Genomic DNA, 57,671 nt, shown 5'->3' with positions numbered 1-57,671 from the left:
GTCTCCGCCGCGTCCTTCCGTAATCTTGCGGGCATCGTAAAGGTGTCCTAGGCCGACATTGTAGGCTGCCATCGCCATATAAAGGCGGTCATCACCGGTAATGCTTTCTGGCAGGCGATCTTTGATGCTGCGCAGGTAACGAGCACCGCCATCAATGCTCTGGGCTGGGTTAGTGCGGTCAGCGACACCCATCTCGCTGGCGGTTGGGTTGGTCAGCATCATTAGGCCTCGAACCCCAGTAGGAGACACGGCGTTGGGATCCCAGTGAGACTCTTGATACCCCACGGCAGCCAGTAGTTTCCAGTCAAACCCTGTGCTTCGAGCGGCTTCTTTGAAGAGCTCGGTATAGGCTGGCAAGCGCTCATCAAGGTGGGCCAGGAAAGTTCGCGTTCCTACGTACTCTAAGTAGTCATCATGGCCGAAGTAGCGACTCATCAGCTGGTCGAGAGTGCCGCTCTCTTGTAGTGATTGTAGAAATGTATTAGCTGCTTCTAGCAAGCCTAGGCCGCGACCACTCGGCACCGCCCAAACCATTGAGAGTGCATCGTCAAGATAGAAGCCGCGCTCTACGTTGGGAAAAAATAGCCGGTTAAGGCGAAACTGGTGGTCAAAAATAATCGCGGCATCCAGTGTGCCGTCCTCTACCCTGGCTAATAGGTCGGCCACCTCAATCTCGCGGATCTCTTTCCAGCTCAAGTTTGGATAATCTTTCTGTAGCGTGATGAGTGCTTGTTCAGTGCCTGTGCCGCTGAGCGTGGCCAGCTGCAAGCCGACTAAATCGCTCGGTTCATTGATGCTATTGAGCCCGCGGCGGTACACCACCAACGGCTGCATTTGGATAATTGGTCGCGTGTAGTGAATACCCGGCGTGCCAGTGATTAGTGGTAGTGCCGCCGCACCTAGGTCGCCTTGTTCACGCACTGCTGGGACTACGCTCTCGGGGGAGTGGCTGGCATTCAGGTTTAAGCTGATATCTAAATAGTCAGCAAAACGTTGCATCAACTCATATTCGAAGCCGGTTGGGCCTTGGCGGCCTTCGTAATAGGTGATGGGGGTGTTGCGGGTATGGACGGTAATAAAGTCTTTTGCGGTGATCTGGGCTAAGTGTTCACTTGGAGGTACCCATGACGTATGCGGCACCATGACGAGAATAATCGTGGCGATCACGGAAAAATAGGCGTTGGCACACGCCATAAAATGTCGGCAAATCAACGTCAGCATGGTGTCTTTCTAGTGTGAAGCAGTCTGTAACGATACCCAGCCTGGCCGGTGCTGTCACCTTGTTGATTTCGTGTGGCCGCCGCTTTCCAGTATCATAGGCTCAATCAGTGCCATAAAAGAAGGCCGCGCTGCGGTCCATTGGTTTCTTGCTTGAACTCTTCCTGCTTTAGAGGCTCCCAGATATGCTCGAACTGCGAGGCGCACCCGCCCTTTCTGCCTTCCGCCATGAACGGCTGCTAACGGTGTTGCGTGAACGTGTTCCGGAGGTGGAGGCGCTGTGCGCCCATTACGTCCACTTCATTGATCACCACGAGAAGCTGGATGATGCCGCCCAGGAGTGTTTGGCCAAGCTACTTGATTATGGTAGCCACGCAAGCCAAGACACCCCTGAAAACGCCCAGCGCTTCCTGGTTGTGCCCCGTTTAGGCACCCAGTCGCCATGGTCTTCTAAAGCAACTGATATTGCTCATAACTGTGGGCTGCACCAGATTGATCGCATCGAACGTGGTGTCGATTATCGGGTAGCGCTGCGCAGTGAGCCTAGCACTGAACAATTAGGTGTGATCAGCGCGTTACTGCACGATCGTATGACGGAAAATGTGTTGGCTGATGTTGCTGACGCGGTCAAGTTGTTCGCTCATCAGGCACCTGCGCCACTGGGAAGTGTTGATATTTTGGAAGGCGGCCGCGAAGCGTTGGCGACGGCCAACCGAGAGTTAGGGCTAGCGCTTGCCGATGATGAAATCGATTATCTGGTCGCGGCGTTTATTGAGCTTGGCCGTAACCCTAGTGATGTCGAGCTGATGATGTTCGCTCAGGCGAACTCAGAGCACTGCCGCCACAAAATCTTTAATGCGGACTGGGTTATCGACGGTGAAGCCCAGAGTCATTCGCTGTTTAAGATGATTAAGAACACCTTTGCGACCTCACCGGATAACGTGCTCTCGGCCTATAGCGACAACGCGGCGGTGATCAAGGGCAGCCAGGGGGGGCGCTTCTTCCCCACGCCGCTGACTGGCGCTAAGGGTGAGCGGGCTAGCTACGACGCCCACCAAGAGCCCATTCACATTCTGATGAAGGTGGAAACCCACAACCACCCTACAGCGATTGCACCATTCCCAGGCGCGGCGACCGGCTCTGGCGGTGAAATACGTGATGAGGGGGCGACCGGTATCGGCGGTAAGCCGAAGGCGGGTCTGTCAGGCTTTACCGTCTCTAACCTACGTATCCCCGAGTTTGTGCAGCCCTGGGAAGCGTTTGACTATGGCAAGCCCGAGCGTATGCAGTCAGCGCTGCAAATTATGCTGGATGGCCCCATCGGTGGTGCGGCGTTTAATAATGAATTTGGCCGGCCGAATCTGACGGGCTACTTCCGCACCTACGAGCAGGATACGCTGAGCGACGATGGCATCGAGCGTCGCGGCTTCCACAAGCCAATTATGCTGGCCGGTGGTTATGGCAATATTCGTGCTCACCATGTGCAAAAAGGTGAAATTCCCGTTGGTGGCAAGCTAATCGTGATGGGTGGCCCAGCCATGCTGATCGGTTTGGGCGGTGGTGCTGCATCTAGCATGGCGTCAGGCGAGTCTAGTGCGGACTTGGATTTTGCCTCGGTACAGCGGGAAAATCCGGAAATTGAACGTCGCGCCCAAGAAGTCATCGACCGCTGCTGGGCGCTGGGCGATAAAAACCCGATTCGCTTTATTCACGACGTTGGCGCAGGCGGGCTTTCCAATGCACTGCCGGAGTTGGTTAAAGACGGTAATCGCGGTGGTCTATTCAACCTGCGTGCAGTGCCCAACGCCGAGCCGGGCATGAGCCCGCTGGAAATTTGGTGCAACGAAGCCCAAGAGCGTTATGTGCTGGCTGTTGCCCCCGATGACCTGGATACCTTCGATGCACTGTGCAAGCGCGAACGCTGTCCCTATGCGGTGGTCGGCGAGGCCATGGAGCATCATCACCTGGAAGTTCGCGACGGCCATTTTGATACCAAGCCGGTCGACCTTCCGATGAGTGTGTTGTTTGGTAAGCCGCCGAAGATGACGCGTTCATTTGAGCGTCAAACCCCTGAGTTGTCTGGCGTCATGCTCGACAATCTGGATCTACGCGAAGCGATGGATCGGGTGCTGCGCCTGCCAGCCGTCGCATCGAAGAGCTTTTTGATTACCATTGGCGACCGCTCAATTACCGGTCAAGTCGCCCGAGACCAGATGGTGGGTCCATGGCAAGTACCGGTGGCCGACGTTGCTGTGACCACCGCAAGCTTCGATACCCACGCCGGTGAAGCCATGGCAATGGGCGAACGTCCGCCGGTAGCACTGATTAACCCTGCTGCCAGCGCCCGCCTAGCCGTTGCCGAGGCGATTACTAACTTAGCCGCTGCGCCAATTGCCAAGCTGTCGGATATTAAGCTGTCTGCTAACTGGATGAGCGCCGCTGACCACCCCGGTGAAAACCAGGCACTCTATGATGCTGTATACGCGGTAGGTATGGAGCTATGTCCGGCGCTAGGTATTGCCATTCCAGTGGGTAAGGACTCCATGTCCATGCGCACCGCTTGGCAGGAAGGTGACGAGGCTGACGAAAAGAGCATCACATCGCCGCTTTCACTGGTGGTGACGGGGTTTGCACCGGTGACCGATGCCATGGCGACGTTGACCCCGCAAATCAACCTGGATCAGGATGAATCAGACCTGATTCTGATCGACCTGGGTAATGGACAAAACCGCTTAGGTGGTTCTGCGCTGGCGCAAGTCTATGGTCAAGTCGGTAACGACTGTCCTGACGTCGACGACCCAGAAGACCTGAAAGCGTTTTTCGAGGTGATTCAGGGGCTCAATCGTGATGGCAAGTTGCTGGCCTATCATGACCGTAGCGATGGCGGCCTGTTAGTGACACTGCTGGAAATGGCCTTTGCTGCCCATGCAGGTCTGGAAATCAAGCTGGACTGGCTGATTGATGAGCCGGTGGAGGCGTTCAATGCGTTGTTCTCCGAAGAGCTGGGTGCCGTCATTCAAGTAAATCGAGAGCACACTGAAGAAGTGCTCACGCAGTTTGCTGTTGCAGGTATCGAAACATGCGGTGTTATTGCGCGTCCTCGTTACGATGATCAAGTACGGGTAACGCTGTTTGAAGAGCCGCTGCTGGAAACCACTCGTCAACTGACTCAGCGCACCTGGGCTGAGACCAGCTACCGCATGCAGGCGCTGCGTGATAACCCTGAGTGTGCCAAGAACGAATTTGATAGCCTGCTGGACGTTCGTGATCCTGGCCTAAGTGCCGAGCCTAGCTTTGATATTAATGATGATATCAGCGCGCCGTTTATCAACACCGCCAAGCCCGCTGTTGCCGTACTGCGCGAGCAAGGCGTCAATGGTCAGGTCGAGATGGCCTGGGCGTTCCACAAAGCGGGCTTCGATGCAGTGGATGTGCATATGAGCGACATCCTGGAAGGGCGTGTTTCCCTCGATGAGTTCAAAGGACTAGTCGCCTGCGGGGGCTTCTCGTATGGCGATGTACTGGGCGCAGGCGGCGGTTGGGCGAAATCGGTGCTTTTCAATGAGCGCGCCCGTGAGCAGTTTGCGAGTTTCTTCACCCGTGATGACAGCTTCTCGCTGGGTGTGTGCAACGGCTGTCAGATGCTTTCGCAACTGAAATCATTGATTCCGGGCGCTGAAAGCTGGCCGGCGTTTGAGCGTAACGAATCTGAGCAGTTCGAAGCACGCGTGGCGATGGTACGGGTAGAGAAAAGCCCGTCGATTCTGCTGGCAGGCATGGAAGGCTCTAAGCTGCCGATTGCCGTAGCCCACGGCGAAGGGCGCGCTGAATTCCGCGATACCGCGCACTTGCGCAGTATGCAGTCCAGCAGCCAAGTGGCGCTGCGTTATATTGACAACTACGGCCAGGTAACGACCCGCTATCCCGCCAACCCCAACGGCTCACCGTCAGGAATCACCGGCCTTACCACCTCGGACGGCCGCGTGACCATCATGATGCCTCACCCTGAGCGGGTGACTCGTGCGGTTACTAACTCTTGGCGACCAGCTGAATGGACTGAGGATGGTGCTTGGCTGCGCTTATTCCGTAACGCCCGTGTGTGGCTGGGCTGATTCCTGTCCATGCGCATGAAAAAGCGGCCTGCGGGCCGCTTTTTTCCTGTAGAGAGAAGTGGTTCCTTTGATGATAGGAATGAAATGAAACGTTTGTTTGAAAATGTCTTGTCTTCGCGCCACACTCAGTTCACAGGCGCGTTTGTCACTTTATAAGCGCATCATTTCACAAGCACAGTTATCGCCAATCGGTGGCGAGCCAAAGGAATCTTCTGGGAGCTCGAATGCATCAAATCTTCAATGAACGTGTAACGCTGACCTTCACCGACCAGGTGGCCGAGGTCATGTTGTCGCGACCTGACCATCACAATGGTTTGGATTGGGCCATGATCGACGGCTTGCTGGCCGCCCAGCAGTGTTTGACCCAGCTCAGCGGAGTGCGTGCCGTGGTCTTAAGCGGCGATGGTGAAAGCTTTTGCGCCGGGCTCGACATGGCGTCGATCATGAGCGAGGCGGAGCGATTGCCCACTCTGCTGGCGCCTGACGAAGCGGGTATCAACCCGGTTCAGCGCTTGGCTCTAGGCTGGCGCGAGGCGGGCGTTCCCGTGGTGGCCGCCTTGCACGGCCATGTCTACGGCGGCGGCTTGCAGATAGCCTTGGGCGCCGATATTCGTATTATCCACCCGCGCGCACGTCTGGCGCTGCTGGAGATCGACTGGGGTATCATCCCTGATATGGCTATTAGCGTGACTGGAGCGGGGCTGCGCCAGGACGTGCTTCAGGAACTGGCGATCAGTGGGCGCAAGGTATCAGGGGAAGAGGCTTATCAGCTGGGCTTGGCTAGCCGCCTGAGCGATACGCCCCAGGAAGCTGCTCGGGAAACCGCTGCGCTTATCGCCTCGCGCTCACCTCGGGCGGTGGCTGCGGCTCGTGAGCTGTTCGCTCGTGGGCCGATGCTGGCCCATGGCGATCGTCTGGCCCTCGAAGCGCATTTGCAGCAGCAGCTTTTGGCTGGCGCCGAGCACCGCGAAGCGGTGAGTGCAAGAATGGAGCGTCGCGCCCCGCGTTTCGACTGACATGCCTCAATTCAGCCCTTGCACCGAAGCTATTTCTGGCTCGCCACCTTGCTTACGTCCTTACCAACAAGAGGCGGTAAAGCGTGTGGTGGAGCACTTCCGTGCGACCAGTGCGCCTGCGGTGGTGGTATTGCCCACGGGTAGCGGTAAGTCGCTGGTAATTGCTGAGCTTGCCAGACTAGCCCGTGGTCGCGTGCTGGTGCTGGCTCACGTGCGTGAGCTGGTCGAGCAAAATCATGCCAAGTACCAAGCCTACGGACTTGAGGCAGATATTTTTAGCGCTGGCCTCAAGCATAAAGAAGCCAGTCGACAAGTGGTGTTTGGCTCGGTGCAGTCGGTGGTGCGCAACCTAGAGCGCTTCAGTGACGCCAGTTTTACGTTACTGGTGATTGATGAGTGCCACCGGGTATCGTTGGAAAAAGATGCTAGCTATCGCCAGGTTATTGAACATCTTCAGCATCACAACCCGCAGCTGAAAATTCTCGGCTTAACCGCTACGCCGTTTCGGTTGGGGCAGGGGTTTATCTACCACCGACATTATCATGGCATGGTACGCGGCGATGAAGCGTGCTTATTTGCCGACTGTGTCTTTGAGCAGCCGCTACGGCTAATGGTGAAACAAGGCTTTTTGGCGGAGCCCAAGCGGCTAGATATGGCTATTGAAGGCTATGATTTCTCCGCCTTGGCTCCTGCCTCCAGTGGACTGTTTCGTGAGCAAGAGCTTAATCGCGTTGTTGCCGGCAGCCGAGCTACGCCAAGGATCATTCAGCAGGTGGTTGAGTACGCCGAGGAGCGTCAAGGCGTGATGATTTTTGCCGCCACGGTTGCTCATGCCGAAGAAATTATCAGTTACTTACCTACGAACCAAGCGGCACTAATTACCGGTGCGACGGTCTCCCAAGAGCGCACTTCGCTTATTGAGGCGTTTAAGGCACGCGAGCTTAAGTTTCTGGTCAATGTGGCCGTGCTAACCACAGGGTTCGATGCGCCTCATGTGGATTTGATCGCCATTCTGCGGCCCACTGAGTCGGTGAGCCTTTATCAGCAGATTGTAGGCCGAGGGCTGCGCTTATCGCCGGGTAAAGCCAACTGCCTAGTGCTGGACTTCGCAGGCAACCCCTGGGACCTTTATGCGCCGGAAGTAGGCGAGCCAAAACCAGACAGCGACAGCGAACCGGTTCAGGTTGAGTGCCCAGCTTGTGGTCATGCCAATCTGTTCTGGGGTAAACGTGATGGAGAGTTGGTGATTGAGCATTTTGGCCGTCGCTGCCAGGGATTGGTGGATAACCCCAATCCGCCTGCTAAGGCGGGCAAGGGCCGGCAGGGCGCCGATCAAAAACAGTGTGATTTTCGTTTTCGCTTTAAGGTCTGTGAGCAATGTGGCGCTGAAAATGATATTGCCGCCCGCCGCTGTCACGGCTGCGAGCAACTGTTGGTGGATGCCGACGATAAGCTCAAAGACGCCCTCAAATTAAAAGATGCCAACGTACTGCGAGTCAGCGGTATGCAGTTAGAGGCCACGACCAACGGGCGGGGGCTACCGCGTTTAAAAGTCACGTATTACGATGAAGATGGCGCGAGCTTGGCGGAGTGGTTTGCGCTGGAAACACCTGCTCAGCGGCGGGCATTTTATGCTGTTTTTTTACGCAATCACCTGCGTGCGCCAGGCACTAATTGGCAGCCTGTTACGCCAGCCGAGGTGGTCGAAGAGCAGCGACGGCTGCGCCACCCAGACTTTGTCGTTGGCCGTAAAGTCGGACGGCACTGGAAGCTTCGCGATAAGCTGTTTGACTATCAAGGGCGCTATCGCAAGGCGGCTGAGGCTGGGTAGCGATAATGCCTCAATAGGCGACACGCTGTTACACTGGCGAGCATGGACACTTAACTTACCATGGACGTTTAACTAACCATGGATGTTTAACTAAAGGAACACGCCCCGCGTGAGCGAGACGCCAAACGCAACCGTTGATCACGAGCTTATAGAGCCAACTGCTGAACCGGTAGTAGAGGCGCTTGGGCGCCTGTTTGATGAGCCGATCATGCAGCTGCCGGAGGATCTTTACATACCACCAGAGGCGCTGCGGGTGTTTCTGGAAGCCTTCGAGGGGCCGCTCGATCTGCTGCTCTATCTTATTCGCCGTCAGAACCTGGATATTTTGACGATCAATGTGGCGACGATTACTCATCAATACATTGAATATGTGGAACTGATGAAAGCCATGGAGATTGAGCTGGCCGGAGAGTACTTGTTAATGGCCGCCATGCTAGCGGAAATTAAATCCCGCACACTGCTGCCACGTCCACCGAAGGCAGAAGGCGAGGAGGAAGAGGATCCCAGGGCTGAGCTGATTCGCCGCCTGCAAGAGTATGAACGCTTAAAAGAAGCGGCCGAAACGTTGGATACGCTGCCTCGGGTAGGGCGTGACTGGTTTAGTGTACAGGCGGGGCTGCCACCGTTAGAGGCGCGGGTGATTCATCCTGATGTAGGGTTAGACGAGCTGCTGGGGGCGCTGTCGGATATTCTAAAACGCGCTGAGCTGGCGCAAGCCCACCAAATCAGTCGTGAGGTGCTCTCTACCCGCGAACGTATGCTGAAAATTATGGAGCAGTTACACCATGATGGTGACCACCAGCGCTATACCCCGTTTGAAGCGTTATTCACGCTGGAGGAGGGGCGAGCTGGGGTTGTTGTTACGTTTATGGCCATTTTAGAGCTGGCCAAAGAAGCCATGATCGAAATTGTTCAGAATGCGCCACTTTCACCCATCCATGTGCGTGCGCGTCAAGCTGCCTTGGCGGATGGTGAAGAGAGCGCGTTTGAAGAGGCCGACCCAGAAGATGACGCTGCTGAATCAGCGTTTGAAGAGTCGGCATTTGAACCTGACGAGGAGTCGTCGTGAGAGACACCACGTTAGACGACATTATTGAAGCGGCGCTGCTTGCCGCAGGTGAGCCGCTTTCCCTAGAGCGGCTTGAAACGCTGTTTTTAGAGGATGAATGCCCATCTAAAAAAGCCTTGCGGGATGCCTTGGCTCGCCTTGTTTTGCGTCATGAAGAAGGTGCGCTGGAGCTCGTAGAAACGGCGTCAGGATTTCAGCTGCGTATTCGGCCACGACTCTCTCATTGGGTGTCGCGCCTATGGGATGAGCGGCCGCAGCGTTACTCACGGGCACTGCTGGAAACGCTGGCACTGATTGCCTATCGCCAGCCAGTGACGCGGGGGGATATTGAAGATGTGCGTGGTGTGAGTGTCAGTAGCTCTATTATGCGCACGCTAATGGAACGGGGTTGGGTCCGTGTGGTAGGTCATCGAGATGTGCCTGGGCGCCCAGCTGTCTACGCCACTACCCGCAGCTTTTTGGATGATTTTGGCCTGAAAACCTTGGATGCATTGCCACCGATGCATGAGCTGGTCAATGCCGATGATAGCGACAGTGCTATTGAACTAGGCGGCAATGTTAGTGAGCTAGAAGAGAGCACGAGTAGCCAAGAAGAACGGATTAGCGATCAGGCGGAAAGCATTCATAACCAAGAAGAGGTGACGTCCGCACTGGACGAGACGCTAGAAACCGTGCAGGATGCGCCACCCCAGAGTGAAGAGATAATCTCAGCTGAGATTGTTGCGACAGAGATAGCTGACAAACACGCCGAGACGGCGTTAACCCAGCCGCTGAGTTTTGCCGATTTAGAGGCGCGCCTAGCGGCACGTGCGCAGCACAATGACGATGATGCGCGCACGCAGACTAACGATGTGAGGTCAGACGACCATGAGTCAGAGCAATAACACCACGCCCCCCACCAGTGAAAAGCTGCAAAAAGTATTGGCCCGGGCAGGGCTGGGGTCACGCCGTGAAATGGAAACGGCCATTTCCGACGGTCGGGTAAAGGTTAATAGCCAGGTAGCCAAGTTAGGCGATCGAGTAGAGGCCCGCGATAAGGTAAGTTTTGATGATCGCCCTGTATCGCTGCGGCCCGAAGAGGAAGTGCCGCGCCGAGTGATTATGTACAACAAGCCGGAAGGTGAGTTGTGCACGCGCAAAGACCCAGAAGGGCGTCGCACGGTGTTTGAGCGCTTACCACGTCTGAAAGGTGAGCGCTGGATTGCCATTGGTCGCTTGGATATTAACACCAGCGGCTTGCTGCTATTCACGACAGATGGCGAGCTTGCTAACCGACTGATGCACCCTTCGACCCAGGTAGAGCGTGAGTACGCGGTTCGAGTAATGGGTGAGGTCAAACGTGAGCATATTGTCGCCATGGTTGACGGTGTGATGCTGGAAGATGGTCCCGCGCGTTTTACTGACGTGCAGGAGTTTGGCGGCGAAGGCATTAATACCTGGTTCCACGTGGTGATTTTAGAAGGTCGTAACCGCGAAGTTCGTCGCCTGTGGGAATCCCAGGGGCTCACGGTTAGTCGCCTGAAGCGAGTGCGCTACGGCAATATCTTCCTTGATAAGCGTGCCAAAGCGGGCGAGTGGGTTGAGCTTTCCCAGGATGAAGTCGATGACTTGGCCACGTTGGCAAACCTGGAAACCCGCAAGGTACCAGCATTAACGCCAGATGAGAAAAACCGCTGGAGCCGTGATAAACACAAGCGTCGCCCAGTTCAAGCGATGCGTAAGCCTAAGCGTAGCTAAGGTCGTGGTTAAGGACGTATTTAAGAATAACTGATAATAGTTAACAGAGAGTGGTTTTTGGCGGGTGTCTATCGGTAAAAGGTAAAAAATGCTTGCTATTAGTGAGCTCTATCCGTACTATATGCATCCGTTCGAGGGGGTCGTTAGCTCAGTTGGTAGAGCAGTTGACTTTTAATCAATTGGTCGTAGGTTCGAATCCTACACGACCCACCACTCGAACTAATTTATAGCGCCAAGTAGTTAACTAGGTGCGTAGCAAAATTTGGGTCGTTAGCTCAGTTGGTAGAGCAGTTGACTTTTAATCAATTGGTCGTAGGTTCGAATCCTACACGACCCACCAAATTTAGCGCCCCTGGTAGCTTGCTGCCAGGGGCGTTTTGCGATTGTTTGTACTGTGGTGAAACGTCTCAACGCATACTTTCTGCTTGCAGCGAGCCACAATTTACCACCACAATAGGTTCAGTTATAGCTGCCGATCATGTCACGGTAGCGCTGCCCGTCTTAATAGCGAGCAGAGCGGCAAAGCCACCGCGAAAGACGCAGAGGCTTTACCGCATCGAGTGCGGGGTGTGCGGAGTGCATGCGCCGTGACCGGTGTTTAACAGGGGGATTCCCTGTTCGTCACAGTGGTAGACACGATGACTATTATGACTTCCCAAGCCGAGCTTGACGCTCCGCTACCCAGCCCGTACTGCCCTACCCGTATTCCTGTGGAGGATGAGGCGCGAGTGGCTGAAATTAAGCAGTTGCTAAAAGCACACAATGCGGTGCTGGTGGCTCACTATTACACAGACGATGCCATTCAGCAGCTAGCTGAAGAGACGGGTGGCTGTGTTGCTGACTCCCTTGAAATGGCGCGTTTTGGCGCACGCCACGATGCAACAACGCTGGTGGTTGCCGGTGTGCGTTTTATGGGCGAAACAGCAAAAATTCTTTCTCCAGAAAAACGCGTTCTAATGCCCACTCTAGAAGCAACGTGCTCGCTGGATATTGGCTGCCCTGCGGATGAATTCAGCGCCTTCTGCGATGCGCACCCTGATCGTACCGTGGTGGTATATGCAAATACCTCTGCTGCTGTCAAAGCGCGAGCTGACTGGGTCGTGACCTCGTCGATTGCGGTTGAGGTTATTGAGCATCTTCAAGCCAAGGGCGAAAAGATTCTCTGGGCACCTGATAAGCACTTGGGTGGGTATATCCAGAAAAAAACCGGCGCAGATATGCTGATGTGGGACGGGGCCTGTATCGTTCACGAAGAGTTCAAGGCAAAGGGGATTGAAGACCTTAAGCGTCTTTATCCTGAAGCTGCCGTGCTGGTACATCCCGAGTCTCCGGATGCAGTCGTCGCGCTGGCTGACGTAGCAGGCTCTACCTCGCAGCTGATAAAAGCTGCGCAAACGTTGCCCAATGACAAACTGATCGTTGCCACTGATCGCGGTATCTTTTTTAAGATGCAGCAAGCCGTGCCCAGTAAAACGTTGTTTGAAGCGCCTACCGCAGGGAACGGCGCTACCTGTCGTAGCTGCGCGCACTGCCCGTGGATGGCGATGAACGCACTAGACAACCTGGCGGGTGCGTTACGCCATGGCAGCGGCGAAATCTTGGTAGACGACACGTTGCGCAAGCAGGCATTAAAGCCATTAGAGCGAATGCTGAGCTTTAACGCCTAACCTGCTCTGTCATTTGACTGCCCGAGTGCTTATGGCGCTTGGGCAGCCCATCATCAGCCTAAAATTTCTCTAACGCCTCTCGGTACTCAATAAAGGCTTCCCTGCGTTGTTCAATGCGTGCCAGTGCTTGCTGGTCGTTCTCTTGCTGCGCTGCATTTTTGGCAATACCCAGCTGGCGAATACCGCGGTCAATCCTGCCTGTTAACTGTAGATGCTCTGCACGGGCCAAGTGCCCCCAGCCGTTAAAACCACTGCGCCCAGCTGCTTCGGCAAGCAGATTGAACCCCTGCGGGTTGTCAGGATGCTGCGTGGTAATGTCTCGTAGTAGCTCAAAAGCTGCCCGAGGGTCACGCTGAAGTTGTGCTTCAGCTAACACCAATTGAGCTGGCAGATAGTTGGGCATGATGCGAAGTACACGCTGGCTGCGAGTGATGGCATCGTCATAACGTTGTGCATCCAGTGCAATGGTGGCCGCGGACGTTGGTAGCATGCCGTAATCAGGCAGTTCACGGGCTAGCTGGTCGAGGGCTTGTAAGGCACTGTCAGTTTGGCCAGTGCGGGCTTCGACCAGTGCTGCGACATAGCGCTGTGCCTGTTCTTCGCTATTCTCTTGCTCAAGCCGCGAGGCCGCTTGCTGTGGAGCGTTCTTATGAATACTGATTAACGCTCGGGCGCGCATCATGTCGTACAGAGTGTCGCTGGTGTATGTGTCGGCAACACTCAGCTGCGATGCGCGTGCTTGGGCGTCGCTTAAGCGGCTGTCACTCACTGGGTGGGTCAGCAAAAACTCGGGAGGCGTGCCGCCTTGAAGGCGTGCCATGCGTTGCATCGCGGCAAACATGCGCACCATCGCCTCTGGGTCATAGCCAGCACTTGCCATCGCCTGAAGGCCGACGCGATCCGCCTCTTCCTCAAAGCGTCGCGAATAGGATAACCGGTCTTGAATCATGGCGGCCTGGGAGCCCATGGCTGTCGCAATGCCGACATCACCGGCACCACCAACGGCAATCAACATACCTGCTAACATGGCGGCCATGGCAGGCAGCTGGGTTTGTTCGGCGCGGGCGCTGCCTCGGGCATAATGGCGTTGCGAGAGGTGGCCTAGCTCATGGGCGATGACCGATACAAAAGCCCCCTCATCTTCTGCAAAGGCAAATAGTCCAGAATTAATACCTATTACGCCACCTGGTACGGCAAAGGCATTTAAGGAGCTGTTATCCACCATCACGGTAGTAATGCGCAGGTTGCCAAGTTGGCTATGTGGGGCGAGTCGAGCCACGAGGCTATTTAAATAGTCATTAACAATAGGATCCTGCCATTGAGGAGCCTGGGCACGAAATTGGCGTAGCCAGGCGCGACCCAGGCGAAATTCTTCATTACTGACCGATGTTGAGGCGCCTCCTAAACTGGGCAGCTGATAATCATCGAAACTATGGCTAGGCGAGCTAACGCTAGTGATGCTGAACATAAGCGCTAGTGCGCAGGCCCAGCGTGAAGGTACGAGTCGAAGGCGCGGCATGGCATCCTCATTGATGATCCTGAGTTCAAGTAAGATCTTGAGTTCAAGTATTATGCGCAGCAAACAGTAGTGTGACATTGATTCAGGCAGGGAAGTGCCGTTAAATCAAATCCATGATGTCTGTCACGCAAAATAGTTTATGCAACAATGGCGTACTTATGCAGGATTTTGAGGGAGAGGGGTATGGTCGAACAGTCAGCATCTGGAAAAACAGAGCCTAATACGGTAGCTCGCTTTGAGCCTGATCGATTGCTTGATGCCTGTGGGTTACATTGTCCACTGCCATTATTGAAGGCTAAGCAGGCGTTAGCAGACTTAACACCTGGGCAGCTCCTTGAAATTAGGGCGACCGATGCTGGTTCCTGGCGAGACATGGCGTCTTTCACAGAGCTTAGTGATCATGTGCTAGAAGCACGCGAGCAGCGTGACGATGTGTACTATTTTTGGATACGTAAAGCAGGGAAGTCTCACTCATGACTATGCGCACTATCCTGAAAAGTTGGATTGATCGCTACTTTTCAGACGAAGAGGCGTTAATTCTTTTATTGGTACTTGTTGCTGGCTTTGCTGCCATTATTTGGTTTGGACGAATGTTAGCCCCCTTTTTTACGGCGCTGGTATTGGCCTTCTTGTTACAAGGGGTAGTGAGCTCGCTGACCCGTCGGGGGATACCGCATCTGTTGGCGGTCATTATCGTGTTTTTAGGCTTTATCAGTGTGCTGCTGACGCTGGCATTTATCTTGATGCCACTGATTTGGACCCAGTTGGTAGGTTTGGTTCAGGAAACGCCTCGCATGTTTGCCAGTGGTCAAGGTTGGTTAGACGATCTCCAGGCACGCTACCCTAACCTAATTACACCCGACCAAATGCAAAGCTGGATTGGTGTCGCTAGTCGAGAAATCAGCCAGCTAGGGCAGCGCGCACTGACGCTTTCGCTAGCGTCGCTAGGTAACGTCATGTCGCTGATTATTTATTTGGTTCTGGTGCCGATACTCGTCTTTTTCATGCTCAAAGACCGCCAAACATTAGTCGGTTTCACACTGTCGCTGTTGCCCCAAAAACGCACGCTGCTGACGCGTATTTGGCACGAGATGGACCATCAGATTGCTAACTATATCCGTGGCAAGTCGATTGAGATAATCATTGTGGGGACGGTTGCCTTCTTCACTTTTGCGTTCTTTGGTTTGCCGTATACCGCGTTGCTAGCCGTCGTCGTCGGTCTTTCTGTCTTAGTGCCTTACATTGGCGCTGCCGTTGTGACCATCCCTGTGGCGGCAGTGGCGGGGTTCCATTTCGGCATTAGTGAGCAGTTTGCTTATGTGCTGATAGCCTACGGTGTCATTCAGGCATTGGATGGTAACGTATTGGCGCCGGTTCTTTTTTCAGAAACAAATAATATTCACCCCGTTTCCATCATTGTCGCTGTGCTGTTTTTTGGCGGTATTTGGGGATTTTGGGGCGTTTTCTTTGCGATCCCGCTGGCCACGCTGCTCAAAGCATTAGTGTATGCATGGCCAAGAGGGATCGCCGAACGGGATGAAGAGAAGCAGCTGCCAGCGGTCGAACATGAGCAGGCGCCATCTAACCGTGGTACGTAACCGAAGTACGCAAGGGGCGAACGGAAAAGGCGCCTGCGGATCAGTCACCCGCGAAGGGTGCGGCGTTCTTGGTTTTGTTAGTTGGCATGAAGCGCTTCTGCTGCTGTGAGTACTTCATCAGCATGGCCAGGTACTTTGACGCCGCGCCACTCTTGAGCCAGTTTACCCTCGCTGTCAATTAGGAAGGTGCTGCGCTCAATACCCAGGTGCTCTTTGCCGTACATTTTTTTAAGTTTGATGACGTCAAAAAGCTGGCACACCGTTTCATCTTTGTCAGAGATAAGCTCGAAATTGAAATCCTGCTTGGCTTTGAAGTTTTCCTGGGCGCGGATACCGTCTCTCGAAACCCCGATGATGATCGTGTTGGCAGCATCAAAACGAGCTTTTCGGTCACGGAAGTCACCCCCTTCGGTCGTACAGCCTGGGGTGCTCGCTTTTGGATAAAAGAACACAACCACCTGCTTGCCACGCAGTTCAGATAGCGTCACCGTGGTATTGTTAGTAGCTAGGGCGGAAAAATCAGGTACCGCTTGATGAAGGTCGACTGACATCACTGGCTCCTTAAAAAGGTTGCTTGCAAGGTTGTTTATTGGGTTGATTACACGCAAGTAGCGCTATCATGTCAAAGCTAATAAATGGCTAGCCGTCTGAGACAGCGAAAACTCTTAGTGCTTTCCGCTGTACAGGTTTGAATCGGCTGAGTACCATTTGGCCTAATTTTATAATTTTGCAGGTGAGGAACAAACGGATGATCACAGGCAGCATCGTCGCCCTGGCGACGCCGATGAAAGTCAATGGCGACATCGACTGGGAGGCGCTTCGCCGTCTGGTGAATTTCCACCTCGACAATGGCACCGATGCCATCGTCGCTGCGGGCACCACGGGCGAACCTACCACCATGTCGTTCGCAGAACATTTTGATGTGATTCGTAGTGTAGTAGAAGAGGTGAATGGCCGTATTCCGGTGATTGCTGGGACGGGGGCCAACGCGACTTCGGAAGCAGTGGAGCTGGCACGCTATGCCAGCGAGGTAGGCGCAGACTATTGCCTGTCGGTTTGCCCTTACTACAACAAGCCGACGCAAGAAGGGCTCTATCAACATTTCAAGGCAGTTGCTGAAGGTAGCAACCTCCCGGTAATTTTGTATAACGTTCCCGGTCGCACCTGTTCTGATCTGTATAATGAAACGGTGGTGCGTTTGGCAGAAGTGGAAAATATCATCGGTTTAAAAGACGCTACGGGGAACCTTGAGCGTGCCGAGGATCTAATTTCTCGCTTGAAAGGCAGCGACTTTATGCTCTACTCCGGTGATGATGCTACTGCCTGTGACTTTATGCTGATGGGCGGTCATGGCGATATTTCTGTCACTGCGAACGTAGCCCCTAAGGCGATGCACGAGCTTTGTGCAGCCGCTGTGGCGGGGGATTCGGATAAAGCTCATCAGATCAATACACGTCTGATGCCGCTGCATACCAATCTTGGCATCGAATCGAATCCTATCCCGGTTAAGTGGGCACTGCACCGCATGGGGTATATGGATGCAGGTATTCGTTTGCCGTTGACTTGGTTGTCGGAAAAATACCACGCCACTGTTAGTGAAGCGCTACAGTTGGCGGGCGTCGTGGAGGAGTAATCCGAGACGCACACCCTCGCTACCCGGCACACCCCGTGTGCTTGTCGGGGACTCGATCTGTTGACTGTTAAGGTGGCTTGATGAGCTCTGAGCTTATAAAATGTGGGCTTGAGAAACGTACGCTTAAATGGATACCGCTGGCACTCGCAACGGCTGTCACACTCGCTGGGTGCGCGCGCGATGGTTACTACCACGACCGTAACCTGGATTACACCGAAGCTGCCCCAGCGACTCCCTTGGTGCTTCCAGAAACCCGCAACACTCAGCGTTATCGTGATGCGATGCCCGTTCCACAGGTAGCTGTGCAAGGCGCGCGTATTGATGGTGCTGCTGACATCAAGCCCCCTCCGTCACTCACGGTTGGCAGCGGCTTGGAGCCTGACTATGTCGAGCGCCGTCAGGTAGGCGATCAAACGTGGCTAGTCGTCGCGGCTGATACCGGTACGGTGTGGCCGCAGCTAGAAGCCTTTGCACAAAGCCGCCAGCTCGGTGTGCAGGAAAGTAATGCAAGCCAAGGGGTCATCGTAACGTCCCAGGCAACGCTGCGATTGCAGAGCGCTCTGAGATCAGGCAGCAGTGAAGTTCGTTGTGAACAAGGCGGGCAAAGCGTAGCAAACTGCTTGGAAGCCTTAGAGCAATACCTAGGTGCACGTTCTGCGAGCGTCTCATCCTCCTGGACCGCCCAACGGTTGTCTCAAGAACAAACCGTGCAAATACGCCAGCAAGGTGACGAGTGGGAAGTGATCATACCGCAGTCCATCGATCGTGTGTGGGCTGAACTTGACCATTATCTTGCGCTTGATTTTAGCGTGGAAGGACAACGGGATTTATTGGCAACCTCTCCTGAAAATCATGAATTTTTAGTTGAGTACATGACGGCAACAGAGCGTGGCCGCAATCCGCTTCAAATTGTCATCAGCCCTGATGTACGCCGCATGTCACAGCAAATCCGTCTTGCTCTTCAGCCTGATGGTGATCAGACCATTCTGCGTGCCATTAATGCCAGTGAGCGTAGTTTTAGTGCCAGCGATCAGCGCGAACTGCTTGAGCGAGTCTCCGGCTATCTACGTTAACTATTGTTTTTGAAATCTTTCGGAGCCTCTATGGAAAAGCGCCAAGAACTCTATGCGGGTAAAGCAAAATCCGTTTATACCACTGACGACCCCGACTTGTTGGTGCTGCATTTTCGTGATGATACCAGCGCTTTTGATGGTAAAAAGAAAGAGTCGCTAGCCCGTAAAGGCAAGGTGAATAACATATTCAATGCCTTCATCATGCAGCGTCTTCAGGAGGCGGGTATTCCTACGCATTTTGAAAAGCAGCTCTCGGATACCGAAAGCTTAGTTAAAAAAATGCAGATGATTCCCGTTGAGTGTGTGGTGCGTAATATTGCTGCGGGTGGCTTGGTCAAGCGCCTGGGGGTGGAAGAAGGGATCGCCTTGACCCCGCCTACCTTTGAATTGTTCTTAAAGAACGATGAAAAGGGGGATCCGATGATCAATGAGTCTCTAGCGGAAACGTTTGGCTGGGCAACCCCCGAGCAGCTGGCGAAAATGAAGGCGTTGACCTTTAAGGTGAATCACGTTCTCAAGCAGCTGTTTGCCGAAGGCGACATGCTGCTGGTGGACTACAAACTAGAGTTTGGCGTCTTTAAAGGTGAAGTGGTACTAGGAGATGAGTTCTCTCCCGATGGCTGCCGTTTATGGGATGCCAATACGCGAGAAAAACTTGATAAGGATCGCTTCCGCCAAGGGCTTGGCGGCGTCATCGAGGCCTATGAAGAAGTGGCGCGGCGTATAGGTATCCACATCAGTTAACTACCAAGGCCATCCAGCTACCCATTTTGGAATAGTCTATTTGGTATGATGCACACTAAAACCCGCTTAGGAAATTAATTTCTGAAGCGGGTTTTTTCGGGAGGATCGTTGGCTACGTAGCTTCATCATTAGAAGGCTTGTTGCCGGAAGGTTCGTCGCTGGAAGGCTCGTCAGCAATCTCATCAAGCGCCTGTAATCGGTAGCCATACCCATATACAGAGACAAGATTCCAACCAAATTCTGATGTGAATTTCAGCTTTTTACGTACCCTGTGAATATGCACATCCAAGGTGCGTGTACCTGGAGGATCACTTTTCCCCCAAACATACTCATACAGGTAGGAGCGAGAGAGTGGGCTTCCAAGCTGGTTAAGGAGCAGAAATGCTAACCGGAACTCCTGCCGTGTTAACGATACTTCCTCATCATCCACGTACGCCGTTTCACGGTTTGTGTTGAGCTTGATGCGACCAAACTCCAGTGTTTGCTGCTGAGCAACACTGGGCGTTCTTAATGAGTGGCGTCTCGTTGATGCATAGGCTCTCGCGGCAAGCTCACGCGGCCTGAAGGGCTTGCTGATAAAGTCATCAGCGCCCGCGTTCAATGCCTGAATGATATCGGCTTCTTCTTGCCTTAGGGTGACCATTAGTACGGCAGGAATGATCTGTAAATAGGTCTTCATCCAGTTTAGCAGCGCAATGCCCGTGCCGTCAGGCAAGTGCCAATCAAGTATGACTAAGTCAAAGGTATTGCGGCTAGCAGTGTGAATAAAGGCCTTACTGGTCTCGAAAGAAAAGATGTTGGCCTCTATTCCTCGTTCAGCAAAGCCATCGAGAAGCGCCTTCTCGATGCGCTCCGATACCACCTTCTCGTCTTCTACTACTGCAATGCGCATAGGCTGTATCCAAGTCGGGTCTTGTTAGTGAAAGTGAGCAGCATACGGTGCGAATTCATACCTAGATATGGCAAGAGTATCAAAAAGTCATAGCTAAATACTTGCTCCGAAGTATGGGTATTGCAAGTAGAAAAGCTGAATATGCGCTTTTTTGAGTAATGACAGCAGCATACATCGACCATTGTAACTTGGTCGAGTTCCATGCCTTCTAAGCCCTTGCTCCACTAATATCAAGGTAACTGATTGAAGATGTTAATAAAATCAGTCCTCTTTGCAGCTTTGGTAGCACTAAGGGAATACGCACACGATGAAACGCAAATTTCCTGAATTTGTTTAAAAGTATCACGCCTAGTTACCGATTTTTCATCATATTATCGATTTTTTTTGCTTTAATTAGTAAGTGCTAACTATTCCTTTAGGCCTCTACATAGAGAGGTTGCTAATTTATGAAGCCATATTACATAGGAGATTTCCTGTTTTTTTCTGTATTTATTTAAAAAAGTTACTAAAAATACTTATCTTCCCTGGTTATTAACGTTTATTCATAGTGTGGAGGCTCTTCATTGCCTGTGCTAGCTTCAATATTAAATAGCGTTACAAGTGCGAGTGTTGCTCCTTTGGATTATTAATAAATCGTTTCATGAAAACGCCTTATGGAACGACGAGGATATGCCTTTGGAAGCTTAACTAAGGGCTTAAAAGGAATGGTGTATTCCGTACTTGTCACCTAAGACGCTAGGAAAAATAAACCACAATAACTCCTAACCACTTCAGTGGGAGCAAGGGCATGAATAACGTATTTCGTCTGATCTGGAACCGTACCCTGGGGCGTTTGGTCGTGGCATCGGAAGCCGCTCGCTCCCAGCACAAGTCGGGAACGCGGCAACAAGTAGTTGGACATATTGAAAGCCCCAGCGCGATCCAAAAGTGCTCACTGTTTTCCGCAGCAGTTGCGTCGATAGTCGCAGGAAGCTTGGTGTTGTCGGAGCCTAGTTATGCTGCCAAAAGCGCAACACTTACAGGGTCTGGCGATGGGCTACAAGTTGGTGACGGGACTTTCGCCAGTGATGATGGGCTCACTACGCTGTATTGGGGCAATCCCAATGTCATTGGCCTGGGCCTGCCCATCGACTACTCAGGTGGTTTAACCGTTGATGGTGCGGTGGCCATCGGGACAAATGCCGAGGCGCGCTCCAGAGGATCGGTTGTTATTGGTGCGAATGCACTCGCTGAATCCGCTGTGAACAATCAAGGGGCATCGACGGTGATTGGCGCCTACTCCTATGCCGGTAGTAATAACAATGTTGTGTTAGGTAATCGTGGGGTTGCAACCGGTTGGGGGGCCATGGCAATAGGCCGTGAGTCTGGTTCATTAGGCAGAAATGCTATTGCATTTGGTAATGTATCGGCTGCCATCGGTGCTGGTTCGGTGGCGATGGGGCAGTCGTCTCTTGCTACAGGTGCTCGCGCCATCGCCATTGGTTCAGCTGATTCACAGAGGGACTATACCACCGAGAATACACAGGCAATTGGTGTTGACTCGCTTGCTTTTGGTACTCGAGCTGTTGCAGGCGAACAAGATGCCATCGCTTTTGGGCGTGAGTCTGGTGCTGCAGGTGAGCAATCAGTAGCCATTGGGACGCTTTCTAATGCTGCGGCCAATCGCGCTGTTGCCATTGGTGGCAATACACAAGCAGAGCTAAATGCTACGGCTATCGGTGATCAAGCAACATCCCTTGGCGAAAATTCAACCGCCATTGGGTTCTTAGCAAGCTCTGAGGGCAATGACTCAGTTGCAGTGGGTAATCAAGCCACTGCGACCGGTGTTAATAGTTTGGCAATGGGGCGTGAGGCCACGGCAAGCGAGGCTGATGCCATTGCCCTAGGAACGAGTGCTGAAGCATCGGCCACCAGTGCTATTGCAATCGGTCAGGATAGTATTGCATCCGGTGTTGATACCGGCGCTATTGGGCGTGGTGCCGTAGCAACAGGCTCGTGGGCGGTAGGCACCGGCGCAAATGCTAGTAATGGAGGTCAAGCATTCGGTGAGTTTAGTACTGCCAGTGGTAATAACTCTTCTGCCTATGGTCAAACCGCAACAGCAACGGGTGATCGTTCAAGCGCTTTAGGTACCGAAGCTTCGGCAGTAGGAGACTTTTCTACCGCGGTTGGCTATCAATCTGATGCGTCGGGCAATCAATCCTATGCTGGTGGTTACCTAAGCTCAGCTCAAGGCGTTGACTCGAGTGCTATTGGTAGTGGCGTTGTGGCTACCGGTGAAGCAGCCGTTGTCATCGGTAGAGACTCGGTAGCATCGGGCTTGCAGTCGTTTGCTGTTGGTCATAACACAGATGCATCAGGGCAAGACTCCGTCGCTCTGGGAACCGCAGCAGAGGCCTCTGGCTTGAGCTCTATTGCTATTTCCCGAGGTGCTTTTGCGCTTGCTGACTATGCCACTGCTCTTGGTGGTGAGAGTAATGCAAATGCCGAGTTCTCAACGGCGATAGGTAGTTTTTCAGTTGCGGATGCCGAGAGCGCAACTGCCATAGGTGATTTGAGTAGAGCTGAAGTTGAAGGAAGCGTTGCTCTCGGTTCTGAATCGGTAGCTGATACTGCTGCTGGTGTTGCGGGTTATGTACCGTTTGGGGCTACCGCTGCGGATACCACCGCAATCACTGGAACGGTTGCGCAGCGCGCTGCGGTGGATGTTGGCAGCCGCCAGATCACCAGTGTCGCCGCCGGTACCGAGTTAGACGATGCGGTTAATGTCAGCCAGTTAATTGCCGCGCAATCTAAAGTTGAGGCGGGAACTAACGTTGCCGATGTTGTTGAGAGTGAGAACCCCGACGGTGGAACTATCTACACCGTCAATGCCGACGGCACCACGGTGAGCGCCGGTACCGGTGTTGACGTGACTCCCACCGGCCCGGATGCCAACAACGTCACCGACTACGAAGTCGCGCTGAACCAGGACACCCAAGACAGCCTGCTGTTGGCCGACTCCGCGCTCCAAACCGTGGTCACCCAGATCGATGGGGTGGATGTTAAAACCCTCGACCAGAACGATAACGTTGCCAACTTTATAAGCGGCCAGAACATTGAATTGAGCGATGATGGCGGCGCGATTGAAATTGCCACGGCCGACAATGTCACCTTCAGCGATGTGCAAACCGACACGCTGACCGCAGGTCCAATCAACATTGGCGCGGGAGGTCTCGATGCCGGTAACACCACCATCAGCAACCTCGCCGATGGGGTGGATGCCAACGACGCCGTTAACCTCAGCCAATTAGAAGGTGCTGCGGCGGCTGCTCGTACCGAAGTTGAAGCAGGCACTAACGTCGCTAGCGTTGACCAAACCACCGGCGCGGACGGCCAAGACATCTATACCGTCAATGCCGATGGCGCATCGGTCTCTGCAGGCACTGGTGTTGATGTGGTCGCTGCCGCCCCAGATGCCAACAACGTCACCGACTATGAAGTGGCGCTGAACCAGGAGACCCAAGACAGCCTGCTGCTGGCCGACTCCGCGCTACAAACCGTGGTCACCCAGATCGACGGCACCGAGGTCAAAACCCTCGACCAGGACGATAACGTTGCCAACTTCGTCACCGGCGACAACATCGTGCTGAGCGATGAAGCGGGCGGCATCAAGATCGCCACCGCCGAGGATGTCACCTTCACCAGTGTGACTAGCGGTAGCCTCGCCATCACCGGCGGCCCAACGCTGACCGGTGGCGGTATCGATATGAATAACACCACCATCAGCAACCTCGCCGATGGGGTGGACGCCAACGACGCCGTTAACCTCAGCCAGCTGGAAGGCGCTGCCGCTGCCTCAAAAACTGAAGTTGAAGCAGGCACCAACGTTGCCAGCGTTGACCAAACCACCGGTGCGGACGGCCAGGATATCTACACCGTCAATGCCGATGGCACCACGGTCACTGCAGGCACCGGCGTGACCGTTACCGATACGGATGCAGGTGGCAACGTCACCGACTATGAAGTGGCGCTGAACCAGGAGACCCAAGACAGCCTGCTGCTGGCCGACTCCGCGCTACAAACCGTGGTCACCCAGATCGACGGCACCGAGGTCAAAACCCTCGATCAGGACGATAACGTTGCCAACTTCGTCACCGGCGACAACATCGTGCTGAGCGATGAAGCGGGCGGCATCAAGATCGCCACCGCCGAGGATGTCACCTTCACCAGCATCAACAGCGACAGCCTCGCCATCACCGGCGGCCCAACGTTGAACAGCGACGGCATTGATATGGGCGGTGACACCATCACCAACGTTGGCGCGCCAGTAAACGGTGGCGACGCCCTTAATCTGGATTATTTCAACGAAAATCGTACCCGCTATTACAGCGTCAATGATAACGGCACCATCCAAAGCAACTTCGACAACGACGGTGCAGAAGGGGGTAACTCTCTGGCAGCAGGCACCAATGCGTTAGCTGAAGGTGAAAGCTCTGTAGCGGTGGGTGATGGTGCGTGGACTGAAGGTGATAGGGCTGTAGCAGTGGGGCGTTCGGCTAATACGGGGGCGCTGGGCGACAGTCAAGTAGCGATTGGCGATAGTGCCTTTGCTGGTGGTAACGAAGCAATCACTATTGGTAAAGATGCTACGAGTGGCCTCATGGGGCAGCGGACGGTTGCCATCGGCTCTGGGGCATCGGCACCACGTAACGATTCCATTGCTCTGGGGACTGGAGCAGGAGCAACAGCTGTTGGTAGCGTGGCTATTGGCTTGAACGCCAGCTCTACTCATGCAGGTAGTGTTGCGCTGGGGCAAGGCTCCGTGGCCGACGGTAGCACGCTGGGCAATGATGCCTACTCCCCTACAGGTGACCAGAGTGATGTGGCAGGCATTAACCCCGGCAGCGAAATCTCGGTGGGTAGCGCTGGTAATGAGCGTCGTATAACTAACGTCGCCGCAGGTTCGGAGGAGACCGACGCGGTGAACGTTAGCCAGTTGCAGGCGGTTGATGAGATCGCCAGTGCAGGCTGGTTCTTGAGCGCTAACGGAGAAGAGTTAGATGGCTTTAATATCGCTCCTGGCGAAGCGGCTGACTTTAGTGAAGGTCAGAACATTGCCATCACGCGTACCGATGGCAGTATTGAAATTGCCACGGCCGACAACGTCACCTTCAGCGATGTGCAAACCGACACGCTGACCGCAGGTCCAATCAACATTGGCGCGGGAGGTCTCGATGCCGGTAACACCACCATCAGCAACCTCGCCGATGGTGTTAACGCCAACGACGCCGTTAACCTCAGCCAGCTGGAAGACGCCGCCGCCGCCTCAAAAACCGAGGTTGAAGCAGGCACCAACGTCGCCAGCGTTGACCAAACCACCGGCGCGGACGGCCAGGATATCTACACCGTCAATGCCGATGGTGCGTCGGTCTCTGCGGGCACTGGTGTTGATGTGGTCGCTGCCGCCCCAGATGCCAACAACGTCACCGACTATGAAGTGGCGCTGAACCAGGAGACCCAAGACAGCCTGCTGCTGGCCGACTCCGCGCTCCAAACCGTGGTCACCCAGATCGACGGCACCGAGGTCAAAACCCTCGACCAGGACGATAACGTCGCCAACTTCGTCACCGGCGACAACATCGTACTGACCGATGAAGCGGGCGGCATCAAGATCGCCACTGCCGATGACGTCACCTTCACCAGCATCAACAGCGACAGCCTTGCCATCACCGGCGGCCCCACGCTGACCGGTGGCGGTATCGATATGAACAACACCACCATCAGCAACCTGGCCGATGGTGTTAACGCGAATGACGCGGTTAACCTCAGCCAGCTGGAAGGTGCCGCGGCGGCTTCCCGAACTGAAGTCGAAGCGGGCACCAACGTCGCCAGCGTTGACCAAACCACCGGCGCGGACGGCCAGGATATCTACACCGTCAATGCCGATGGTGCGTCGGTCTCTGCGGGCACTGGTGTTGATGTGGTCGCTGCCGCCCCAGATGCCAACAACGTCACCGACTATGAAGTGGCGCTGAACCAGGAGACCCAAGACAGCCTGCTGCTGGCCGACTCCGCGCTCCAAACCGTGGTCACCCAGATCGACGGCACCGAGGTCAAAACCCTCGACCAGGACGATAACGTCGCCAACTTTATCAGCGGTAACAATATCGAACTAAGTGACGACAATGGCGCGATTGAAATCGCCACTAGTGCAGACCTGACGGCGGATAGTCTGACCATCAACAATGGTGGTCCGACGCTCAATGACAACGGCATTGATATGAACGATAACCGCATCACCAATGTTGGAGAGGCGGTAGACGGTGGTGATGCCATCAATCTGGATTACTTCGATGCAAACCGCACCCGCTACTACAGCGTGAATGACGGTGGCGCCATCGGTGGCAACTTCGACAACGATGGTGCAACGGGGTTGAACGCCATTGCCTCCGGCGTTGACGCCACCGCCAGTGGAGACGGCGCGGTGGCCATGGGCTTTGGTGCCAGCGCGCCGATTCGCGATAGTTTGGCATTGGGTAGTGGCTCGGTCGTGGATCGTGCCTTAGCACCGGACTCCGGCTTTATCCCCGCAGGGTCTGCCACGATTGAGTTCAACACCACCGACAAAGAACTGCTCGGTGCGATCTCGGTGGGTGACAACGACTCCTACCGCCAGATCACCAACGTCGCCGACGGTACGGAAGCGCAAGATGCCGTGACGGTTCGTCAGCTGCAAGGCGCGGTGGGCTCGGTGGTTGAGACTGGCATCAAGTATTATCGTGCCAACTCCGAAGACCCAGACGCCATCGCAGCGGGAGACGATAGCCTTGCCATTGGGCCAAATACGGTCACCAATGGTGATAATGGCATCGGTATGGGGAATGGCGCGATTGTCGGCCAAATGGCCCCAGGTGGCACTGCCATTGGTAATAATGCCGAGGTTCTGCTCTCCGATGGTATTGCGTTCGGTACCGAAGCCCGCTCGGAAGCGCAGCAGGGTATCGCCCTGGGTGCAGGCGCGACAGTTAGTCACGATCAAAGTGTCGCATTGGGTAGCAATAGCGTGACAGAGGAAGCGGTGGCCACTACCGGTATTACCATCGCGGGCGACAGCTACACTTTCGCGGGCACCACACCGGATAGCACAATCAGCATTGGTAGCGAGGGCAATGAACGCACATTGACCAATGTGGCGGCAGGCCGCGTGAGCGAGACCAGTACCGACGCCATCAATGGCAGCCAGCTGTTTGCCTCAAACCAAGCCATTGAAGAGGTTAGTGCGATTGCCAACACCGGTTGGAATGTTCAAACCAACGGTGACGTGGCTACCAATGTTGCCCCAGGGGCTACTGTTCAGTTTATCGACGGCCAGAATATCGACATCACTCGTGATGGCACGGATATTACGGTGGCTACCGTCGACTCACCGCAGTTTGGCAATGTCACCGTCAATACTGCCGGGGGAGACACCATCAACGGGTTGAGCAATCTCACCTTTGACCCAGACAACTTCACCTCTGGTCAAGCGGCCAGTGAAGACCAGCTTAAGCAAGTCAGTGATATCGCCAACACCGGCTGGAATGTTCAAACCAACGGTGACACGGCTACCAACGTGGCGCCCGGCGATACCGTTCAGTTTATCGATGGCAAGAACATTGATATCACTCGCGACGGCACCGATATCACCGTCGCCACGGCCGATAGTGTGACCTTTGATGATGTGACCATTACCGGCGGCCCCACGCTCACCGGTGGCGGTATCGATATGAACAACACCACCATCAGCAATCTCGCCGATGGTGTTAACGCCAATGACGCGGTTAACCTCAGCCAGCTGGAAGGTGCCGCGGCGGCTTCCCGCACCGAAGTAGCAGCGGGTACTAATGTGACCAGCGTTGACCAAACCACCGGCGCAGACGGCCAGGACATCTACACCGTCAATGCCGATGGCGCATCGGTCTCTGCCGGTACGGGTGTTGATGTGGTCGCTGCCGCCCCAGATGCCAACAACGTCACCGACTATGAAGTGGCGCTGAACCAGGAGACCCAAGACAGCCTGCTGCTGGCCGACTCCGCGCTCCAAACCGTGGTCACCCAGATCGACGGCACCGAGGTCAAAACCCTCGACCAGGACGATAACGTCGCCAACTTTATCAGCGGTAACAATATCGAACTAAGTGACGACAATGGCGCGATTGAAATCGCCACTAGTGCAGACCTGACGGCGGATAGTCTGACCATCAACAATGGTGGTCCGACGCTCAATGACAACGGCATTGATATGAACGATAACCGCATCACCAATGTTGGAGAGGCGGTAGACGGTGGTGATGCCATCAATCTGGATTACTTCGATGCAAACCGCACCCGCTACTACAGCGTGAATGACGGTGGCGCCATCGGTGGCAACTTCGACAACGATGGTGCAACGGGGTTGAACGCCATTGCCTCCGGCGTTGACGCCACCGCCAGTGGAGACGGCGCGGTGGCCATGGGCTTTGGTGCCAGCGCGCCGATTCGCGATAGTTTGGCATTGGGTAGTGGCTCGGTCGTGGATCGTGCCTTAGCACCGGACTCCGGCTTTATCCCCGCAGGGTCTGCCACGATTGAGTTCAACACCACCGACAAAGAACTGCTCGGTGCGATCTCGGTGGGTGACAACGACTCCTACCGCCAGATCACCAACGTCGCCGACGGTACGGAAGCGCAAGATGCCGTGACGGTTCGTCAGCTGCAAGGCGCGGTGGGCTCGGTGGTTGAGACTGGCATCAAGTATTATCGTGCCAACTCCGAAGACCCAGACGCCATCGCAGCGGGAGACGATAGCCTTGCCATTGGGCCAAATACGGTCACCAATGGTGATAATGGCATCGGTATGGGGAATGGCGCGATTGTCGGCCAAATGGCCCCAGGTGGCACTGCCATTGGTAATAATGCCGAGGTTCTGCTCTCCGATGGTATTGCGTTCGGTACCGAAGCCCGCTCGGAAGCGCAGCAGGGTATCGCCCTGGGTGCAGGCGCGACAGTTAGTCACGATCAAAGTGTCGCATTGGGTAGCAATAGCGTGACAGAGGAAGCGGTGGCCACCACCGGTATTACCATCGCGGGCGACAGCTACACTTTCGCGGGCACCACACCGGATAGCACAATCAGTATTGGTAGCGAGGGTAATGAGCGCACACTGACCAATGTGGCGGCAGGCCGCGTGAGCGAGACCAGTACCGACGCCATCAATGGCAGCCAGCTGTTTGCCTCTAACCTCGCCATTGAGCAGGTCAGTACGATCGCCAATAAAGGCTGGAATCTCCAGGCTAACGGCGACACTGCTACCAATGTTGCGCCAGGAGACACGGTCCAGTTCCTGGATGGAAAAAATGTCGATATCACCCGTAGCGACACGGATATCACCGTGGCCACAGCCGATGACGTAGCCTTTGATAGCGTGATGTTTATTGACGGCCCGACCATCAATGGCGGCGGCATTGATATGAATAACACCACCATTAGCAATCTCGCGGATGGGGTGAATGCCCAAGATGCCGTCAACCTCAGCCAGCTGCAAAACAGCGCAGCAGCGTCGAAGACGGAAGTTGCGGGCGGCACTAACGTGGCGAGTGTTGATCAAGCCACCGGTGTGGATGGCCAAGCTATCTATACCGTTAATGCGGACGGGGCGAGTGTAACCGCCGGTTCCAGCGCGGTGGACGTTACTGCCGCTGCACCAGATGCCAATAACGTCACAGACTACGCAGTGGATCTCAGCCAAGCCAGCAAAGATAGCCTGACTCTGGCTGACTCTGCACTCCAAACGGTGGTCACCCAGGTTGATGGCATTGACGTTAAGATATTGGATCAGAACGACAACGTCGCTAATTTTACCAGCGGCAATAATATCGAGCTGAGTGATCAAGGGGGCGCGATTCAAATCGCTACGAGTCCGAACCTTACCGCTGATAGTCTGACAATTAACAATGGTCCAACGCTAGATGAGGGCGGGATCGACATGGCGGGCAACACGATCACTAACCTAGGCGATCCGGTGAATGATGGAGATGCACTCAACCTTCAATACTTCAATGAGAACCGTGTTCGTTACTTTAGCGTAAATGATAACGGCGTTGTTGGAGGTAACTTCAATAATGACGGTGCTACTGGCTTGAATGCGATGGCGAGTGGTGTGGGCGCCACGGCTGATGGGGAAGGCGCAGTGGCCATGGGCTTTGGTGCGAATGCTCAAGTGCGCGGCAGTCTAGCGATTGGTAGTGGCTCGATTTCTGATCGTGCCCTAGCACCAGAGTCAGGCTTTATCCCAGCAGGTTCGGCAACCATTGAGTTCAATACCACCGACAAAGAATTGCTTGGCGCTATTTCCGTCGGGGATGGCGACTCTTACCGCCAGATTATTAATGTCGCCGACGGTACCCAAGCGCAAGACGCTGTCACCGTTCGCCAGCTTCAGGGAGCGATAGGCTCCGTGGTGGAAACGGGCACTAAGTATTTCCACGCCAACTCCACAGCGCCCGACTCACTTGCGGCAGGTAACGACAGTATTGCCGTTGGCCCAACCACGGTCACTAACGGTGATAATGGTATTGGTATTGGTAATGGTGCGATTGTGGGGCAAATGGCCCCAGGCGGCACTGCTATTGGCGATAGTGCCGAAGTGCTGCTGTCAGATGGCATTGCGTTTGGCACTAACGCCCGTTCTGAAGCTCAGCAAGGCATTGCCCTGGGCGCAGGTGCGACGGTTAGTCACGATCAAAGTGTAGCGCTAGGCAGTAACAGTACAACGGATGAGCCGGTGGCCACTCAGGGTATTACGCTGATTGGCAACGACTACTCATTTGCAGGCACTACGCCTGACAGCACCGTGAGTATTGGCAGTGCGGGCAACGAACGTACGCTGACCAATGTGGCGGCTGGTCGTGTGAGTGAAACCAGCACGGATGCCATCAACGGCAGCCAACTGTTTGCCTCTAACCAAGCCATTGAAGAAGTAAGTACAGCAGTCAATGCCGGCTGGAACGTCACCGACGGTACCAATGCCGCCAATATCGGCCCTAATGGCGAGGTAACGTTCACTGGGGATAGCAATCTCACCGTCGCGCAGACTGGCATCGATGATGCAGGCGAAGTGGAGATCACCCTGAATCGTGACCTTGATCTCGACAGCGTCACTGCCGGCAACAGTGAACTCACCAGTGCTGGCCTGAGCGTAGACGATGGCAGCGGCAACCTTACCACCGTCACCAACGATGGCCTCACTATTGCTGGCGGGCCCAGCATCACCGCCAGTGGCGGCATTGATGCGAATAATCAAGTCATTCGTAATGTAGGCGCACCAGTGAACGAAGGTGATGCGCTGAACCTTCAATACTTCAACGAAAACCGAGTTCGCTACTACAGCGTAAACGATGGCGGCATCGTCGGTGGCAACTTCAATAACGATGGCGCGACCGGTCTGAACGCGATCGCCTCCGGCGTTAACGCCACCGCCAGTGGTGAGGGGGCCGTAGCCATGGGCTTTGGTGCCAGCGCCCCGATTCGGGATAGCGTGACGCTGGGTAGCGGCTCTATTTCTGATCGTGCATTAGCGCCAGAATCAGGCTTTATCCCGGCGGGTTCGGCAACCATTGAATTCAACACCACTGACAAAGAACTGTTAGGTGCGGTTTCCGTTGGGGATAGCGACTCCTATCGTCAAATTATTAACGTTGCCGATGGCACCCAGGCGCAAGACGCCGTTACCGTTCGCCAGCTTCAGGGAGCGATAGGCTCCGTGGTGGAAACGGGCACTAAGTATTTCCACGCCAACTCCACAGCGCCTGACTCACTTGCGGCAGGTAACGACAGTATTGCTGTTGGCCCGACCACGGTCACTAACGGTGATAATGGTATTGGTATTGGCAATGGTGCGATTGTGGGGCAAATGGCCCCAGGCGGCACTGCCGTTGGCGATAGTGCCGAAGTGCTGCTATCAGATGGCATTGCGTTTGGCACCAACGCCCGTTCTGAAGCTCAGCAGGGTATTGCCTTGGGGGCTGGTGCGACGGTTAGCCATGACCAAAGTGTAGCGCTAGGTAGCAACAGCACCACGGATGAACCGGTTGAAACCCAGGGCATTACGCTGATTGGCAACGACTACTCATTTGCAGGCACTACACCGACAAGCACTGTCAGCGTTGGTAGTGTGGGTAATGAGCGCACGATCACCAATGTGGCAGCAGGACGCGTAAGTGCATCCAGTACCGATGCCATCAATGGTAGCCAGTTGTTTGCGTCTAATCAGGCAATCGAAGAGGTCAGTGCTACCGCTAATGCTGGGTGGAACCTGAGCGTTGAAGATGGAGAAGCCAGTAATGTGGCACCTTCTGGTGAAGTTAATCTCCTGAGTGATGACGGAAACATACTCATTACTCAGGCCACGGTTAATGATCGTGAAGAAGTCGCGTTTGGACTATCCGATGATCTATCGATCGCTAATAGCCTCACCGTAGGGCAAGACGGGCCTGTCATCAGTAGCGAGGGTATTACCAACTTAGCCGAAGGCGATGTATCAGCCGATAGCAAGGATGCCATCAATGGCTCTCAACTTTACGCTACTAACCAGTGGCTCGAAGTGCTAGAAAACAGTGTTACGAATGTTGTGGGTGACGGAAGCGATGAGTACATCACCGATAATGGCCGTGGCATTCGCTATGTGCGCACCAACGATAGTGGCTTAGCAGTGAGCGATGCCTTTGCCCAAGGGCAAGGTTCCACAGCTGTTGGCTACGAGGCCATTGCCTCAGCAGAGCGTGCACTGGCGATGGGTTACGACGCCATTGCATCGCACCAAGGTAGCGTCGCGCTAGGAGAAGGCGCCCGAACGGCAGCAGCGGTTGGCACTACATCGGTCGAGATTGCTGGCCAGACGTACCAGTTTGCCGGAGTCTCCCCGGTAGCCACTGTTAGCGTTGGTAGCGCCGGTGCTGAACGCACGGTGACGAACGTTGCGGCAGGCCGAGTGTCGGCTGAGAGCACAGATGCGATTAACGGCAGCCAATTGTATGCCACCAACCAAGCGGTCGGTGCGTTAGACAACCGCGTTACCAATGTTGAAGGCGATATCAGTGATATCAGCAACGACTTGGCAGACCTGGGTGACCGTGCAGTGCAATATGACCGCAACGATGACGGTAGTGTTAACTATGACACGATTACCCTGGAAGGCGATGGTGGTACGACAATAACTAATGTGGCACCAGGTGACATCGCTCAGAACAGCACGGATGCAGTTAATGGTAGCCAGCTGTGGGAAGTGAGTAATCAGATCACCAATATTGAGCAAGGTGGTTCTAAGTACTTCCGCGCTAATAGCGATGGCCCAGCGGCTGATTCGCAAGGTGCTGACAGTATTGCCATGGGGCCAAGCAGCGTTGCGGCAGGCGACCGTAGTGTCGCCTCGGGGGCTGGGTCTCGGGCAACGGCTGACGGCAGCGTTGCACTTGGTGCGGACTCCGTTGCTGACCGTGAAGGGATGAACGGTGAGCGTGAGCGCTTCTCTAATGAGTCGGTCGCTTCTACTCAGGGTGCTGTGTCTGTGGGTAGTGAGGGTAATGAACGCCAGATCACCAATGTGGCAGGTGGTACCCAAGATACCGATGCAGTTAACGTTCGTCAGTTGGACGCGGTGCAACGCGGCGCGGTGAACTACGACCGTGATGAGGAGGGCAATGTCGACTACGGCACCATCACGCTAAAAGGCGAGGAAGGCACCACGATCTCTAATGTGGCACCAGGTATTAATGCTACCGATGCCGCTAACGTGGGGCAGTTGAATGAGCTTGGTCGTCGCTTTGAAAACGAGATTATCAGCGTTCACGAACGTATCGACCGTGTAGAACGTAATGCTAATGCTGGCTCTGCCAGTGCGATAGCGGCGTCTACGGTGCCGCAAGCCTGGATGCCCGGTAAGAGCATGATAGGTGTAGGGGCGGGTACCTACGGTGGTGAATCCGCGGTCTCGGTGGGTGTCTCGCGTCTCTCAGATAATGGCCGCTGGGTTATCCAGGGCAAGGTGACGGGCGATTCACAAAGCAACTTCGGCGCTGGTGTTGGCGCTGGCTGGCACTGGTAAAGGAGAACGACGTGAAGAAACTGAGTAAAAACATGATGACAAAGGCGGCCCTTGGGGCCGCCAGTGTAGCCGCCGTTCTCGTTCTGGCGGGTTGCGCTAGTCCGCCCAATAATGACCGTACGGAGCTGCGTGAAGCAGGAGATGGCTTTCCTGCGTTGGCGGGCAACTGGTACGACGGTGGCAAGTTTGTTGACCCTGAGAACATTTTGCGTATCAGGGAAAGTCAGACGAAAGACCAAGTACGCCAGTTGATCGGCAACCCCCATTACGCGGAAGGGTTCTTTGGTGTTAGGGAGTGGAACTATGTTTTCAATCTCTATACAGGTAATGGAAATGAGTACATTACCTGCCAATACCAAGTGCACTATGACAACGATATGGCGTTAGAAAGCACTCGCTGGCGTGATGCTCAGTGTCCGGCACTATTAGTGCCAATCGAGGTGGAAGAGATTGCCGCTGAGCCACGTGAAGAGAAACTAACACTTTCGGGTGATGTGCTATTTGATTTTGATAGTGACCAGCTCTCATTAGAAGGTCGACGCGCCTTAGAAAGAGTGGCAGAAATGGTGCTGAACACTTACTCGTCGCCGACTGTTCGCATCATTGGTTACACGGATCGATTCGGAGATGAGCAATACAACTTAAGGTTATCCCAGGCGCGAGCGGAGTCGGTAGGGCGTTATTTAGTGTCACAAGGTATGGAGCGTCGTGACTTAACACTGCTAGGAAGGGGAGAGGCTGATCCTATCGTAGATTGCCCAGGCCAAGTGGCCACGACAAGTGTGAAGGAGTGCTTGCGGCCCAATCGCAGAGTGGAGGTAATAGTTACTAATAGTTAATTAGCAGCTAATCCTTTAAGTGGTGATGATATTTGAACCGAAGCTTTTATAAGGCTTCGGTTTTTTAGTGATTATGATTTGGCTAAGTGAGTGTTTTTAAGATGTCCTGACACGCCATTCATATTTGTTTTCTTTTTTGCCAGTTTTTTAGCATGAGTTAAATATTTAACTGTATGCAATGTAAACAATTGTAAATTTTGGTTGTGGGTTTCCCTATTGCTGTAAAGAATGAAAGTTAAGTCCTGTGCTGCCTACTTGTTGATTAGTTTTTATGCATTAACTTATTAAGCGTCTGTTTATTTAGCAGAGTTTAAATAGCTAATCTTTAAAGTATCTACTCGCTTCTAAGCAATGCCTTACTAAGCCAGGATCTTAATTTTTAGCCTGTTAAAAAATGTGCGCAAGATAAGTACTAAAAACAGGCAGCACGATTTTACCCGCTGAAGCGGCAAGGGAGAAACCCCATGAATAACGTATTTCGCCTTATCTGGAACCGCACCTTAGGTCGCTTGGTCGTGGCATCAGAAGCCGCTCGCTCTCAACACAAAGCGGGAAATGGAAGTAAACAGATAGGACAGCCGCCAATGCCGATACGGCAAGCGACAGAGAGCCATGTGTTTGCACCACTAAAACCCAAAATATTAGTGCTTGCCTGTGCCACGATGCTGTTACTGCCGTTGGGTATTTCAGACGCCGAGGCACGCAAATTTGCCTCAGATGGTGGCAGTTGTGTGTCTGGAGGAGGAGGGATAGCAATTGGCAGGTTAACAACTGGCAATACCACAGCAGATCCTATAGATGGTAGTGGCACCTACTCTACCGTTGCTGGTTGTAATGCCAGTGGCAATAATCAGTCGGCAGCAACTGTCTATGGCACTTTTAGTCAGGTCACTGGGGCTGGCGGGGCAGCATTTGGTTTTAATGTTAGGGCTGCACGCTGGGCGACGGCAATAGGGTTAGAAAGTCGTGCTACCGGCGTGAGTGGCACGGCATTAGGTTTTGGCAGTCAGGCAACGGCGCGTAACGCGGTGGCGATAGGTGGTGCAGGTGGGGATGGCACAACGCCATTGGCGGTAGCGGATTCCACCATCGCTTCTGGCCTTCACTCTATTGCCATCGGTGCAGATGGTGTGCGCGGAGCCCAGGCTTCAGGAACCAGTAGTATCGCAATGGGAGGGCAGGCCAAGGCGAGCGATTTCGCTACAGTAGCAATTGGCGATCGTGCAGAGGCAGCCGCAAGCCACGCTGTTGCGATAGGTCAGCTAACACAAGGAACTGGCTTTAGTGCTACGGCCTTAGGAGTCGCGGCAAGCGCTTTACAGCAGAACACAACGGCGCTAGGGCGGCGCGCCTGGGCCGATGCCGACGCTGGCACGGCCGTGGGGCTCGGTAGCCGAGTGGAAAATGGTGCAACGCGAGGTATCGCGATCGGGGGCGCCACTGATGAGGCTTCCAATGCGACGGTGGACACTTCTGGCACCCTCGTCACTGCGATTGACGGTATCGCAATAGGTTCTCAGGCGCTCGCGAGCGGTGATAGAGCTGTCACTATGGGTACTGGGGCCGTGGCATCAGGTATAGATTCTCTGGCCATAGGCACGGGTGCCATCGCCTCTGGCGAAAAATCCATCAGTATCGGCTTTGCTAACGAGGTTTCCGGTACGGGCTCAGGTGCCGTCGGTGACCCTAACATCATCACGGGTGACGGCTCCTACGCGGTTGGCAACGACAATGAGATTGATGCCGACGAAGCGGGTGCCTTTGGTAATCGCAACGTACTGGCCGCTACAGCTGAAGGTAGCCGTATTATCGGCAACGACAATAATATCGATGTTGCTGATGCCATGGTGGTGGGTAATAACGCAGATGTCACCGAAGAGGGAGGCGTGGCATTAGGTAGTGGCTCAGTCGCCGACACCGGCGCAGGCATCCAGGGCTATAACCCGACCACCAGTGCTGCCGATGGGCTTAATGCTGCGATTGCTGCCACCGAGAGTACCACTGGCGCAGTGGCTGTGGGTGACGCCGATAATGGCGTGTTCCGCCAAATTACGGGTGTGGCTGCGGGTAGTGAGGACTCTGATGCGGTTAACGTAGCGCAGTTAAAAGCCAGCGAAATTCACTACTTCAGCGTCAACGACGATGGTGTACAGCAAGATAACTTTAATAACGATGGTGCTACGGGGGTCAATGCGCTAGCTGCGGGTGTTAGTGCGCGAGCTAGGGGGGCGTCAAGTGTTGCCATAGGTGATGGGGCGTCTACCGGAGGTGATACCGCTAATCATGTTGCTCTTGGTACCAATGCGCGCTCGGAAGGTAGTGGTAGTATTTCCGTTGGCCATGACGCGCGGGCAACCAGCGAAGAGTCCACTGCCATAGGTATCGGTGCAAGGGCTAGTAACAACAGAACCATTGCTATGGGGCGCAGTGCGAACGCGGGACGCGCCGATAGCATCGCACTTGGTTATGGTGCCTATGTGGGGACGGGGGCGGCCACGGAAGGTCTCAATGCTAATGCGGGTGTCTCAATCGGCGCTGGAACGCGGGCAAACTGGGGCGTCGCGATTGGTGATCAGGCCAAGACGGGCACCGGTTACGGCATTTCTATAGGTCGACAGACCGAATCAGCAACGCGCAGTACAGCGCTGGGCTGGCAAGCACGCGCCACTGGCACTGGCGCCATCGCCATCGGTGATGCGGTAATCTCAGGCGCTGCGGCTACAGGCGAAGGAGGCGTTGCGCTTAATGGTATCGCTAATGGCGTGAAAGGTGTGGCGGTTGGCTCCTCGTCGCGCGCTACCAAAGACGGTGCGACCGCGCTGGGTGGTTCCTCGCGTGCTCAGGGAATTAAAGCCTTAGCGGTGGGCTCCAATGCTTTGGCATCGAGTGACTCTTCAGTTGCCATGGGCGATGGGGCGCAAGCAACGGGCCTCGATGCTCTCGCTATCGGTACCGGTGCCATTGCCTCTGGCGAACAAAGCATCAGTATTGGTTATCGAAATGAGGTGAGCGGTGCCCGTTCAGGTGCCGTTGGTGATCCCAATATCATCACCGGCGATGGCAGTTATGCATTGGGTAACGATAATGAGATCGATGCCGACGAAGCGGGAACCTTTGGTAATCGTAACGTGTTGGCCGATACGGCGGAAGGTAGCCGTATCATCGGTAACGATAATGATATTGATGTCGCCGATGCCTTTGTGATGGGCAATGCAGCGGATGTCACCGAAGAAGGTGGCGTGGCGCTAGGCAGTAGTTCGATAGCTGACACTGGCGCGGGCATCCAGGGCTATAACCCGACCACCGGCGCTGCCGACGGGTTGGATGCAGCGATTGCTGCCACCGAGAGCACCACAGGAGCCGTCGCTGTAGGTGATGCCACTGGCGGTGTATTCCGTCAGATCACCGGGGTGGCTGCGGGTACCGAGGATTCAGATGCGGTTAACGTAGCGCAGTTAAAAGCCAGCGAAATTCACTACTTCAGCGTTAATGATGACAACAACCCGCAAGGAAATTACGCAAATGATGGTGCCACAGGTGCCAATGCTCTGGCAGCGGGGGTTAATGCTGAAGCTGTTGGTGATGGAGACGTTGCCATTGGAGAAGGTGCGCGTGTTGATGGAAGTACTCTTGGAGGAAGCAGTGTAGCAGTTGGACAACTCTCAGAAGTAGATGGAGCGGCTGATGCAGCGGCTCTTGGATCTAGAGCGCAAGTGTCAAGCGGTTCAGATGGTGGTACAGCGATTGGTTCTGAAGCTACAGTAGGTACTGATTCTCGAAACGCTATTTCTATCGGCAGGTTGACCAGTGTTGGTAGCAACGCGTGGGATAGCGTTGCTTTAGGCAGTGCCGCTTTGGTCGGAGAGGGGGCCAGCGGTGCAATATCCATCGGGACTCTTGCTTCCAATGCTGATGGTGCTTTCAATTCGATTGCGTTGGGAATCGCTGCGAATAACACCGAATCTGGTTCAGTATCCATCGGTAGTGAGGCGTCTACTACGGCAGGCGGTGCGGTAGCGATTGGTGGGAGTGCCACAGCAACTGCTGCTAATGGTGTGGCTCTGGGCTCTGAATCGGAGGCTGATACCGCGGCGGGTATAGCAGGTTATGTTCCGTTTGGAGCTAGCGCTACGGATACAAGTGCAATTGAGGGAACGGTGGCACAGCGCGCCGCGGTGGATGTTGGCAGCCGCCAGATCACCAGCGTGGCCGCCGGTACCGAGTTAGACGATGCGGTTAACGTCAGCCAGTTAATTGCCGCGCAATCTAAAGTTGAGGCGGGAACTAACGTTGCCGATGTTGTTGAGAGTGAGAACCCCGACGGTGGAACTATCTACACCGTCAATGCCGACGGCACCACGGTGAGCGCCGGTACCGGTGTTGACGTTACTCCCACCGGCCCAGATGCCAACAACATCACCGACTATGAAGTCGCGCTGAACCAGGACACCCAAGACAGCCTGCTGCTGGCCGACTCCGCGCTCCAAAGCGTGGTTACCCAGATCGACGGGGTGGATGTCAAAACCCTCGATCAGGACGATAACGTTGCCAACTTTATCGGTGGCAAAAACATCGAGCTAAGTGACGACGGCGGCAGTATTGAGATTGCCACCGCCGACAACGTCGTCTTTAGCGATGTCCAAACCGACACCCTCACCGCTGGCCCAATCACCATTGGTGCAGGTGGTATGGATGCCGGTAACACCACCATCACCGGCGTGGCCGACGGTACTGCCGGTGATCACGCGGTCAACCTCAGCCAGCTGGAAGACGCTGCCGCTGCCTCAAAAACTGAAGTTGAAGCGGGCACCAACGTCGCCAGCGTTGACCAAACCACCGGCGCAGATGGCCAGGATATCTACACCGTCAATGCCGATGGTGCCAGTGTTAGCGCAGGCTCTACAGCCGTTGAAGTTGCGGCGGGCACGCCCGACGCCAACAACGTCACTGACTACGCAGTGGATCTCAGCCAAGCCAGTAAAGACAGTTTGGAACTGGCCGACTCCGCACTACAAACCGTGGTCACCCAGATCGACGGCACCGAGGTCAAAACCCTCGATCAGGACGATAACGTTGCCAACTTCGTCACCGGCGACAACATCGTACTGAGCGATGAAGCGGGCGGCATCAAGATCGCCACCGCCGAGGATGTCACCTTCACCAGTGTGACTAGCGGTAGCCTCACCATCACCGGCGGCCCAACGCTGACCGGTGGCGGTATCGATATGAATAACACCACCATCAGCAACCTCGCCGATGGGGTGGACGCCAACGACGCCGTTAACCTCAGCCAGCTGGAAGGTGCCGCGGCGGCTTCCCGCACCGAAGTTGAAGCGGGCACCAACGTCGCCAGCGTTGACCAAACCACCGGCGCGGACGGCCAGGATATCTACACCGTCAATGCCGATGGCGCATCGGTCTCTGCCGGTACGGGGGTTGATGTGGTCGCTGCCGCCCCAGATGCCAACAACGTCACCGACTATGAAGTGGCGCTCAACCAGGACACCCAAGACAGCCTGCTGTTGGCCGACTCCGCGCTCCAAAGCGTGGTTACCCAGATCGACGGCACCGAGGTTAAAACCCTCGACCAGGACGATAACGTTGCCAACTTCGTCACCGGCGACAACATCGTGCTGAGCGATGAAGCGGGCGGCATCAAGATCGCCACCGCCGAGGATGTCACCTTCACCAGCATCAACAGTGACAGCCTCGCCATTACCGGCGGCCCCACGCTGACCGGTGGTGGTATCGATATGAACAACACCACCATCAGCAATCTCGCCGATGGTGTTAACGCCAACGATGCCGTTAACCTCAGCCAGCTGGAAGGCGCTGCCGCTGCCTCAAAAACTGAAGTTGAAGCAGGCACCAACGTTGCCAGCGTTGACCAAACCACCGGCGCAGACGGCCAGGATATCTACACCGTCAATGCCGACGGCACCACCGTCAGTGCAGGCACCGGCATGGATGTCGTCGCCACCGGCCCGGATGCGGACAACGTCATCGACTATGAAGTCGCGCTGAACCAGGAGACCCAAGACAGCCTGCTGCTGGCCGACTCCGCGCTCCAAACCGTGGTCACCCAGATCGACGGAACCGAGGTCAAAACCCTCGACCAGGACGATAACGTTGCCAACTTCGTCACCGGCGACAACATCGTACTGACCGATGAAGCGGGCGGCATCAAGATCGCCACCGCCGAGGATGTCACCTTCACCAGTGTGACTAGCGGTAGCCTCGCCATCACCGGCGGCCCCACGCTGACCGGTGGCGGTATCGATATGAACAACACCACCATCAGCAACCTCGCCGATGGTGTTAACGCCAACGACGCCGTTAACCTCAGCCAATTAGAAGGTGCTGCGGCGGCTTCCCGCACTGAAGTAGCCGCAGGCACCAACGTTGCCAGCGTTGACCAAACCACCGGCGCAGACGGCCAGGATATCTACACCGTCAATGCCGATGGTGCATCGGTCTCTGCAGGCACTGGTGTTGATGTGGTCGCTGCCGCCCCAGATGCTAACAACGTCACCGACTATGAAGTGGCGCTCAATCAGGAGACCCAAGACAGCCTGCTGCTGGCCGACTCCGCGCTACAAACCGTGGTCACCCAGATCGACGGCACTGAGGTCAAAACCCTCGACCAGGACGATAACGTTGCCAACTTCGTCACCGGCGACAACATCGTGCTGACCGATGAAGCGGGCGGTATCAAGATCGCCACCGCTGAGGATGTTACCTTCACCAGCATCAACAGCGACAGCCTCGCCATCACCGGCGGCCCAACGCTGACCGGTGGCGGTATCGATATGAACAACACCACCATCAGCAACCTCGCCGATGGGGTGGACGCCAACGACGCCGTTAACCTCAGCCAATTAGAAGGTGCTGCGGCGGCTTCCCGCACTGAAGTAGCAGCAGGCACCAACGTTGCCAGCGTTGACCAAACCACCGGCGCGGACGGCCAGGATATCTACACCGTCAATGCCGATGGTGCATCGGTCTCTGCGGGCACTGGTGTTGATGTGGTCGCTGCCGCCCCAGATGCCAACAACGTCACCGACTATGAAGTGGCGCTCAATCAGGAGACCCAAGACAGCCTGCTGCTGGCCGACTCCGCGCTCCAAAGCGTGGTCACCCAGATCGACGGCACCGAGGTCAAAACCCTCGACCAGGACGATAACGTTGCCAACTTCGTCACCGGCGACAACATCGTACTGACCGATGAAGCGGGCGGCATCAAGATCGCCACCGCCGAGGATGTCACCTTCACCAGCATCAACAGTGACAGCCTCGCCATTACCGGCGGCCCCACGCTGACCGGTGGCGGTATCGATATGAGCAACACCACCATCAGCAACCTCGCCGATGGGGTGGATGCCAACGACGCCGTTAACCTCAGCCAGCTGGAAGGTGCCGCGGCGGCTTCCCGCACCGAAGTTGAAGCGGGCACCAACGTCGCCAGTGTTGACCAAACCACCGGTGCGGACGGCCAGGATATCTACACCGTCAATGCCGATGGTGCATCGGTCACTGCAGGCACCGGCGTGACCGTTACCGATACGGATGCAGGTGGCAACGTCACCGACTATGAAGTGGCGCTCAATCAGGAGACCCAAGACAGCCTGCTGCTGGCCGACTCCGCGCTACAAACCGTGGTCACCCAGATCGACGGCACCGAGGTCAAAACCCTCGACCAGGACGATAACGTTGCCAACTTCGTCACCGGCGACAACATCGTACTGACCGATGAAGCGGGCGGCATCAAGATCGCCACCGCCGAGGATGTCACCTTCACCAGCATCAACAGTGACAGCCTCGCCATTACCGGCGGCCCCACGCTGACCGGTGGCGGTATCGATATGAGCAACACCACCATCAGCAACCTCGCCGATGGGGTGGATGCCAACGACGCCGTTAACCTCAGCCAGCTGGAAGGTGCCGCGGCGGCTTCCCGCACCGAAGTTGAAGCGGGCACCAACGTCGCCAGTGTTGACCAAACCACCGGTGCGGACGGCCAGGATATCTACACCGTCAATGCCGATGGTGCATCGGTCACTGCAGGCACCGGCGTGACCGTTACCGATACGGATGCAGGTGGCAACGTCACCGACTATGAAGTGGCGCTCAATCAGGAGACCCAAGACAGCCTGCTGCTGGCCGACTCCGCGCTACAAACCGTGGTCACCCAGATCGACGGCACCGAGGTCAAAACCCTCGATCAGGACGATAACGTTGCCAACTTCGTCACCGGCGACAACATCGTACTGAGCGATGAAGCGGGCGGCATCAAGATCGCCACCGCTGAGGATGTCACCTTCACCAGCATCAACAGCGACAGCCTCGCCATCACCGGCGGCCCAACGCTGACCGGTGGCGGTATCGATATGAACAACACCACCATCAGCAACCTCGCCGATGGGGTGGATGCCAACGACGCCGTTAACCTCAGCCAGCTGGAAGGCGCTGCCGCTGCCTCAAAAACCGAGGTTGAAGCAGGCACCAATGTCGCCAGCGTTGACCAAACCACCGGCGCAGATGGCCAGGATATCTACACCGTCAATGCCGATGGTGCCAGTGTTAGCGCAGGCTCTACAGCCGTTGAAGTTGCGGCGGGCACGCCTGACGCCAACAACGTCACTGACTACGCAGTGGATCTCAGCCAAGCCAGTAAAGACAGTTTGGAACTGGCCGACTCCGCGCTCCAAACCGTGGTCACCCAGATCGACGGCACCGAGGTCAAAACCCTCGACCAGGACGATAACGTTGCCAACTTCGTCACCGGCGACAACATCGTACTGAGCGATGAAGCGGGCGGCATCAAGATCGCCACCGCCGAGGATGTCACCTTCACCAGCATCAACAGTGACAGCCTCGCCATTACCGGCGGCCCCACGCTGACCGGTGGCGGTATCGATATGAGCAACACCACCATCAGCAACCTCGCCGATGGGGTGGATGCCAACGACGCCGTTAACCTCAGCCAGCTGGAAGGCGCTGCCGCTGCCTCAAAAACCGAGGTTGAAGCAGGCACCAACGTCGCCAGCGTTGACCAAACCACCGGCGCAGATGGCCAGGATATCTACACCGTCAATGCCGATGGTGCCAGTGTTAGCGCAGGCTCTACAGCCGTTGAAGTTGCGGCGGGCACGCCTGACGCCAACAACGTCACTGACTACGCAGTGGATCTCAGCCAAGCCAGTAAAGACAGTTTGGAACTGGCCGACTCCGCGCTCCAAACCGTGGTCACCCAGATCGACGGCACCGAGGTCAAAACCCTCGACCAGGACGATAACGTTGCCAACTTCGTCACCGGCGACAACATCGTGCTGAGCGATGAAGCGGGCGGCATCAAGATCGCCACCGCCGAGGATGTCACCTTCACCAGCATCAACAGCGACAGCCTCGCCATCACCGGCGGCCCAACGCTGGCCGGTGGCGGTATCGATATGAATAACACCACCATCAGCAACCTCGCCGATGGGGTGGACGCCAACGACGCCGTTAACCTCAGCCAGCTGGAAGGTGCCGCGGCGGCCTCCCGCACTGAAGTAGCAGCAGGCACCAACGTTGCCAGCGTTGACCAAACCACCGGCGCAGACGGCCAGGATATCTACACCGTCAATGCCGATGGCACCACGGTCACTGCAGGCACCGGCGTGACCGTTACCGATACGGATGCAGGTGGCAACGTCACCGACTATGAAGTGGCGCTCAACCAGGAGACCCAAGACAGCCTGCTGTTGGCCGACTCCGCGCTCCAAACCGTGGTCACCCAGATCGACGGCACCGAGGTCAAAACCCTCGACCAGGACGATAACGTTGCCAACTTCGTTACCGGCGACAACATCGTACTGACCGATGAAGCGGGCGGCATCAAGATCGCCACCGCCGAGGATGTCACCTTCACCAGTGTGACTAGCGGTAGCCTCGCCATCATCGGCGGCCCCACGCTGACCGGTGGCGGTATCGATATGAACAACACCACCATCAGCAACCTCGCCGATGGTGTTAACGCCAACGACGCCGTTAACCTCAGCCAGCTGGAAGGCGCTGCCGCTGCCTCAAAAACTGAAGTTGAAGCAGGCACCAACGTTGCCAGCGTTGACCAAACCACCGGCGCAGACGGCCAGGATATCTACACCGTCAATGCCGATGGCGCATCGGTCTCTGCAGGCACTGGTGTTGATGTGGTTGCTGCCGCCCCAGATGCCAACAACGTCACCGACTATGAAGTGGCGCTCAATCAGGAGACCCAAGACAGCCTGCTGCTGGCCGACTCCGCGCTCCAAACCGTGGTTACCCAGATCGACGGCACCGAGGTTAAAACCCTCGACCAGGACGATAACGTTGCCAACTTCGTTACCGGCGACAACATCGTGCTGACCGATGAAGCAGGCGGCATCAAAATCGCCACCGCTGAGGATGTCACCTTCACCAGTGTGACTAGCGGTAGCCTCGCCATCACCGGCGGCCCAACGCTGACCGGTGGCGGTATCGATATGAATAACACCACCATCAGCAACCTGGCCGATGGTGTTAACGCCAACGACGCCGTTAACCTCAGCCAGCTGGAAGGCGCTGCCGCTGCCTCAAAAACCGAGGTTGAAGCGGGCACCAACGTTGCCAGCGTTGACCAAACCACTGGCGCGGACGGCCAGGATATCTACACCGTCAATGCCGATGGTGCATCGGTCACTGCAGGCACCGGCGTGACCGTTACCGATACGGATGCAGGTGGCAACGTCACCGACTATGAAGTGGCGCTGAATCAGGAGACCCAAGACAGCCTGCTGTTGGCCGACTCCGCGCTCCAAAGCGTGGTTACCCAGATCGACGGCACCGAGGTTAAAACCCTCGACCAGGACGATAACGTTGCCAACTTTGTCACCGGCGACAACATCGTGCTGACCGATGAAGCGGGCGGCATCAAAATCGCCACCGCTGAGGATGTCACCTTCACCAGTGTGACTAGCGGTAGCCTCGCCATCACCGGCGGCCCAACGCTGACCGGTGGCGGTATCGATATGAATAACACCACCATCAGCAACCTCGCCGATGGGGTGGACGCCAACGACGCCGTTAACCTCAGCCAGCTGGAAGGCGCTGCCGCTGCCTCAAAAACTGAAGTTGAAGCAGGCACCAACGTTGCCAGCGTTGACCAAACCACCGGCGCAGACGGCCAGGATATCTACACCGTCAATGCCGATGGCGCATCGGTCTCTGCAGGCACTGGTGTTGATGTGGTCGCTGCCGTCCCAGATGCTAACAACGTCACCGACTATGAAGTGGCGCTCAACCAGGAGACCCAAGACAGCCTGCTGTTGGCCGACTCCGCGCTCCAAACCGTGGTCACCCAGATCGACGGCACCGAGGTCAAAACCCTCGACCAGGACGATAACGTTGCCAACTTCGTTACCGGCGACAACATCGTACTGACCGATGAAGCGGGCGGCATCAAGATTGCCACCGCTGAGGATGTCACCTTCACCAGCATCAACAGTGACAGCCTCGCCATCACCGGCGGCCCAACGCTGACCGGTGGCGGTATCGATATGAACAACACCATCATCAGCAACCTCGCCGATGGGGTGGACGCCAACGACGCCGTTAACCTCAGCCAATTAGAAGGTGCTGCGGCGGCTTCCCGCACTGAAGTAGCCGCAGGCACCAACGTTGCCAGCGTTGACCAAACCACCGGCGCAGACGGCCAGGATATCTACACCGTCAATGCCGATGGCGCATCGGTCTCTGCAGGCACTGGTGTTGATGTGGTCGCTGCCGTCCCAGATGCTAACAACGTCACCGACTATGAAGTGGCGCTCAACCAGGAGACCCAAGACAGCCTGCTGTTGGCCGACTCCGCGCTCCAAACCGTGGTCACCCAGATCGACGGCACCGAGGTCAAAACCCTCGACCAGGACGATAACGTTGCCAACTTCGTCACCGGCGACAACATCGTGCTGACCGATGAAGCGGGCGGCATCAAGATCGCCACCGCCGAGGATGTCACCTTCACCAGTGTGACTAGCGGTAGCCTCGCCATCACCGGCGGCCCAACGCTGACCGGTGGCGGTATCGATATGAATAACACCACCATCAGCAACCTCGCCGATGGTGTTAACGCCAACGACGCCGTTAACCTCAGCCAGCTGGAAGGCGCTGCCGCTGCCTCAAAAACTGAAGTTGAAGCAGGCACCAACGTTGCCAGCGTTGACCAAACCACCGGCGCAGACGGCCAGGATATCTACACCGTCAATGCCGATGGCGCATCGGTCTCTGCAGGCACTGGTGTTGATGTGGTCGCTGCCGTCCCAGATGCTAACAACGTCACCGACTATGAAGTGGCGCTGAACCAGGACACCCAAGACAGCCTGCTGCTGGCCGACTCCGCGCTCCAAACCGTGGTCACCCAGATCGATGGCACCGAGGTCAAAACCCTCGACCAGGACGATAACGTTGCCAACTTCGTTACCGGCGACAACATCGTACTGACCGATGAAGCGGGCGGCATCAAGATTGCCACCGCCGAGGATGTCACCTTCACCAGCATCAACAGCGATAGCCTCGCCATCACCGGCGGCCCAACGCTGACCGGTGGCGGTATCGATATGAATAACACCACCATCAGCAATCTCGCCGATGGTGTTAACGCCAACGACGCCGTTAACCTCAGCCAGCTGGAAGGCGCTGCCGCTGCCTCAAAAACTGAAGTTGAAGCAGGTACCAACGTTGCCAGCGTTGACCAAACCACTGGCGCGGACGGCCAGGATATCTACACCGTCAATGCCGATGGTGCATCGGTCACTGCAGGCACCGGCGTGACCGTTACCGATACGGATGCAGGTGGCAACGTCACCGACTATGAAGTGGCGCTCAATCAGGAGACCCAAGACAGCCTGCTGCTGGCCGACTCCGCGCTACAAACCGTGGTCACCCAGATCGACGGCACCGAGGTCAAAACCCTCGACCAGGACGATAACGTTGCCAACTTCGTCACCGGCGACAACATCGTACTGACCGATGAAGCGGGCGGCATCAAGATCGCCACCGCCGAGGATGTCACCTTCACCAGCATCAACAGTGACAGCCTCGCCATCACCGGCGGCCCAACGCTGACCGGTGGCGGTATCGATATGAATAACACCATCATCAGCAACCTCGCCGATGGGGTGGACGCCAACGACGCCGTTAACCTCAGCCAGCTGGAAAAAGTGAGCGACTCTGCCAATGCAGGTTGGAATGTCACCACCACAGATGAAACAGGTACTGCTAGCAGTAATGTAGGACCTAACGCCAACGTTGACTTTGTTAGCGGCGATGAAAACGTGGTGATTTCCCATATGCGTAGCGAAGACGGCAGTACTTCGATTGATTATCGTCTAGCCGATGATGTGCGTATCGGTAATAGCGTGTCGGTGGGAGATACATCTATTAGTAACGACGGTTTGGTGATCACAGGTGGCCCAAGTGTCACTACACAAGGTATCGATGCTGGTAATAAACAGATTACCAATGCGGCAAGTGGGGTCGGTGACACCCCGCTGGACGAGCTAGAAGGCGATGCGCTAGGGAATGTCATTAACGCCGGTGATTTGCAAAACGTTGCCAATAACCTTAGTAGCAGTGTCACCGCTGCCAAAACGGAAGTGGAAGCCGGTAACAATATGACGGTCGCTGATCGTATCGGCGATGATGGCCAAACCATTTACACCGTTGCCACTGCAGATGAGGTCAACTTTGATCGGGTGGAGGTTGGTAGTGTCAGTATTGATGCGGGCAATGTAGATGATAGTGGCAATACCCGTATCGGCGGTGTGGGTGAAGGCGATGTTAATGAAGGGAGTACCGACGCGATCAATGGTTCTCAGCTCTGGGCGACTAAGGATCTGATTAATAACTTAGAAGAGGGGCTCATCAACATTGCGGGCGACCTGAGTGACGAGTACATCACTAATAACGGTCGAGGCATCCGCTATGTGCGCACGAACGATAGCGGTTTGCCGGTAAGTGACGCCTTTGCTGAAGGACAAGGTTCTACCGCTGTAGGATACGAAGCGCGTGCCACGGGCGATCGTGCGCTAGCCATGGGCTACGACGCTGTAGCATCTCATCAAGGCAGTGTGGCGCTAGGTGAAGGAGCACGCACCGAAGCAGCCGTAAGGACTGCTTTGGTGGAGATTGGAGGCCAGACTTATCAGTTTGCAGGTGTAAACCCTGTGGCCACAGTTAGCGTAGGGAGCGCCGGTGCTGAGCGTACTATTACCAATGTAGCGGCAGGTCGAATCAGCGCAACGAGTACCGATGCCATCAATGGAAGCCAGCTATATGCTGCTAATCAATTTATGGAAGCCCTCGATACGCGCTTAACCATTGTAGAAGGTGATTTAGGCGATCTTACTGAGACAGTAGCAGGTATACCTCAAGGTGGTGGTGGAGAAGGCGCTGTCGAGTATGCTCGCAACGACGATGGTTCTATCGATAAGAGCACGGTTGAGTTAGCTGGCGAGGGGGGCACCAAAATCACCAATGTGGCACCGGGTGAGATTGCGCCAGGCAGTTCCGACGCTGTATCTGGTGATCAGCTACACACAACCCAACAAGAGGTGGCGGGTAATACCAGTAATATTGAAGATAACCGTAATCAGATTGCGGGTAACACCGACAGTATCAGCAACATTAACAGTACCCTGGATAAAGGCCTAAATGTCAGTGCTGACCAAGGCGAGCGAGTCAACCGCCAGCTAGGTGATACCGTAGCGGTGACGGGTGATGAAAACATCACCACCCGAACAACAGGTGAGGGGGTGCAGGTCACGCTCAACCGTGAGCTAAATGTGGATAGTGTTACCACGGGTAATACCACTGTTAATAACGATGGCGTGCGTATTCAAGGTGGCCCGAGTATGACGGTAGACGGCTTTGATGCCAACGGTACTACCATTACTAATGTGGCACCAGGCGTGAACCCGGGAGATGCCGTCAATGTCGGTCAGATGAACGAGTTGGGGCAACGTTTCGCCAATGAAATTAATAATGTCCACGGACGTATCGACAAAGTGGAGCGCAACGCCAATGCCGGTATTGCCGCAGTGGCTGCCATGGGGCATGCGCCCTATGTGCCTGGCAAGCTTACCTACCATGTTGGTGGCGGCCATCACAGCGGCGAAAGCGCTGTAGGCGTTAACTTCCGCCGGACTGCTGACAATGGCCGTTGGAGTTTGAATGCGGGCGTAGCAGGTTCCCGTGCTGGAGCAACCATTGGGCTGGGTATCTCAGGTGTGATTGATTAACCCGCAAGCACAAGGGAGAGGGCACCTTCTCCCTTGTTTTCTATTCAGCATGGGCTTGTATAACGGAATAGGGCGTGACCATGAAAAATCGATCCACGATATTAGCAATTGGCCTGATTGTTGGGCTAGCAGGCTGTGCTTCCAATGCGTCGCTAACAGACGAGGGTGAAGTTCGCTTTCCTGATTTGGACAGCACGTATCTGAAAACGGGGGATTTTGTCGATCCCGATGATGTGCTGCGCATTTCTGAAGGCCAACACAAAGACCAAGTACGTCTATTATTGGGGCATCCCCACTTTAGCGAAGGTATTTTTGGCGTGCGCGAGTGGGACTATGCCTTTAACTTTTATACTGGTAACGGCAATGAGTACATTACTTGCCAGTATAAATTGCTATTTGACCGTGAGATGCGCGTCACAAGCACTTACTGGCGCGACGCACAGTGCCCAGCGCTGTTAGTTCCTATCCAGGTGGAGGAGTTTGCCACAGAGCCACGCCAAGAGAAGCTAATGCTGCCAGGGGATGTGCTGTTCGACTTTGATAGCGCGCAGCTGACCCTAGAAGGTCGGCGTGCCTTAGATAGAATAGTGGCGGCCTTCGATCAAGCTACCCCTCCAACCAGTATTCGAGTGGCGGGTTATGCGGATCGCTTGGGTGATGCGCAATACAACTTACGCTTATCCCAGGCTCGGGCTGAATCAGTCGGCAATTACTTAGCCAGCCAAGGGGTGGCACGAGCCAGCTTACAGATGACAGGGAGAGGGCAAGCCGACCCAGTAGTGAACTGCCCTGGCAGTGTAGCAACCCCAAGTGTCATAGCGTGTTTAAAACCCAATCGAAGGGTCGAAATAACCCTGCAGTACGAAAGCTAAAAAAACAAAAAATGCTGTGCCATCACTTTAATGCCCGCGTGACTTTTATAGAGGTAAAGGTCTCGCGGGCATTTTGCTGCCTTGTTAACATTTCATGACAAAAAGTGATCTGATACTGATGATAGTTAAGTTCCGTTAACAAAGCTGTAAGGGACTCGGCATGCTTATGGACGTGGTGTCCATAAGATAGTGTAAACAATAGTAAAAGTTTAAGGTGTTTTTTTAGCATCGCTGAATTGATAGAAAAAGTTAAATCGTTAGTGCAGGGTTTATTAGCGATATAAGCTTTAGTTTTATTTTCTATCTTGAATAGCCAAGCGGGTTTTTCCAACGACTGCATTGATCTAATAAGTATTTGTTTTTTTTGATTTTTTGTTTTATTTTTATTGTTAAATACAGTTTCGTTGTCATTTATAATAATTAACCATTAAAGAGTGTTTGCTTAATTTATTGTGATTAATATTTTAATGTTAAATGCTATTAAACATCCAGTGGTGTTATCGGCCTTTGCTCTGATGGCTGAGCATTAACAATTGTATCGTTATGTTGAGTAAGTACGTGCCTAAGTAAGAGAATGCATCCACTAAATAAACGCCTTGAACGGTTCGCATAAGATTCTGTGTTTTTGCACGGAGTCTTACGTGTACTTGTAGCTGTCGTTTGTCTATCTATCGCAACGCTACGAAAGGATTGAGTTGCATGATGGCATTCGAAGGCTGCCCAGTCGGAATGATGTTGCCCCAGGCCTGGTTTGCCCCTGAGCTTCAACATCGCACCGAGATGGCCAAGGGAAAACTGTGCGAGGTGAAGTTGCCTCCTCATTGGAATGGTTAGTGGAGTTCTCAGCAAATGAATAACGTATTTCGCCTAATCTGGAACCGGACACTTGGTCGGTTGGTGGTGACATCTGAAGCGGCACGTAGCCGCGATAAAGCGGCCACGCGGCAGGGGGTGGTCGGCCAGCTGCCGGCACCGGAAGTCGCCTCAAATATTCCTGCTTTGCTGCGCCCAGTGGTCGCCGCGGTAGCGCTAGCTGTTGGCTCAATAGCGCTGGTTTCTCCAGTGCAGGCAGATGCGTTAATGAATGCAGATAGCTGTGCCAATCAGGGGTTTAATAACACTCGTATTGGCATTGGCTCTGGAGCGAAAGCCTGTACTGATGGTGTGATCGCTATTGGCTGGGGAGCTGAAGCGACTGGCGTTAACCTTTTTTTCCCTCCCAATCCTGATGCGCAGAGCGGTATTGCTATTGGGCGTGCATCCTCAGCGACCGGCGGTGTTGCCATAGGCCATCGTGCTGCAGCGGGTGGGTCGAATAGTGATGGGACTAGCAGTGTGGGTACTGCTATTGGTGGTGGTTCTGTCGCTAGGGGGCACCGTTCCATTGCCATCGGCACCGTTGGCAATCGCCCAACAGTTGCGTCAGCCAATTGGGCAATGGCGTTGGGAACGAATGCAACCGCTTCGGGGGTGCGCTCTGTCGCACTTGGGTCGGAGGCAAAAGCTAAAGGTGTAGGCTCTCTCGCCATGGGCGATGGCGCGGTGGCAGAGGCTATTGTTGTATCAACCCAGGCGTTGAACGATGCCCCTACCAGTAATCCAAATGGTTACGAGGTGGGTGATGATTTGCCGACCACGGCGGTGGGGTCGGGTGCAACGGCGACTTCAGGGACCGCTATTGGCCATGATGCGGTCGCTGGACGTGAATCTGGAAATGGGGATGGTTTAATTAATACCGGCACGGCCCTTGGTGCCGGTGCACAGGCCACCGGCAATACCTCCATTGCTATTTCGCCCGCCGCTTACGCGCCCGCCATTGCTGATGGCCTTGGTGCTATTGCAATGGGATATGACACCCGGGCAAATGAGCTGGGTTCGCTTGCTATTGGTATTCGAGCGGAAGCAGCCGAAGCGGCTATGGCGTTTGGGTATGGTGCAAAGGCCCTCGGAAAGGGGGGGAGCGCACTCGGTGGTGATGCAAAGGCAACGGGGAATCGTTCTGTTGCCATTGGGGCTGCGGAAGCAGCTAAGGCTGGTGATATCGCCATTGGGGATGAAGCATACGCCGAAGGCGGTGTGGACGGTTCCGGTAACCCTATGTCTGCTCTCGCGGTGGGCTTTAGTGCCGAAGCGGTGGGCGACGATGCCGCAGCCTTTGGTAATAATGCAAAGGCAAGAGCTAACTATGGTCTTGCTGTAGGTAATTTTGCTGAGGCTAATGGTGTACAGGCATCTAGTCTGGGCAATGGAGCTCAAGCCAATGGCGATTACAGTTTAGCGCTAGGTAATATTGCTAAAGCTAACGGTGTGAGTGCCTCCAGTGTGGGTAATTTTGCTGAAGCCAATGGCGATTACAGCTTAGCGCTAGGTGAATTTTCTGAAGCCGGTGGATCCCGTAGTACAGCGGTAGGTAGTGGTGCTAAAGCGAGTGCTGAGAATGCTTGGGCATCAGGTAGCGATGCAGTTGCCAGTGCTAATGGCGCCATTGCTTTAGGTAAGCAGTCACAGGCAACGGTTGAAAACACCGTTGCAATGGGTACCAATGCTGAGGCTTCAGCCACCAATGCAATTGCGATTGGTAAAGATAGTTTAGCATCAGGTGTTGATACTGGTGCCATCGGCCGTGGTGCGGTTGCCACCGGTTCATGGGCGGTAGGTACCGGTGCTAATGCCAGCAACGGCGGTCAGGCCTTTGGTGAGTATTCCAAGGCTAGCGGCAATGTGTCGTCTGCCTATGGCTATGCTGCAACGGCTACTGGAGCTCGCTCTAGTGCGCTAGGTACCAATGCAAGAGCCGAGGGTGCTCGTTCAGTTGCAGCGGGTGATGGTGCTACTGCTCGTGGTAATAGCTTCACCTCGATTCTTATTGGAAATGGAAGCAATAATGTTAATGGATATTCTAATGGCGACCCCATGCCAACAGTTGCCTTGGGTGCGGGGGCAGAGTCCTATGGTACGGCTGTTGGTTTAGACGCACAGGGTGGGCGAAAGCTAGCGAACGGTAGCGTAAACACAGGTACCGCTTTAGGTGCTGGCGCTCAAGCGCTTGGCAATACCTCAATTGCTATTTCTGCTGTCGGGTCTGGGGCTGCTATTGCCGAAGGTCGTGGCGCGATCGCGCAAGGTTTTGCAGCGACAGCATCTAAAAATGACTCAATTGCAATTGGTAGCTTAGTCAAAGCGAACGGTGAAAACTCCATTGCTATGGGCCTCTTTGCGGAGTCCAAAGGGCCTGACAATTTGACGTTGGGCCGTAATGCTTCTACTGGCAATGTCACATCTGGTGTGCCAGATGCCGTTGATCTAGCTGGCGGTTCGCAAATCGCCATTGGTACCCGAGCTAAAACCGATACGGCTGGCTCGATTGCGGTTGGCTACGAGGCTGAAACTGGAGTAAGCCAAAACTTTGGTATTGCTCTCGGTGGCTACGCCAAAGGCACGGGTAACAGTGCAGTTGCTATTGGTCGCAGGGCTACCGCTTCAGGCCAGAATGCGATTGCAACAGGTATAAAAGCTACTGCTTCAGCTCGGAATGCGTTGGCTACTGGTAATACGGCGAACGCAACTGGTGAACGAGCTATTGCGATTGGTACCGAAAGTCTGGCGTCTGTTGACGACACCATTGCCGTAGGTACTAATGCTCGAGCCACTGGTGTAGATGCCCTGGCCATCGGTCGTGATGCCTGGGCGGCAGGTTCTGTCGCTCAGGGTGCTGTGGCGCGTGCTGCCAACGGTGGCGCAGCGTTTGGTGATGGCGCGCAAGCCACATGGCGTGAAGATAATGACCCAAATGAGAACCCAGAAACATTTGACGTTTCTGGTGCTGCGCTTGGTAAAAATGCCCTAGCGAACCGTTCAGGTGCTGCCGCGCTGGGTGCCAACACGGAAGTGTTAGTGGATGACGGCGTCGCGTTAGGCTCTGGTTCCATTTCAACCGTTGGTCCAGGTGTAGATGGCTACATTCCGGCCACCGCAGATGCGGCACAAGAGCAAGCGATCCTGGACACAGCTGCCGTTCGTGGTGCTGTTGATGTGGGCAGTCGCCAGATCACCAGCGTTGCCGCCGGTACTCAGGATGACGACGCGGTTAACGTCTCGCAGCTGAAAGCTGTGGAAACCATGGTGGCTGACAGTGGTGTGAACTACTACAGCGTTAACGATAATGGTACCCAGCAGGGTAACTTCAATAACGACGGTGCTACAGGAAGGAACTCCCTGGCTGCAGGTACTAATGCGGTTGCATCGAAAGACTATGCGGTTGCCGTGGGCGACGGAGCTGAAGCGATCGGGTTCGAGGCCATTGCCATCGGGCGTGAAGCGGTAGCTAGCGGGCGTGACAGCAGTATTGCCTTGGGTCAGCTGTCAGAGGCGTCTGGTAACTTCGCGATTGCCATCGGCAGGGGAGCCGCGGCAGAGGAGGATAATAGTGTCGCTCTAGGTAATGGAGCCATCTCGATGGTTGAGCAAGGGGTCGCGTTGGGCTCAGGCTCGCTGGCTTCGGTTGGTTCAGGCGTTGCGGGTTATATTCCAGAAGGAGCTGACGCTGCCGATGAGCAGGCCATTTTGGATACCATTGCTACTCGTGGTTCAGTAGACGTCGGTAGTCGTCAAATCACGAGAGTCGCTGCGGGTACAGAAGATGGCGATGCGGTTAACGTCTCTCAGCTAAAATCGGTCAGTAATATCGCCAATGCTGGCTGGGATTTGACTGCTAACGGTGAAGCGACTGGCGAAAACATCGCGCCAGGGGAAAGCGCTGACTTTAGCCAAGGCCAGAATATTGCCATTACGCGCACGGGCAACAGCATTGAAGTGGCCACAGCGGATGACGTTGAGTTCACCAATGTTGATATCACTGAAAACCTGACGGTCGAAGGTGAAACCAAGCTGGGCGACAACTTCTTCGTCAACAACGAAGGTAACGTTACCTACACTGGCGATATCACCGAAGGTGACCAGATCACCAACAAGACTTACGTTGATAACAGCGTCAACGAGTTGGGTGATACGCCGCTGACCTTTATGGGCGACAGCGGTACTGAGTTCGAGCGTCGTCTGGGTGAAACCACCAACGTTAAAGGTGGCGCAGAAGGTGGCCTGACCGAAGGTAACATCGGTGTGGTCGCTGACGGTACCGACACGCTCAACATCCAACTGGCCGAGAACATCGACCTGGGTGAAGACGGCAGCGTTGTGATGGGTGATACCACCGTTAACAATGATGGCCTGACCATTGTAGGCGGTCCAAGTATTACCAATACCGGTATCGATGCTGGTGGCACCCAGATCACCAACGTGGCAGCCGGTACCGAAGGCGACCACGCGGTCAACCTTGATCAGCTAATCAGCGTTGAAGATATCGCCAATGCTGGCTGGTACCTAAGTGCCAACGGTGAAGGTGTTGAAGACGGCTTCAACATCGCACCAGGTGAAGCCGCTGACTTCGAGGAAGGCCAGAACATTGCCATTACCCGTGATGGCAACAAAATTAATGTTGCGACGGCGGATGATGTTGAGTTCTCCAATGTTAATGTGACCAACCAGTTGGACGTAGCTGGCGATACCAATATCGGCGGCAATACCACTATCGAAGGCGACACCACGGTGAAGGGTGATACCTTCCTGGGTGATAACTTCTCGGTGGTTAACAACGAAGCGTTCTATACAGGCCCGATCACTGAAAACACCCACATCGTTAATAAAGAGTATGTGGATGGCGGTATCGACGACTTGGCAAGCACTCCCATTACCTTTGGTGGCGATACCGGCACGACCGATCGCAAGCTAGGTGATGAGCTAAATATTGTCACTAGCAACGCCAACCTCAGCACCGAAGTGACCGATGACGAGACCCTCGTTATTGCGCTAAGCGATGACCTGGATGTCAACAATGTCACAGTTAATGACTCGCTCACGGTTAACGGCCCCACCACCCTGAACGGCGGTACCACCATTGGTGACAGCCTGACCTTGCAGGCGGGAACGACCGTTAATATGGGTGGCAACCAGATCACCAACGTAGCGGCTGGTACCGAAGGCGACCACGCGGTCAACCTTGATCAGCTAACTGACGTTAGCGACGTGGCGAACAAAGGCTGGAACGTTCAGACCAACGGTGACGCTGCGACCAACGTTGCGCCAGGTGACACCGTGCAGATGATCGATGGCAAGAACATCGCCATCACGCGTGACGGCCAAGACATCACCGTAGCGACGGCAGACGATGTCGAGTTCACCAATGTTGATATCACTGAAAACCTGACGGTTGAAGGCGAGACGCGTCTGGGTGACAACTTCTTCGTTAACAACGAAGGTAATGTTACCTACACCGGTGACATCACCGAAGGCGACCACATCACCAACAAGAGCTACGTTGACAACAGCGTCACTGAGTTGGGCGATACGCCGCTGACCTTCGCTGGCGACAGCGGCGAGTCATTCGAGCGTCGCCTGGGTG

The 57,671-nt window shown here is 55.0% G+C and carries 22 protein-coding genes and 2 tRNA genes (1 of these 24 running past the window's edge); 20 read left to right on the top strand and 4 right to left on the bottom strand.

What is annotated here, in order from left to right; translation table 11 throughout:
• Positions 1-1,221: the 5' portion of a membrane-bound lytic murein transglycosylase MltF gene (mltF, locus tag HZS79_RS15135; protein ID WP_179928291.1), read on the bottom strand. 243 nt of this gene lie to the left of the window's left edge; only the first 1,221 of its 1,464 coding nucleotides appear in the window; the start codon lies at positions 1,219-1,221; its stop codon lies beyond the left edge, outside the window.
• A gap of 182 nt (positions 1,222-1,403) precedes the next feature.
• On the opposite strand from mltF, the gene purL reads away from it, so the two are divergent.
• The 9 genes from purL to nadA all read left to right on the top strand — a co-directional run bounded on the left by purL (position 1,404) and on the right by nadA (position 12,650).
• Complete coding sequence (purL, locus tag HZS79_RS15130; RefSeq protein ID WP_162218945.1) at positions 1,404-5,330, top strand: phosphoribosylformylglycinamidine synthase; 3,927 nt, start codon at positions 1,404-1,406, stop codon at positions 5,328-5,330.
• A 224-nt stretch (positions 5,331-5,554) separates the two neighbouring features.
• Positions 5,555-6,346: a crotonase/enoyl-CoA hydratase family protein gene (locus HZS79_RS15125; protein ID WP_179928290.1), complete on the top strand. Its 792-nt coding sequence runs from the start codon at positions 5,555-5,557 to the stop codon at positions 6,344-6,346.
• A gap of 1 nt (position 6,347) precedes the next feature.
• Positions 6,348-8,177 carry a DNA repair helicase RadD gene (gene radD / locus HZS79_RS15120; RefSeq protein WP_179928289.1) on the top strand — a complete coding sequence of 610 codons (1,830 nt, stop codon included), beginning with the start codon at positions 6,348-6,350 and terminating at the stop codon, positions 8,175-8,177.
• A 109-nt stretch (positions 8,178-8,286) separates the two neighbouring features.
• Entirely contained in the window at positions 8,287-9,246 is a 960-nt protein-coding gene (locus HZS79_RS15115; RefSeq protein ID WP_179928288.1) for a segregation/condensation protein A, read from the top strand.
• Positions 9,243-10,130, top strand: coding sequence for an SMC-Scp complex subunit ScpB (gene scpB / locus HZS79_RS15110; protein ID WP_179928287.1), 888 nt, complete (start codon positions 9,243-9,245; stop codon positions 10,128-10,130). The genes HZS79_RS15115 and scpB overlap by 4 nt, the downstream gene beginning before the upstream one ends.
• Positions 10,114-10,983 (top strand): 23S rRNA pseudouridine(2605) synthase RluB, encoded by an 870-nt coding sequence (gene rluB, locus HZS79_RS15105; protein ID WP_162218940.1) that lies wholly within the window; start codon positions 10,114-10,116, stop codon positions 10,981-10,983. Before scpB ends, rluB begins: the two co-directional genes overlap by 17 nt.
• A gap of 137 nt (positions 10,984-11,120) precedes the next feature.
• Positions 11,121-11,196: transfer RNA gene (locus tag HZS79_RS15100), tRNA-Lys, on the top strand.
• Between the two features lie 51 nt (positions 11,197-11,247).
• Positions 11,248-11,323: transfer RNA gene (locus tag HZS79_RS15095), tRNA-Lys, on the top strand.
• A 298-nt stretch (positions 11,324-11,621) separates the two neighbouring features.
• A complete protein-coding gene (gene nadA, locus HZS79_RS15090) occupies positions 11,622-12,650 on the top strand; it encodes a quinolinate synthase NadA (protein WP_179928286.1) in 1,029 nt (342 codons plus the stop codon).
• A gap of 58 nt (positions 12,651-12,708) precedes the next feature.
• On the opposite strand, the gene HZS79_RS15085 is transcribed toward nadA, so the two are convergent.
• Positions 12,709-14,169, bottom strand: coding sequence for a M48 family metalloprotease (locus HZS79_RS15085; protein WP_179928285.1), 1,461 nt, complete (start codon positions 14,167-14,169; stop codon positions 12,709-12,711).
• A 183-nt stretch (positions 14,170-14,352) separates the two neighbouring features.
• Between HZS79_RS15085 and HZS79_RS15080 the strand changes: the two genes are divergently transcribed.
• The gene (locus HZS79_RS15080) at positions 14,353-14,646 is read left to right on the top strand and encodes a sulfurtransferase TusA family protein (RefSeq protein ID WP_179928284.1); all 294 of its coding nucleotides are present in this window, start codon (positions 14,353-14,355) and stop codon (positions 14,644-14,646) included.
• Complete coding sequence (locus HZS79_RS15075) at positions 14,643-15,767, top strand: AI-2E family transporter (protein WP_179928283.1); 1,125 nt, start codon at positions 14,643-14,645, stop codon at positions 15,765-15,767. The genes HZS79_RS15080 and HZS79_RS15075 overlap by 4 nt, the downstream gene beginning before the upstream one ends.
• Positions 15,768-15,844: 77 nt before the next feature.
• Here HZS79_RS15075 and HZS79_RS15070 read toward each other — a convergent pair whose 3' ends face one another.
• Positions 15,845-16,318, bottom strand: coding sequence for a peroxiredoxin (locus HZS79_RS15070; protein ID WP_179928282.1), 474 nt, complete (start codon positions 16,316-16,318; stop codon positions 15,845-15,847).
• Positions 16,319-16,515: 197 nt separating this feature from the next.
• Here HZS79_RS15070 and dapA point away from each other — a divergent pair, with 197 nt between their 5' ends.
• The 3 genes from dapA to purC all read left to right on the top strand — a co-directional run bounded on the left by dapA (position 16,516) and on the right by purC (position 19,217).
• The gene (dapA, locus tag HZS79_RS15065; RefSeq protein ID WP_162218934.1) at positions 16,516-17,400 is read left to right on the top strand and encodes a 4-hydroxy-tetrahydrodipicolinate synthase; all 885 of its coding nucleotides are present in this window, start codon (positions 16,516-16,518) and stop codon (positions 17,398-17,400) included.
• Between the two features lie 80 nt (positions 17,401-17,480).
• Positions 17,481-18,473 carry an outer membrane protein assembly factor BamC gene (locus tag HZS79_RS15060; RefSeq protein ID WP_202932403.1) on the top strand — a complete coding sequence of 331 codons (993 nt, stop codon included), beginning with the start codon at positions 17,481-17,483 and terminating at the stop codon, positions 18,471-18,473.
• 30 nt (positions 18,474-18,503) lie between these two features.
• Positions 18,504-19,217: a phosphoribosylaminoimidazolesuccinocarboxamide synthase gene (purC, locus tag HZS79_RS15055; protein WP_162218933.1), complete on the top strand. Its 714-nt coding sequence runs from the start codon at positions 18,504-18,506 to the stop codon at positions 19,215-19,217.
• A gap of 112 nt (positions 19,218-19,329) precedes the next feature.
• Here the strand turns inward: purC and HZS79_RS15050 are convergent, their stop codons facing one another.
• Positions 19,330-20,109, bottom strand: coding sequence for a response regulator transcription factor (locus HZS79_RS15050; RefSeq protein ID WP_179928281.1), 780 nt, complete (start codon positions 20,107-20,109; stop codon positions 19,330-19,332).
• A gap of 787 nt (positions 20,110-20,896) precedes the next feature.
• Between HZS79_RS15050 and HZS79_RS15045 the strand changes: the two genes are divergently transcribed.
• The 6 genes from HZS79_RS15045 to HZS79_RS15025 form a co-directional block, all read left to right on the top strand.
• Entirely contained in the window at positions 20,897-34,210 is a 13,314-nt protein-coding gene (locus HZS79_RS15045; RefSeq protein ID WP_179928280.1) for a YadA-like family protein, read from the top strand.
• A gap of 11 nt (positions 34,211-34,221) precedes the next feature.
• On the top strand, positions 34,222-35,049 hold the full coding sequence (locus HZS79_RS15040; protein WP_179928279.1) for an OmpA family protein: 828 nt from the start codon (positions 34,222-34,224) through the stop codon (positions 35,047-35,049).
• Positions 35,050-35,513: 464 nt separating this feature from the next.
• The gene (locus HZS79_RS15035) at positions 35,514-50,342 is read left to right on the top strand and encodes an ESPR-type extended signal peptide-containing protein (protein WP_179928278.1); all 14,829 of its coding nucleotides are present in this window, start codon (positions 35,514-35,516) and stop codon (positions 50,340-50,342) included.
• A gap of 80 nt (positions 50,343-50,422) precedes the next feature.
• On the top strand, positions 50,423-51,214 hold the full coding sequence (locus HZS79_RS15030) for an OmpA family protein (RefSeq protein ID WP_179928277.1): 792 nt from the start codon (positions 50,423-50,425) through the stop codon (positions 51,212-51,214).
• Between the two features lie 699 nt (positions 51,215-51,913).
• A complete protein-coding gene (locus tag HZS79_RS16915) occupies positions 51,914-52,048 on the top strand; it encodes a hypothetical protein (RefSeq protein WP_281373514.1) in 135 nt (44 codons plus the stop codon).
• 15 nt (positions 52,049-52,063) lie between these two features.
• Positions 52,064-57,671: ESPR-type extended signal peptide-containing protein (locus tag HZS79_RS15025; RefSeq protein WP_179928276.1), on the top strand; the 5,608-nt coding region annotated here is incomplete at its 3' end.

This window comes from Vreelandella zhaodongensis, from assembly GCF_013415115.1.
GTDB classification, from domain to species: domain Bacteria; phylum Pseudomonadota; class Gammaproteobacteria; order Pseudomonadales; family Halomonadaceae; genus Vreelandella; species Vreelandella zhaodongensis.
This window is presented reverse-complemented; position numbering and strand designations above follow the sequence as displayed.

Bases quoted from the DNA above. Each gene is read 5' to 3' on its own strand.
- purL (WP_162218945.1), top strand. From the start codon at position 1,404: ATGCTCGAACTGCGAGGCGCACCCGCCCTTTCTGCCTTCCGCCATGAA.
- HZS79_RS15125 (WP_179928290.1), top strand. From the start codon at position 5,555: ATGCATCAAATCTTCAATGAACGTGTAACGCTGACCTTCACCGACCAG.
- radD (WP_179928289.1), top strand. From the start codon at position 6,348: ATGCCTCAATTCAGCCCTTGCACCGAAGCTATTTCTGGCTCGCCACCT.
- rluB (WP_162218940.1), top strand. From the start codon at position 10,114: ATGAGTCAGAGCAATAACACCACGCCCCCCACCAGTGAAAAGCTGCAA.
- nadA (WP_179928286.1), top strand. From the start codon at position 11,622: ATGACTATTATGACTTCCCAAGCCGAGCTTGACGCTCCGCTACCCAGC.
- HZS79_RS15085 (WP_179928285.1), bottom strand. From the start codon at position 14,169: ATGCCGCGCCTTCGACTCGTACCTTCACGCTGGGCCTGCGCACTAGCG.
- HZS79_RS15080 (WP_179928284.1), top strand. From the start codon at position 14,353: ATGGTCGAACAGTCAGCATCTGGAAAAACAGAGCCTAATACGGTAGCT.
- HZS79_RS15075 (WP_179928283.1), top strand. From the start codon at position 14,643: ATGACTATGCGCACTATCCTGAAAAGTTGGATTGATCGCTACTTTTCA.
- HZS79_RS15070 (WP_179928282.1), bottom strand. From the start codon at position 16,318: ATGTCAGTCGACCTTCATCAAGCGGTACCTGATTTTTCCGCCCTAGCT.
- dapA (WP_162218934.1), top strand. From the start codon at position 16,516: ATGATCACAGGCAGCATCGTCGCCCTGGCGACGCCGATGAAAGTCAAT.
- HZS79_RS15060 (WP_202932403.1), top strand. From the start codon at position 17,481: ATGAGCTCTGAGCTTATAAAATGTGGGCTTGAGAAACGTACGCTTAAA.
- purC (WP_162218933.1), top strand. From the start codon at position 18,504: ATGGAAAAGCGCCAAGAACTCTATGCGGGTAAAGCAAAATCCGTTTAT.
- HZS79_RS15050 (WP_179928281.1), bottom strand. From the start codon at position 20,109: ATGCGCATTGCAGTAGTAGAAGACGAGAAGGTGGTATCGGAGCGCATC.
- HZS79_RS15045 (WP_179928280.1), top strand. From the start codon at position 20,897: ATGAATAACGTATTTCGTCTGATCTGGAACCGTACCCTGGGGCGTTTG.
- HZS79_RS15035 (WP_179928278.1), top strand. From the start codon at position 35,514: ATGAATAACGTATTTCGCCTTATCTGGAACCGCACCTTAGGTCGCTTG.
- HZS79_RS15030 (WP_179928277.1), top strand. From the start codon at position 50,423: ATGAAAAATCGATCCACGATATTAGCAATTGGCCTGATTGTTGGGCTA.
- HZS79_RS16915 (WP_281373514.1), top strand. From the start codon at position 51,914: ATGATGGCATTCGAAGGCTGCCCAGTCGGAATGATGTTGCCCCAGGCC.